Source organism: Luteolibacter sp., assembly GCF_058122085.1.
On record NZ_JBIKBQ010000014.1, the window covers coordinates 1 to 40578 of the forward strand.

Genomic DNA, 40578 nt, shown 5'->3' on the forward strand with positions numbered 1-40578 from the left:
GCGGCGAATCCATCGGCGGCGTGCTGTGGGTCGAGACTCCGCACGGCTCCGGCGATCCGCATGGCTCCGCCACCTTCGAAGCGGGCTCGTTCCAATCGCTCGCCGCAAACGCCATGTTCCAAGGAGAAACCGGGCCGCTCTCCTACTTCCTCGCAGGCGGGTATGAGGAAACCGAGAACGACGGGCCTGACGAAAATTTCCACCAAGGCAGCACCGCCCTCCGCGTGGAAGGCAAAATCGACCCGGTCTGGACCGTCGGCACCACCTTCCGCGCGTTTGATAGTTTCTACGACGACCACGGCGCTTCGGAGAACCGCGTGGATTCCAGCCTCGCCACGCTTTACGCCACCGGCGTGATTTCCGACCGCTGGACCGCCCGCTTCCTCGCAGGCTACCAACAGGAATTTTACGACAACGACTCCGCTTCCGGAAACTACGGCACCGACACGCGCGCCGGCAGCATCTCCACCGACCATGAGATCACCCTCGCCGAAAACCTCCGCCTCCTCGCGGGCGGATTTTTCCATCACGACTCGTTCCAAGTCACCGATGGCGTCGATGAAGGCGGCGACCGCTACGGCGTCCACTCCGCCCTCGAGTGGGACCCCGTCGAAAACCTGACCACCACCGCGGCTTTCCGCTGGGAGAACTACGATTCCTACGGCGACGAATTCACCTGGCGCCTCGGCTCGATCTATCAACTGGAGAAATCCGGCACCTCCTTCCGCGCCGGACTCGGACGATCGTTCCGCGCCCCGAGTTACAACGATCTGTTTTACAACATCGACCTCGGCTATTTCAACTATGTCGCCAACCCCGACCTCGCCGCCCAGTCCTCCATCGGTTGGGACATCGGCATCGAACAGAAAATCGGCGACCACCACACCCTCGAAGCCACCTGGTTTTCCAACCGCATCGAGGACGCCATCGAATCCTACGCCAATCCCTCCGGCGACTTCACGACCTACACCGCCGCCAACCTCCCCGGCACCACCACCGACGGCCTCGAGCTCGGCATCCATGGCAGCTGGCTGGAAAACGCCCTCAGTTACCGCCTCGCCTGGACCTACCTCCACGAGAGCCTCGGCGACCATCCAAAGAACGCCGCCACCGCCTCGCTCGACTGGAAACCCAGCGCCAAATCCCTCGTCGGCATCGGTGCCACCCATCTCTCCGACCACTCGTGGGGCGGCGATCCGCTGGAATCCTACACCGTCGCCCGCCTCTACGGCTCCTATCAGATTTGCGACAAGGTGAAGCTCCACGCCCGCCTCGAAAACGCGTTCGACGAATCCTATCAGCTCTCCAGCTTCTACGGCACCGTCATCGAAGGCGCCGGCACCGGCCTCTACGCCGGCCTCACAGTCGATTGGTGAAACGGACCGCTTCACACCCGCTGGCATTCCGCTTGCCAGCCGGCGGCCGCGGGGGTTGCATCGGACATCAAGCCAGCCATGCCTCTCTCAGCACTCGATTTGTACACGGTCGGCGTCGGCCCGTCGTCCTCGCACACGGTTGGGCCGATGCGCGCGGCCTGCCGGTTTGTCAGGGAGCTGGAAGCGAAGGGACTCGCCCCGCGGGTGGTCCGCTTGAAATGCGGTTTATACGGCTCGCTCGCGGCCACGGGAAAAGGCCACGGCACGGATGTCGCGGTGATCCTCGGGTTCCTTGGCGAGAAACCTGAAGACGTCGATATCGATGCGATCCCCGCCCGCCTCGAAGACCTGCGCGCGAGAAAACGTTTGCGGGCGCCATGGGGGACGGAACTCGATTTCGAGGAAAAGCAGGACTTGGATTTCAAACGCCTCAAGCCGCTGCCGCTGCACCCGAACGGGATGCATTTCACGGCGCTGGATGCCGCGGGCGAGCCGGTTTGCGACGAGGTGATGTATTCGGTGGGAGGCGGATTCATCGCCACCGTGGCGGAAATGAAACAGCCCGCGCCCGCTTCCATCAGTCTGCCCTATCCATTCGCCAACGCCGTGGAACTGATGGAACACTGCGCCGCCACCGGCCTCCCGGTGAGCGGCGTGATGTGGGCGAACGAAGCCGCGTTCCGCCCGGAAACGGAGACCCGCGCCCGCTTGGACGGGATCTGGAAAGCCATGCAAGCCTGCGTGAAACGCGGGTGCGACCAGGAAGGAATCCTGCCCGGCGGCCTCCACGTCAAACGGCGGGCGAAGGCGATCCATGAAAATCTAATCAACTCGCCGGAGGCCGCGTTGAAAGACCCGCTGACCATCCTCGACTGGGTCAACCTCTACGCCCTCGCCGTGAACGAGGAAAACGCGGCGGGCGGCCGGGTCGTCACCGCTCCCACCAATGGCGCGGCCGGCATCATCCCCGCCGTGCTGCATTACGCCGTGAGATTCCGCCACTCGCCGTTTCCCGATGGAGAACACCGCTTCCTTCTAACCGCCGCCGCGGTCGGCATGCTCTACAAGCGCAACGCCTCGATTTCCGGCGCGGAAGCCGGCTGCCAGGGCGAGGTCGGAGTGGCCTGCTCGATGGCCGCCGCCGGACTTGTCGAGTTTCTCGGCGGCTCCCCGAAACAGGTCGAGAACGCCGCCGAGATCGGCATGGAGCACAACCTCGGCCTCACCTGCGATCCCATCGGCGGGCTGGTGCAGATCCCCTGCATCGAGCGCAACGCGATGGGCGCGGTCAAGGCGATCAACGCCTCGCGCCTCGCGCTTTCCGGCGACGGCACGCACTTCGTCTCGCTCGACAAGGTCATCCGCACCATGCGCGACACCGGCCGCGACATGAAATCGAAATACAAGGAAACCTCCCGAGGCGGGCTCGCCGTCAACGTGGTGGAATGTTGATAGAATTGAAACCCGCAAAGGCAATTTTACCCCCGCCCCATCCTCAGTGCCTCTAGCACTTTCTGATGCTTGACGTCTCCCTCGCCACCATCCGTAAATGGGAATGTGCCACCGCCGAATCCGGCGGCGCGGCGACGGACTCGAGGGCGGTGGCAAGGCTGCATCCGGAGGCGATTCGCGAAGCGCTACTTTTAGGCAAATGACAATTGGCAGAATATTCAAATGGTTGGCAATTGACCGAAAGTGAAGGTGTCAGGCCGCCTGGCCAAATGCAGCTGGGCCGTCCTGCCATCGTTCGAAATCGCGATGGCGAGGAAGAACTTGTGGTGATTCCAAAGGCGCTTGTCCATGAGAAGCGCGCTGCAAATAACAGCGGTGTGAGCGTCGCGTTTGATCCGGCGACCCACCGGGCATATTTCTCACAAAGTCATCGGTAGGTCAGTCCACGTTGATGGGGCATCACCGGAACTTCACCCCCAGCCCCTTCGTCAGTGTTTCGAGCACTTTCTGATGAGCGGCGTCGATCTCTTCCGTCTTGAGCGTGCGGGTGGGCTCGCGGTATTGGAAGCGATAGGCGACGGACTTGCTGTCGGCGGCGATCTTCTGGCCTGTGGGGTCGGTGAAGACGTCGAAGCACTCGGACGAGACTAACAAAGGCTCGGCGAGCTTGGCGATGACGGCTTCGATCTGCGCGTTCGGGGTGGTGAGGGGGAGCTCCATCGCGGCGTCGCGGGAGGAGCCGGGGAACTGCGGGAGGTCCTCGACGTGGCTGATGCCGTTGAGGAGTTTTCTCAGTTTTCCGAGGTCTAACTCGGCGACAAAGACGGGCGTTGTGAAATCCAATTCACGCTCGCGGGCGGGTGTTAGCCGTGCGAAGACGCCGATGTTCTGGTCGTCGAGCTTGATGTCGCTGGCGAGCACGAAGCCGGGGCGGTCCTTCGGGGCAAAGGTGATTTTCCGGTCGCCTAGCAGGGCGGAGAGGACGCCTCTGAGGTCGTAGAGATCGGCGGTGCGGTCGGCTTGGGACCAGCCGGTGGGTTGGGCGGAGCCGGAAAGTAACACGGCGAGCGTTTCGCTTTCCTGGTCCTTGGCTTTGCCGCCGCCGGCGTTGCGGAAGACGCGGCCCATTTCGAAGAAACGCAGGGATTTCGCCTGTTGGCGGACGTTTCTCGCAGCGGAGGCGATCAGGCCGGGAACGATGCTCGGACGCATGACGGCGTGGTCTTCGCTGAGCGGGAGTTTCACGCGGATGACATCGCCGTCCTGCATGGGGCGCAGCGGCAGGATGTCGGAAACCTGGGCGTCCGAGATGAGCTTGATGGTCTGGCATTCGTGCAAACCGAGCGCGGCGAGGCGGCGGCGAAGGACCATATCGGCATCGTAAGCGGCATCGACCGGGCTGGCGGGGACGAAGGTGCCTTGGAAACGCGACGGCACGTTGGCCAGGCCGTGGACGCGGGCGATTTCCTCGACGAGATCGATGTGGCGTTGGAGATCGGCGCGGAAGGATGGGACGTCCCAAGTGCCGTCGGCGAGCTTGGTTAGGCCGAGGCGGGTGAGGATTTCCTCGGCGTCTGCCAGAGGAATGGAGCCGCCCATGAGTTGGTCGAGTTTCTTGGCGTCGAGCGTGACGGGCTGGGTGAGAACCGGAGCCGCGCCGGCGACTTGGGTGGTGGCTTCCGCGGTGCCGCCGGCGATTTCGAGGATGAGTTTCACGGCGAACGCGGAGGCGGTGAGAACGCCTGCCGGATCGCCGCCGCGCTCGAAACGGTAGGAGGAATCCGATGTCAGCGAGGTGCGGCGCGAGGTGCGGCGGATGCCTTGCGGGGTGAAATAAGCGGACTCCAACAGAATGTCGGTAGTCGTTTCGGTGACGCCGCTCTCGGCTCCGCCCATGACGCCGGCCAGAGCGAGAGCGGTGCCCGATTCGTCGGAAATGAGGAGATCGTCTGGGGTGAGGACGTGGGTAGATTCGTCGAGCGCGAGGAAGGTTTCACCGTCGTTGGCGTGGCGGACGATGATGTTGCCGGTGAGTTTCGCGGCGTCGAAGGCGTGGAGCGGCTGGCCGAGTTCGTGGAGCACGAAGTTGGTAACATCGACGATGTTGTTGATCGGGCGCAGGCCGATGGATTCGAGACGCTGCTTGAGCCATGCGGGGCTTTCCTTCACGGTGACGTTGGACATCCTAACGGCGGTGTAGAGCGGGCAGGCGGCGGGGGCTTCGATGCGGATTTGACTCGTGGGCGAGACGCCCACGCTCCTTGAGGGGATTTCCAGCGGGAGCAGCGGAGTTTTCAGCAACGTGGCGAGCTCGCGGGCCATGCCGCGGTGGCTGAGGAGGTCGGGGCGGTTCGGGGTGACTTCGAGCTCTAGCAGGGTGTCGGAGTCGAAGAGTTGTTTGACGGGTTTGCCGATTTCCGCGTCCTCGGGGAGGATGAGCAGGCCGTCTTCACCGGCGGGCAGGCCGATCTCGGCGGCGGCGCAGAGCATGCCTTTCGACTCGACCTTGCGCATGACGGTCTCGCCGATGGTGAAGCCGCCGGGGAGTTCCGCGCCGGGGAGGGCGCAGGGGACTTTGTCGCCGACTTTGTAGTTCTGGGCACCGCAGACGATCTGGCGCAAGCCAGCTTCGCCGCAGTTGACCTGGGTGACTTTCAGGCGGTCCGCGTTCGGGTGCTGGACGGCTTGCATGATCTGGGCGACGACGATGCGCTCCGAGGCGATGCCTTTGGAAACGATGCCTTCGACTTCGACGCCGGCGAAGGTGAAGAGGTCGTCGATTTCCTTGATGGATTTACCGGAGAGGTCGAGGTGGGTGGCGAGCCAGTTGAGAGAAATGTTCATGGAGAGAAGAGGAAGATTTTTTAACCGCAGATGGACGCAGATAAACGCAGATGGGAGAGGGGATGAAGATTTTGAGGCACCGCGAATCCGGTGAATAAGAATTTCTGAATCTTATCTGCGTCCATCTGCGTTCATCTGCGGTTCAATTTCATTCTTCAAGCGAACTGCTTGAGGAAACGGGCGTCGTTTTCGATGAGGAGGCGGATGTCTTTGATGCCCCAGCGGATCATGGCGAGGCGGTCGAGACCCATGCCAAAGGCGAAGCCGGTGACTTTTTCGGGGTCGAAGGCGTTGTCCTTGCGGGACTTGTTGATGGATTCGAAGACGGCGGGATCGACCATGCCGCAGCCGGCGACTTCGATCCAACGCGGGGCCTGGCCCTTGACGGTGAGTTTCACGTCGATCTCGAAACTCGGCTCGGTGAACGGGAAAAAGTGCGGGCGGAACCGGACTTCCGTGCTCGGGCCGAAGAGTTCGTGGAGGAAATATTCGAGCGTGCCCTTGAGGTCGGGGAGGGAAACGTCGGTGCCGACGTAGAGGCCTTCGAGCTGGTTGAAAACGGATAGATGGGTGGCGTCGATTTCGTCGCGGCGGTAGGCGGAGCCGGGGGCGATGATGCGGATCGGCGGCGTCTGGGTTTCCATGGTGCGGACTTGCACGCTGGAGGTATGGGTGCGGAGGAGCTTTCCGGAGTCGAAATAGAAGGTGTCCTTTTCGTTGCGGGCCGGGTGGTCGGCGGGGGTGTTGAGGGCGTCGAAGCAATGAAACTCGTCCTCGATTTCCGGGCCGTCGGCGAGGGCGAAACCCATCCGGCGGAGGATGCCGATCGCTTGGTCGCGGATGAGCGTGAGCGGGTGCAGCGAGCCGACGTGGATTTGGCGGGCGGGAAGGGTGACGTCGATGCCGGCGAGTGCGGCGCGGTCGGCGATTTCCCGGAGGGCGAGTTGTTTTTCCTCGAGCGCGGCGGTGATGGCGGTGCGGGCGGCATTGAGAAGCTGACCGACGGCGGCTTTGTCCTCCTTCGGCACGTCCTTGATGCCCGCGGCGACGAGGGTGAGGGTGCCTTTTTTGCCGAGCACGGCCACGCGGGCGTCGTCGAGCGCGCGTTCGTCCGCGGCGGCGGAAATTTGCGCAAGCGCTTCAGTTTGGATGGCTTCGATTTGCTCCTTCATGGGAAAGGGGTCGGAAATAGACACAAACCCGGCATCGGTCAAAGCCAAGCTGCGGGAAGTGCGGTCGCTCCCAGGGCGTTTCGCAATCGTATGGCGGTGAATGGCAAACCGTCCTTCCTTCCTCGTCTTGGCGCACTTGTGGGTGATGCCGGGACAATCCTCCTCGTAAATTAGGCTCACCGCCTCAGACACCGCGGCGTGGATGATCTTCTCCTCCAGCGAGCCGTTCCTAACGGACGCTTTCGCCCGTCGGGCTTGGGCATCCAGCTTCCACGCGAGGCCTTCGCCCGGTAGCTTCGCCGGTGAGGAAATGGGGTCAGTGTGCAAAACTTGACAAAAAAGACCCCTCACAAGCTTGAACTCCATGCCTCGCTGAGAAAAGTCTGCATTTCGGGAGACAGCTTGGACTGGGTTTTCACCCGATTGAACCGGCGCAACTGCTGGCTCACGTTTGCTGCGCTGCGCATGGACAGTTTTTTTGCGATCCACTCCTGCGAGACAGTCGTCCGTTTCCAGAGGAGTTCCGCCAGAGCCAGTTTCCGTGGATCAGATCCTTTCATGCTTGGCAGATCTTTCGCCACCAGACCCGACTGCTGCAGACCCTCTGCCAGCCAGCGCTCCGCCTGCTCCTCGCTGTGCGCCGTGACCTGCGGGGTTTTGCGGTAGGCTCGCGACGATCGCGTCTTTTCCTTGATGAGCTTTTCGGAAATCCTCCGCAGTTTCTCAGCAAACTCCTGGCTTCCCCAATACCAACCGCGCCGAAGATGGCTGCACCGCGCATCCAGCTGTTCCGCATCGACCGGCATCCCGCACTTCTTGATCTCTTCCTCCACCGCCCGGCGGTCCAAGCGCTCCACCATCCGTCGCCGACCGGCCCCGGTGTCCGGCAGATCGAATCGTTCCAGTCCCTCCGCGGCGGCCAACCATTTCGGGCGCATTCCCGGCGGCAAGGCCCAACCTCCGGCCACACTGCTCCACGGATAGTCCAGGACACTTTGGCCCTTTTTCGGCTGGACCAACCGCGCCCGAACCGGATTGAGGTGAATGTAGTCGGCCAGCGTCCGGTAGTGATACGTGTCTACCCCATCCACCACAACCGCCTTGTAACGGTCGCCAAACAGTCGGCCCCAGGCCATGTGGCGCACGTTGTAACGGCGGGTGATCGTATTCTGTAGCCAGCCCATGCCAGCAACCAGATTGGGCTCCGGCGTCTCGATGAAGAGATGATAGTGGTTTCCCATCAGCACCCAGGCGTGTACCCGCCAACCGGTCATCGCGCAGGCCTCGGAGAGGGTGGCGAGGAAAAACCGGCGATCATCGTCGTCATGGAAAATCGTTTCGCGCCGGTTGCCACGCGCCATGACGTGGTAAAAGGCACCGGGAAATTCGATTCGCAGACTGCGCGGCATGCTGGGACCGTAGGTGAGAGGGGGATTTTGTCAAGATTTGCACACTGACCCCATTTCCCACCAACCATTTTCCATCGGCCCCGGCTTTGGCGGTGGCCTTCTGGTCGGCAAAGGTGACGGTGACGGATTCATCGGGATTCGCCTTACCCCAGACAGGAACCTCCATTTCCTGTTGCAGCACCATGTGGTCCGTGAAGACCGATGCGAGTTCGACGGCGCTTGTGTGACTTGCAAGCAGGATCGTGACGAACGAGGATGCGAAGAGCGGTGTGATTTTCATGAGTGAATCGAATTCAAAAGGGAAATGACCTGAACGAGCTACGGCTTGGCGTGACTCTTTCTAAAATCCTCCATGCCGACCAAGGCAGGTGATTGAGTGCTACCTTCGATGGTGGCGATTGCCTTATCGACCAACGCGACATTGACGCGGATCTCCTTCAACTGTGGTAAGACTTCCTTGGCATGGCTACCGTAACGGGTGAGGTAGGTAAGGCATTTCGGGATTCGGTTGCCTTGTCCCCAGCGGGTTGGATCGATCACCTGGATGCAGAGCGGAATGCCTTCGCGGATGCCGAGGCGGGATAGCACATCGAGTCCCGCGAGGCGGATACCGTCGGCGAACATCTCGCCGCTGGGAGCCAGCTTCTGGATCGCTTGGATGATCTCGGGAAGCAGCATGGCGATGTCTTGATCGGTGAGTTTGGCGTAGATTGGAGAGAGATCTCCGCGGGCGCGGCCGTCCTGATTTTTGAGGATGGACTTGATGGCCGGGTAAAGGAGATCGCGATCCACACCGTCGAGCGAGCCGGTCATGATGCCACCGGTTTTTGAGAACAGGGCCACCGTTGCGGCGCGATGGGCCATGCCGCGCGGGTCACCGGGCATCGGGGTGCCCATCATGACGAGCAAATCAGGCAGGGATTTCTTGCGCTCTTGCTCACCAATCGCAGCGAGCGAAGTCACAGCCAGCGAGCGCAACCACGGATCGTCAGCCTTGAGCAAGGCGCGGAGTTGTGGCGCGGCGGGATCGGCCTTGGCGCCGAGAAATCCAAACGCCTCAGCCGCACCGTAGCGGGTGTCGAGATCCTTGGATTCCAGCAACTCCAACAATGTGGGCAGGTGGTTTCCTTCACGCTTGGCGAGTTCCTCGCCAGAGCGCTTGCGAACGATGGGTGACCAACTCGACAGACCAGCGATTAGATCCTTCACGCTACGGTTCGCGTAGAGGAGAGGAGCCTTGGCCTTGGTCGGGAAGTACCCGCGGCCATCAGCGATGAGTTGATCGGCCTGCGATTTCGAAGCTGGCTTCACCGAACAGGCACCCTTGCCGGTGAGGCGGATTTTCTTGAGCGGCAGTGCGTAGGCGAGCAGGCAGGCACCGGTATTGTCCCAGCCTTTGTATTTCCCGTGCTCCTCTTCGCCGACCGGGGAACCTTGATAGGGGAAACTGTTGTCCCAGCCGCGGGCGAGTTCGTAATACCAACCTTGTTCCTGCCAGTAGGCCCCGCTGGCCTGCGGACCGCAGCGGGAAACACCGGGCATGGCCCACACGATGTTGAAGTAATTGCCGGTATGTCCGCGTTCGCGTTCGTCGTAGGCCGCCACGCTCATTTTCGCGAAGAAGGTGGCAGCCTCGACATCACCTAACAAATCGAAGAGAACAGCCGCGTTGGAGGATTTTCCGTTGTCCTCATGACCCGGCCATGGTGCGTGATCACCGTAGGGAGGAGCACCTTTGTTCATATACCAGCGGAGGAAAGAGGAGACGCGGTCGATCGCCTTGTCGAGATCCGGGTTTTTCACACCGGCTTCGCGGGCGAGCACCATACCGACTGCAAGCGGCATGCCCGGCGAGTTCATGGCACCATAGCCGTTAAGATTGCCATCGGGCCGGGCGAACTTGTGCCCCCATGTGCCCACGCCGCTCTGGCCACGAGCGGATTCGAGAGCCAGCCGCGTGAGTCCCGGCATGACTGACTGGTCGCCGGTAGCGATGACGTATTCCGCGAGAAAGATCAGCGCGTAACCGTAGTGCCAGGTGGCCATGCTTTCCATGCGCAGCTCGGCGGCGAGCTTCGCATACCCGGCGACCAGCGGCTTGTATTCCTCCTTGCCGGATGCCAGCAGGGCCATGGCGTTGATACTGTTAGGAATGGAAGTGCCGGACAACCCGCGCTTGGCGATCGCCTGGCAACCGAGATCGAGGATTTTCGCGGATTTCTTGCAATCGTAGGGTGCGGTGGCGCTGTAGGTGCCCAGGACGGGAAGTTTGATTTCGACGGTTTCGGTTTTTCCGGCACGCCAGCGAATGAGTTGGAGGATGCCTTTGGAGGCCTCCTGTTCGGCGGTGGTGACAGCCTTGGCGAATTGGATGCGGGCGTCCTGATCGAATGGTTTGCCACCCACGCCGAGGATCACGTCATCCGCTTGGAGAATGCCGTCGGAAGGAGAACCTTTGGCCACATTCGTGATGAGGATCTGGCGGGCTTCATCGGTATGTTTCCATGCGTAGATCCAGCCACGAGCACCGGTGGAACCGAGCGTCCAGTCATGGCTGTCGTCGGATTTCCCACCTTGGGTGAAATCCGGTATCGGGGTTTTGCCTTTGGCGCGGGAAGCAGCCATGCCATTCTCGGATAGGCCTATGACAAACGCGCAAAGTGCGAGTATCGGGGTGATGGTTTGTTGGATGGTTTTCATGCGTAGGGTCGGATTTGTGATGGAAAGAAAGAACCGGATAAGCCCTACGCATACGCCATGATTCGGATGGTCATTACAAAGATCGATGGGATTTGAGAAAAAGCGGGGTAATTGCCATGGCATCGCACTCCATGAATGATCGAATACATGTGAACGGACGGAATCATGGTGTTGGCAAGGCTCTGAGGCGGCAGAAGATCCGACCGCTGTCATCGACCGCACTGGCGGGAATGGTGGCTTGCACTTGGTTGATGTTGCCGTTTGGCGTTACTTCAAACGCCACGCCGCTGGATGGATCAATACCGCTCGAGGAGGGAACGGCCACGGTGTGATCCTCCCATGAGTCGCCGACGCCCAAATCCCGGCTGAACTGCAAACTGAGGGTGGCCGCACCCCGATGGGCGGCATTCAGGCAGTTGAAAGACAAGGTCAATCCGCCATCATTCGCCCTCCGCGCTGCCGGAAGCCGACTGTTGGCGCTTTGCCCGGGCGAAGGTGAGCCAAGCACCCATGCGACTCCGTCGGGAACGCCGTCGCCATTGGCATCATCCCCGAATGCCGATGCGCTTCCGGACGACCAAACCTCAAATGCGGATTTCACCGTGATGTTGAGTGTGGTTTGCACGGTGGAGATGCCATCGCTGACACTCACGACAAAGCTGTTGTCTCCCAGATGGCTGCTCAATGGCGTTCCCGACAGTGCCCCGTCCGCAGCCACGCTCAACCATGTCGGACCACTGACTTTGGCGAATGTGAGCACGCCGCCACTGACGTCGTTAGCGGATCCTGCAAGAGTTGCCTGGTTGCTAAGGAATTGCTTTTGGGGTGAAGGCCTTTGAGGAAGCTCATGAGAGGACCGGAGACGGGGGAAAAGGGGGTTGTCTATCACGGCTCACGGCAAACAAATTGTCGCCATCCATCAACTGATCCTCAACCAGAAGTCATCAACGCCGACCTCGCTTGAGCCAAATGACATCCTCGAAAAATTTTTTATCAACTCAGAGTTTCATTTTCTGAACACACCACCCACACCCCCGACTGCGCCAATCGACACATAGGTATCAACCAAAAACGCGATCCTACAACACGGCCTCAGCATCTCTTTCGCATCGCAGCCATAGCACGACCCCTGGAGAAAACCAGCAAGGGTCCACAAAGCGAAACCAGCAGCAGGCTGCCAGGCTCCGGCACAGCCACGGCATTCCACGAAAGACCATAGTTCTGAAGAAAAGAATTTGTGCCCCAGATATCGTTGAGCGTGTTGTCGAAAGTATTGCCACCATATTCAACGCGTATGCCATACCGTCCAGTGGTCGGCGCGGTGAAGGATAGGTGCTCGACGTTATTATAGAAACTCTCCGAGCGGGCAACGAGGTCGGTGAATGTGTTGTTTTGATCAAGTGCCCATACAGACAAATTGAGGTTGGCTTGGGCGACTTCATAAAGATCACCCATAAAGGGGTCAAATTCACGTGCACGCATCCAGGTGAGAGTGGTGGTGATCGTGCTGTTGCCAAGGATCGGATTGGCCAGCAGATAGTCGTTGTTGGTACCCACCATGGCATTGCCGTAATCCCACCCGCTTGTGGCTACACTGCCAAGCTGACCCTGACCCGTGCCCGAGACATCGATCTGCCCATTCACCTGCAACTGGAATGTCGTATCCAGATTCATGCGCCCGGTGCCGACAACCCAGTCGACCGACTGCGTGGTGCTGATGTACGAATCCCCACCGGCACTGGCCAGAGTCTGACCATTGCTCCAGCCACTGGTCTTGTCGGCACCATTGAGGAGAAGAGCCTTGGTGACGACGCTTTGCCTGGCGTTCTGGTTGCCGGATAGTTCGCTAAGCGTCTTTGCGGCGCTTGCAACAAGGCTGGCACCACCCGCCACAAGTGGCGCGGAGAAACTCGTGCCCGCAATACCCTGAGAGTACTGGTTGGTGGCCGTGTTGTTGGTCGATCCTGCAAGAGTGGTATTGTTGCCACCATTTTGGCCGCCATAGAAAGCACTGCTAAGGGAAACACCCGGCGCCGAGATGTCCACCGCCGCACGCACTCCGTTCACAATCACCATGGCGCCGCTCTCGTTGTAATACCCGAAGCTCTGCGGAGAACGGCTGCTGAAGCTTGCCGCAGCATCAAAAGTATTGGCGTTGCCAAGCGCACCAACCGTGATGGTATTGTAGCCAGCTCCCGGAGCACCCACCGAGTTGGACCCTGGCCCGCTATTACCAGCACTGGTAACATAGGTCGAAAACGGATTCTGATAGGCCATCGAATCGCTGAACAATGTGAAAACAGCCGTGCCTCCCGGATCCGTGTAACCAAAACTCGAATTAATCACATCGGACGCGGCGAATGAGTTCGTAAATGCGGTCACATAGGAATTCGCACTGTTGGAGAATGCTCCCGCATAAGCAGTTCCAGACCATGAAGTGGCAATCGCCGCACTGCGAAGGTCCGTTCCGTAGGCAATGCCCTGCTGAAAAATTCCTCCATTGGTATTGGTCTGGCGACCTCCAATCAACATGCCCACCCATGTCGCATGACGATCGTACTTGGGTGCTACCAAAGTGCCGCCCCAAGTGTCCGACGAGTGGGTGAAACTGGTGACATGACCAAGCGATTCATGACCGTTCCAGATATGACCTGCCTCAAGGTTGGTTGTGACGGTGTTCTGGCCGGTGATCGATGTGGAGTGATTGTAATATCTGTTGGCTCCCAGGAAATAGTTGCCGTTGAACGAATTGCCGCCAACGCTCGATGTGAAATCGCCAACCGGAGCGACCGAATGCTCAGGCTCATAGGTAAATTGGGATTCAATGCCTTGCGAGGTATCAAAGGCAATGGCATTCATGCCATCCAACAGACCATCGGCACAAACCGCAGAAACCTGAAGCCATGCGCAAGCAAGAAGGATCGACGGACTCTCAAACAAAATGGGGCGAATAATCATGCAGGCAGGGCTTAGGGTGTTTTTTGCTGCTAGGACTTTGCTTTCTGCGGGAGGCCCCTGAAAGAGCCATTGGGTCGGAGTTGCTAAGGAATTGCTTTTGGGGTGAAGGCCTTTGAGGAAGCTCATGAGAGGACCGGAGACGGGGGAAAAGGGGGTTGGAATCATTCTTTGATCAGATCGAGGATCGTTCTTGAGGCGACGGAATTCTTGACGGTCATTTGGTGGTTCATGCCGATGAAGAGTGGCTTGCCATCGACGATAGTGGGTTTGGTCTCCTTGTCGGCGATTTCCAGAGCTTTGCTCTTTGCGTCGATGCCGAGCGGGAGGTTGTTGTAAGTGATGGAAACGGTGTTAGAAACCATGCCGATCATATTGCCTTGATGGTTGAAAATGCAGCCGCCGCTGGATCCTTTGGCGTAATCGGCGGTGACGTTCATGACGCATTTTTCCTTATCGTTGAGGTAGAAGCGGGAGATGCAACCATGGGTCAATGTGTAGAAATTGCCAACAGGGTGGCTGATGATGGTGGCGGGCTTGCCGACCGGTTCATCACGAAATATCGGAGCAGCTTGCAAGCCGCTGGCGTCTTTGAGTTTGAGGATGGCGACATCGCCGTCTTGATCAGCTGCGAGGATTTCATCCACTAGGAAGGCCTTGCCGTCGATGGTCATCACTCCCATGCCGATGAGTTTTGATTGGTCGCTCTCGGCCACATGGTAATTGGTGACTACGATTCCATTTTCGTGGATGACGACACCGGTTGCGATGTTGGTGTGAGTTTTTACGCACTTGTTGCTTTTGCAGTGGTAGAGTTTGGAGACCATCACCACGCTGCCGATGCATTTTTGATAGATGTCAGCAGGGGTCATTTCTGCGGTGTTGACAGACGGCAGGTCGAGCTTGCAGGACTTGCGTGACAATTGTTCTTTGAGTTTTTCATATGGCGTGTGGTTGCCGGCTTTGATCAGTTCAGCCATTTTTGCTTCAAAGTCCTCGCGTAGTTTTTTGTCGTTGATGACGAGTGGCGCGGATTCAGCGTTTTGCGCGTGGCTGGTGATCGCGCTAAAAGCGATGGCTGTGCAGGTGAGGATGGTATGCCAGATCTTCATGTGAGGGTACTACGTTTGGGGTCGGGAAAAGTTTCCGTTAAAACGAACGCGAGTTCGTGGTTTGTTCAATTATCTGCCTTATGGATGACAAGGCGTTCTTATTCAGCCTTCAAAGGCATGGGCGGTAACCCCTTTGGTCTTGAGGCCGCGAATGACGAAGAGGCGGCCTGCGTGTTCTTCCTTGGCGGTTTTATGGACACCCGTGGTGACGTAGAGATCCTGCAAGTCGGGCCCGCCAAATGCACAGGCGGTGGTTTCTAAGCAAGGCAATGGAATGCGGCGCAATTCATCGCCAGTGCTTGGATTGAACGATGATACGCAACCGCCGTGGCAGAATGCGATCCATAGATTGCCCTTGGCATCGATCGTCATGCCATCCGGTGAGGCGTCGATGTGGCTGGTGGAAAACGCGGTGCGCAAGTTGCGCAGGTGGCCGTCATCGTAGTCGAATGCGAGCACTTCGTTGCTAAGGAATTGCTTTTGGGGTGAAGGCCTTTGAGGAAGCTCATGAGAGGACCGGAGACGGGGGAAAAGGGGGTTGGTGAGTCGGCCAATCGAGCAGTAAGAACATCGGCGAGTGGAACATGCTTCTGCGCCTCGCGCTGAAACACTCGGCGGATAGCATCAGAACATCGGTGGATCAATGAGAAGGACATAGCATTGTGGAGTAACCCATCCAGCTGCAACACGGCAGCTTGGCGCTGCTTCTAACAGACCAATGCTGACCCAAGATAAAGACGTAAACCAAGTGAGAGGCAAGCATCACCCATCGATTTAGATTGTTAAACATCAACTACAATGAAATACCCCAAACCAACGATACCCATGCAGTCGAATCGCCACCTTCGGTGGTGCCATTGAGTCGTAAGTTGATAGTGCCAACTTCGGTGATGGCCCTGATGCCGACCGAGCCGATCATCCAAGTGTCATCTGCTTCCGACATCATCAAACTGAAGTTAGATCCCAATGCCTGACCATTCACGGCGGAATTCCTCTCGCTCAATTGTTGGTACATACCGACTTCTCCAGTCACTGCCATGAATGGATTGATTTCATAAAGCATGTTTAGACCTGCACGCGCTTCGAGGGAATGATCGGTGCGAGAAGCATAGATGGCAGGGGCCGCACCACCCGCTTCGCTATAGCCGTCGACTTGTGATTCGATGAAAGATAGGTCGACGTAGGGTGAAAATTCGCAGCCTGCGAGCGCGAACGAATTTTCCCAGTCGACTCGTGCACGAAACGCGCATGTGCTAATATCGGTCTCGCCATAGGAATAGTCGGTTGCCAATCCGGTATCATAAGCGCGCAATATATCCGCAGCGGATTGGTGATAATATCCGGTAAATGTCATCCAGGCATTCGAGCCTAGTCCTTCCGCTGGCAAGATGAGTTCACCCAGCAGGTATTCGCCGCGCATTTCCTGGTCGCCTCCTAGGTAGGTATCGTGATCACTCCAAGACTTACCCAAGCCAATACCAAGCTGGATTCCAGAAGAACTCAAAACGCGTGAGGCTCCGATTTCAGCAATCCCAAAACTACCATCACGTTGGGCATGCTGATCCTCTCCCCAATCGCCGCCGACCCAAAACGCATAGTCTTTCCCCGGCTCGACGCGATAATCCATCGGATGGCCATGCAGCCCGTGCAAAACCATCCCTCCGGTGCGCATCGCAGTTCGTGAAATTTGAGCTTGTTCCGCCACACTCGTTTCATCCAGAAGGACACGGAGCACCAGATGCAGGGTAGATTCCTTCTGAATGTTGTAATCCGAGAGCGTGCGACCATCCTCCAGTTGCTTGCCCGCAAAAATAAGCCGTTGTTGATCAGGAGGAAAGCCTTCCTTGTCCTGGATCTTCTGCTTCACACTATCAATGCTATCGGATGAATCCACATCGAGCGTAATCGTCTTTCCCGTCAGCGTTTTAACAAAAATTTGCATACTCGCATCGGCCTCTGGAGCCAGAGAGATGCCAAAAATTATGGAGAGCAGATAAATGAGTTTTTTCATATTTTGTGAATGATTTGCGAAGAAGACTTTGGGTAATTCAATTCGAAGAGGGAAGATATTTTTAACCGAGGAACTTGCAGGCTTCATAACCAGAGCGGAGCGATGGCAATCTATTCGTGGATGGCACGCCATGGAGTCTTGTTGCTAAGGAATTGCTTTTGGGGTGAAGGCCTTTGAGGAAGCTCATGAGAGGACCGGAGACGGGGGAAAAGGGGGTTGCGATCACCGCTCGTGGGAAGGCGAGATAACAGAAGGGTCTCATGCGGGAGGTTACTTGTCGCCGAGCAAGGCTCTGATGGCGTCCTCCACTTTGCTGTTGTCGCAATCCGCGAGCACGAGTTTGCCCTCGCGGTCGATGAGGTAGTAATCGGGGAAACCATCGACGTGGTAGGCCTTGGCGAGCTTGCCATCCTCATCCACGGCGACGGGGTAGGCGATCTTCTTGGCGTCCACGACCTGTTTCATTTTCTCCGAGCCTTTGGGATGGCAGACGCCGATGACCACGACGTCCTTGGCGTATTTTTCGGCGAGTTCGTTAGTGTGGGGGATGCTGGCGAGGCAGGGTCCGCACCAAGTGGCCCAGAAGTCGAGCACGACGATCTTGCCCTTGAGGTCGGCGAGTTTGAGCGGCTTGGAGTTCGTCCAGTCCTTGAGATCGATCTCGTCGGCAGGGGCGCCCCCGATCTTGGCGAGGCGTTCGCGTTGTTGGGCCGTACCCTCGGCGAAGGGCGTGAGATCGGCGGCATGGGCGGGGGCGATTGCAAGAGCGAGGATGATGAGGCGTTTCATGGCGGTTTTCATTCGCCGCGAGCGTTGCCTTCCGAACCGCTTTGCCAAGATTTCTTTTGGCGGCGGTTTTTTGGCGGATGAGCTTCCTGCTTGTCAGGTGTATTCGAGAACCAGGGTTCGGCCGTCGTCCAATTGGATTTCGTCTGGTTTCCATGTGGGGCGCTGGTCGAAGCCTTCAGGATCGGGATCGGATGGATTCCGGGGACGGTTGAACCAGTCGAGATTCGGTTCGTCGTCGGGTATCCATTCTTTGATCGCCTGCCAGGGCGGTTCGATGGGTTCCATCGTCTCGATGTCGAAAGGAGGCGGCGGTGGCCGAGGGAGCTGGATGATGCCTTCCCAAAGCCCGTGGAGACGGAGGAAGAATTCGATTTGCTCGGGGCGTTTTACTGCACCGGCGAGTTTCATGGGAGCTTTGCAGCATGGGCATTGGAGCGGGTCTGCTCCCCAGACTCTGAGGATGAGGTCACGCCATAAGGGACGCATGGAGCGGGCGGATTGTTTTGGTGGGGCGGGGACGAGGAGGATTTCCGATTGATGATCCGACTTCGCCGAGGCTACGACGGACAGGTTGTTGATTTCTGATTGTTGATTTGAAGGGGGGGCCGGTGGGCGGATGATGCGGTCGGGAATGAGGGATTGTTGGCCTCGGGTTTTGTTGGAATAGAGGCCGTAGTAGCGGACGGTTTGTTTGCCCTTGGGCGGGAGGTGGTCGATGACGGCGGCGATGAAGTCGGGGGCTTTGAAGATCTCGAAGTTGCGCTTGGTGTTGTAATGTCGTTTGGAGCGGTAAATGACGGTCTGGGTGCTGGCGTTCCAGGTGATTTTCTGGAGGGAGAAGGGATGGCGGAGGAGATACTCGGCCAAACGTTTGCGCCCGGCGCTGTCGTGGGCGGCGACGGGCTTTTCGCCGCCGTCGTGGATGTGGAAGCCGGAGTGTTTCCAGAAGAGAAGGTCGGCGAGTTTTTTCGGGCTGATGTGTTTGCCGTCGCGGAGAGCTTGGAGGAAACGATGGCGGAAGAGTTCGATGGCGGGGGCGAGGTCTTCGGCGGGCATGCAGTGGAAACGGCCATCCGGGGTGAAGAGGCCGTCGGCAGCGAGGACGTGGAGGTGCGGGTGGAAGATCAAGTAGTCGCCGAAGGTGTGGACGGCGGCGATGGCTCCGAGTTTGCCATCGGGAAGGTTGAGGCGGGCGCGGAAGATTTCCTGGAGGGTTGCGGTGGCGGTTTTGAAGAGGTGGTGGAGGAGATCGCGGCGCTTGCGGAAGATGCCGCGAAGGATCTTGGGGATGGTGAAGACGAATTGGCGGTGTGGGACTTCGTGGCAGACGGCGGTGGCGATCCAATCGGCCGTCTGCCGGACGCGGCGTTGGTGGCAGGCGGGGCAGAGGTGGCGGCCTTTGCAGGTGAAGGCGAGGAGGCGCTCGTGACCGCAGTCCGTGCAGTGGAAGCGGAGGAAGCCGGAGGCGAGGTCGCCGCAGCGGAGGAAGTTGCGGACGGTGGTGAAGACGTTAGGGCGGAGCGGGCCGAGGGTGGGACGGTGTTTTTTCTCGTAGGCGGCGACGAAGGTGTCCCAGGCGGCAGTGAGGATTTGCCAGAGTGGGGAGGCCCGGGGGCGGCGGGGTTGGTATATGGATGGCACAATGTGTGTTCATAAGAACATTAATCGTGCGGGGCAAGAATGGAGGTGATGGATCGGTTTTGGGGAAGATCAGCTTTTGTGGCTATCGGGATGATCCTCTTCTTTTTGTCTGGCACCTTGAACACCACCCGCAGGTTTGCGCATGGATTCCACCTTGGCCAACGGCACGTTGCGGCGGCAAATGATGACCTCGCCGCCCATTTCCACGATTTCAAGAAACTCGGAAAGCCGGTCCTTGAATTCAGCGGTGTTTACCAGAATCGCCATGGCCACAAACATGGCCAACGGCAAGAAACCGCTTCCGGACTTGCCGCGCCGGGCGGCAAAGGGCATTTCCCCGGCATGGCTTTTTCCGCGGTGTTGTTTGATTTCGACGGGGTCCTGGTGGACACCGAGTGGGCGATCTATCAGGCGTGGCTGCGGACTTTCGAGGACCACGGCCACGACTTGCCGCTGGAAATTTACACGCGCTGCATCGGCTCGGATTTCGCCACGTGGTCGCCGAAGACGCACTTGGAGGAGCTCTCGGGGCTGGCCTTTGATTGGCACGATCTCGACGCGCGGCGGCAGGAGCGGATCATGAGCGACTTGACCGGCGAAGGGACGATGTCGGGCGTGATCGGCTTGCTGGAACAACTCGGCCGCGGAGGGAGCCGGCGGGCGGTGGTTTCGAGTTCATCGCATCACTGGGTGGATGGCTGGCTGGGGAAACTGGCGTTCGCGCACCATTTCGAGACGGTCGTCTGCCGGGGCGACGCGGCGCGAATCAAGCCGGCTCCGGATTTGTATCTGGAGGCGGCGAAACGGCTGGAGCTCCAGCCCGCGGAGTGCCTTGTGATTGAGGATTCGCTCAACGGCGTGAAGTCGGCGAAGGCCGCCGGGATGAGCGTCTGGGTGGTGCCGAACCGGGTGACCGCGGGACTGGATTTCTCGGCGGCGGACCGGATTTTCCCCTCGCTGGTCGAGCTGGCTGGAGCGCTTCAGTAACCGGCCGGGTGGCGCATCACGTGGCCTCGGACCTGGCGGGTCTCCGGTTTCCAGAGCGGACCTGACTCGCCGACGGGGCCGCCGGTATCGAGGCGCAGGCCGGCGACGGTCATGAAAACGTGGCCCTTCCGGGTGTAAATGGTAATCCATTTGCCTTCACCCTTTTTGCCGTAGCCGAAATAGTCGCGGGACGGAATGCTGCCTTTCATGAGGCCCGCCTCGCGGAGGACGTAGGACACGGTGCCGGAGCAATCGTAGCCGGAATCTTTCTGCCGCGCGTGGCCGCCGCCCCATTTGTATGGCCTGCCTTGCAGGCGGTTGCCGGCGGCGACCGCCCGCTTCACGGCGGCCGGGGCGTTTCTCGGCGCGTAGGCGAGTCCGTCCTTCAACAGGGCGGTGCGGCCGCTTTCAAAATGGTAGGAAACCGGCCGCCTGGCTTTGACTTGGCTGGAGCAGGAAACGAGTCCGCTGGAGAACGGCAGGCCGATTGCCAGAACGAGAAGGAAGTTTTTCACGGCGGCCAAATTTGCAAAATTATCAAGCGATGTAAATTATTTTGTCCCGTGCTCGGCGAGGTAGGCAATGACTTGGCCCAGTGCGCGGGCGCGGTGGCTCAAAGTGTTTTTGACCGCGTCGCCCAACTCCGCGAACGTCTGCTCGTGCCCCGTCGGGATGAACAGCGGGTCGTAGCCGAATCCGCCGGTTCCGCTCAGCGCGTCCACCAGCCGTCCCTCGACGGTTCCCGAGAAATTCGCCTGCTCCACGCCGTGGCGGGCGAGCACCATGGTGCAACGGAAGCGGGCGCTGCGATCGGCTTTCCCGGCCATTTCCGCCAACAAGCGGGCGTTGTTTTTCGCGTGGTTTCCCTCCTCGCCGCCATAACTGGACGACCAGACGCCCGGTGCGCCGGCGAGCGCGTCCACTTCGAGACCGGAATCATCGGACAAAACCCAGCCCTCCACGCCGGCGCTGATTCCTTCGGCTTTCAGGCGGGCGTTTTCGAGAAAGGTCGTCCCGGTTTCCTCGATCTCCGGGAAATCCGGAAAGGCCGTCGCGTCCAGCACTTCGAAATCGTCCCCGATCATCGCCCGGATCTCGGCGGTTTTGTGGGCGTTGCGGGTGGCGATGATCAGACGTGGCGGCGCTTGCATGGCCATTCGCTAAACCGAATGAGGCGGCCTGACGAAAAAAATTTGAATAATCCAGCGTTTGGCGGCACTTAATAGGAACATGAAAGCAATCACTTGGCTCGCTGCCGTCACCTGCGGCGCCGCCCTCACCGCCACCGCCTTCGCTTCGACTCCCGAAGGTTGGACCACTGATCTCGACAAAGCCTTTGAAAAGGCCAAGACCGAGAAGAAATCCGTGCTCGTCGAGTTCACCGGTTCCGATTGGTGCCCGCCGTGCATCGCGATGCGCAAGAACGTGTTTTCCACCAAGGAGTTCGTCACTGCGGCTTCGAAAAAATACATTCTCGTCGAATTGGATTTCCCGAAAGGCGACCCGGCGGTGAAGGAGAAAAACCAGCCGTTCGCGGAGAAATACAAAATCGAAGGCTTCCCAACGGTGATCCTGTTCACGCCGGAAGGGAAGGAGTTCACCCGCTTTTACGCCTCCGCGTTCCCTAAAACCGAGGATTTCCTGGCACACCTCGACAAGGCGCTCGAAAAGAAGGACCTCGACTGAAATTGACCCGTTCCGAGCACTCATGAAATTCCTCTTCAAATCCCTCGCCATCCTATCCGTATCCACCTCCCTGGCCCTCGCGGGCGGAGAGGGCTGGCACACCGATTGGGAGGCCGCGAAAGCCAAGTCCAAGGCCGAGAACAAGCCGATTCTCATCAACTTGACCGGCTCCGACTGGTGCGGTTGGTGCATCAAAATCGAGAAAGAGGTCTTTTCACAAAAAGCCTTCAAAGACTTCGCCGCGGCAAACCTGATTCTGATGGAAGCGGACTTCCCCAAGAAAAAGGAACAGACCGCCGAGCTGAAAAAGCAGAATGCGGCCCTCGAAAAACAATACCTCGCGGGCGGGTTCCCCACCGTTTACCTGCTCGACTCCGAGGGCAAAAAGCTCTCCGAAGACATCGGCGAGCTCAAAGGCGGAACGGACGCCTACATTGCGAAACTCAAGGAACTCCTCGCCAAAACGAAGGAGTAGGCCGAGCGACGATCACCGCGGCAGCGCGTTTGACGCGCCAAGGAAAAGGGCCGGAACCCGTGGAAATTTCTCCCACGTCATTCCGACCCTGTCTGGTGGCGGCTTTAAAACCCCTCAAGGGAGGGGCTCAGCAAGCGGCGCCCCCCGGCACCGCTCCGCTGCAGAACACTACTTCGTTAAATGCCACGAAAAATTTGCGGGGTGACGCGCCGCCGGGCCCCCCGGCCCGTCGCTGCGTCGCTGCCCGCAGCGCGCCCTTGCCGATGACGGAGCTGAACGAGTGCCTCGGCGAGCGAGGCCCCCCGACCTCGATAGTTTTGCCTGTGCTGTCGTTCCGCCCCGCTTCCCCCATCGTGCAGGCGGGTTGCTGGTATTTCACATGAATCCGCCCGGCATTGCCGGTGGGAAAGAAGGCGAATTCACCCAATCCAAACCCTTGACCCTGGCGAATCGTTCCCCCCGGATTTTCATCGCCGGTCTGCGGGGTTGGGGTTGGAGTGAAGCTCGTCATCTCTTTACCAATCGCAACCCCCGCGCCTTGATTTCCAAATTAAGTAAACTTTTTTGATGAGCTGGCTTTAAGTAGAGCCGGATGACCTTCCGTTCCTAATAAGTCATCTGGAGGCCGACGTGAATCTCGGAGCCCGCGTCATCCAAGCGCCAGCCGTGATCGACCCGCAGGTCCACCTTGTCGGCCATTTTGATCCGCACGCCCAATCCGGCGCTCGACAGCGAAACCGCGTCTTCCCCGCAGTTCTGCAACATCGCTTGATCGTAAAAGCCCAACAACCTCATCTGATAGCGGGCCTGGATCGTGAGCGCCGGCGCATAAAGTTCCAGACTGCTTTGCCAGCCGTTGTCGGCGTAATATTCGCGCTCGGCGACTCCGCGCACCGTCTGATAGCCGCCCGCCGCGAATTGCTCGACGGGGAGCAGCCGGGTGTTCGCCACTTGGCCGGCGGCGCGCAGGGCGATGCGCCAGTCCGCGCCTAACGACCACCAACCTTGCGTCGCCAGCCGCAGGATTCCGTAGTTCGCCACCGCTTCGGAGTCGTAAATTTGGAAGTCCTCGTCGTCATTTCCCGGGATCACCCCGCCGGGCGCGCCCAGCAAAGTGGTGTCGATCTGGAAAGCCCCGTCATCCCAATCGCGGGCCAAGCCGTAATTGAGCTTCGCGTTCACCAGCCTTACCTCGCCGGGCGAAAAGGGGGCTCCACCGAAAAGCACGAATTGGTTAGTCGCCTTGACCTCGACGCCGGCCGTCAGCCGTTGCCGCCATTTCCCGAGGCTGGGCAATGACAGCTTTTGAAGCGCTGCCATCGACCACGAGGTTCCGGTATTTTCCACCGGCAAACCGCTTTGCATCGAATACGAGAGCACTTCCGCGTAAACCGCGTCGAGCTGGAGCGACTGATGGATGCGGTGAAAGGGGATTTCCCAGCTCAGCGCGTGCGCTTGCAGCGAGGACACGGGATCACCGAGGACCGTCTGCCACGCCAGGATGTGCTCGTTTTTTGTCATTCCCGCCGCTCCGAACATGAAGCGGTCTTTTCCTAGGAGGTCCGGCCCGCTGTTTTCGTAACCGAGCGTCGCCCGCCACGGTCGTTTCTCCGCCAGGCCGATGAGCAAATCCGCGGTCGCCGGTTCGCTGCCCGGAGAGACCATCAACTGCGGCCGCCGGAACACGCTGCGGCCATACCAAGCCATCTGCTCGTCGAGCTCGGAGCGCCGTAAAATTTCGCCGCGCCGCAGTGTAAGCCCCCGGGTGACGGCTTGCGGACTGCCGTATTTCGGGCGGGTGACTCCGACGTTCCCGATCCGGCCGACATCGACAAAAAATCTCAAGATCCCAGTTTCCAAATCCTGATCCGGCGCATCGATGCCTACCACCGGGTATCCTTCGACATCGTAATGGACCAGAATCGTGTCGGCGATGGCGACGAGATCGCCCTCCGCCAGAGGCCGCCCGCTCCAGGGCGCGAGCTTCGCGCCAAGCGTGGTCGGGGAAGGCAGCAGCAAATTCTCCGCCACGCGGAATCCGTCCAAGATTCGGGTCAATTCCTCGCCGCTCCGGGATTCCAGGCGGATTTCCGTGAGCCGCTTGCAGAGGATCGCTCCGGTCCCGACCGCGCGGGTGTCCGCCTTTTTCACCGGCAGTGATTCCACCGGCTTGGGTTCCGGAACGCGCGGATCCACCCCGGGCAGGAACTGCGCGTGGGCCACGGACGTCAGGAAAATAGCCAGCAACGGGCGCATCGCGGATCGGGTTTCGAGGTGGGACTCAGCGGGTGGAGTTTTTCGCAACTCAGCCCGGCTGAGGCGTTTCACAGCACCCACTTAACACGTCCTGACTTTTAGGCCAACATAAACAAGCCGCCGCAAGCAAGGCGGGACGACGCATCAGCCCCACAAGGAAGGGCGATATCCGATCGCCCAGTCCATGAAACGCCAGCGAGATGAGCAGGGGCGCTTCCCATTGCCCATCCACCCGCCGCGGCAGCCCCACTTCCGCCGCCCCTTGGGCAGCGGCTCTCTTCATTTCCACCGTCAAGAAACGCCCCCACGCATCCAAGAAATCGACATTTACCTCGAAGAAACGCCCACACACATCCGAGAAATCGCCTCCGACATCCAAGAAACGACCTCGCGCAGTCAAGAAACGCCCCCCGCAGCCAAGAAATCCCCTCGCGTATCCGAGAAATGACCTCACGCACTCAAAAAACACCCACGCGCACCCAAGAAACGCCCGCCGCCGCCAAGAAACGACTCCGCACAACCGAAAAACAACCTCGCCCATCCAATCCGTAACAGAACGAATCCTAATAATCCACTCGCCCACAATTACTTGCAGATAATCCGCCCCATATCTGGAAGCCTTGCTCGTCAGTCGAGACTCTTTCGAGCTGCATCAGGGAGGAAAATACGCCATCGTCCGCGCTGTTGATTCCTGCAAAAAATCGATTTTCCTCCCTGAAATAGATGTGCTAGCTTCCCCGGCATGATCACCATGGAAGAGCGAGTGAAATCTTTGGAACAGGAAGTTGCGGGTATGAAAGCAATCCTCCATCGCTCCTCCTCAGTGAAAAATGACTGGGAAAGCTCCGTGGGCGCTTTTGAGAGCGACCCGCTTTTCAAGGAAGCCCTGCGTTTGGGCCGGGAGTATCGCGAAAGCCAACCCCCACCTGTCGATCGTGAAGGTGCTTGATACCAATCACCTCGCCGAGCTCGAGAAAAACTCCGCCGCCGGACGACTCTTGCGCACGCGCCTCACGAATCAACACGACCCCTTGGCAACGACCATCATCACCGTCGAGGAACACCTTCGCGGATGGCTGGCGCTGCTCAATCGCTCCAATGACCCGGACTGGCAAATCCCGGTCTATGCGCGACTGCAAAAGCAGGTCGATTTGTTCGCCCACTGATTGGTCCTTCCTTTCGATCAGGAAGCGGCAACATTACTCCGCCAATTTCAAAAGCACCGACTCCGCATCGGCACCATGGATCTGAAAATCGCCTGCATCGCCATCACCCACGATGCCACTCTCCTCACCCGCAATACCGTGGACTTCGCCCAAGTCCCCGGCTTGCGGTTTGAAAACTGGCTGGATTGAAAAATCCAATTCCTCCCCCTTCGATGTTCAATGTTGGGCGTTCAATACTCGATGTTCCCTCCCTCCTCGAAGACCTCTCGAAGGGGTCAGTCGAAGGGGTCCCGACTAACAAGCATTGACCGCTAAAGCGGGATTCGATCGTCCTGCCTTTTAGGCCAACATAAACAAGCCGCCGCGAAACGACCCGATTCAGCGTTTTGCGAGCGCTGTATTTCCGCCGCGCATGCCGAAAAACGACGACCGCTGGAGCAAGGATTTTGAATTGTCGTTCTGCGCCATCCGCTTGTCGGCGCGCTCGGTGGGGGAGGAATCCCTCTTCGCATCGCCGGTCGCGCTCATCGGCACGGTGTATTTCATCGTCTGCGGCGCGGCGTTCACCTTGGTGCCGTCCGGCCGCGTCAGTTTGGGAAGGGTCAGAGTCGCCTCGTTGACAGCCGGAGCCGCGTCACCTTCATCCGGCAACAAAACCGTCCCTTGTGGGTCGTATTTCCCTTCGAAAACCGCGTTTCCGACGATCACGCCGCTCGACTCGTTGGTAATCAGTCCTCCATCTCCCACTTCCAGGAAAATCCGGCCTTTTCCCACATTCAAACTCCCTTGATTGCTGATTTCACGGCCCGCCGCCACCTCGATCCGGCTGGCGCGCGTCTCGCCGAGGTGCAGGACAAATCCAAACCCGCTCTCCTCCTTGAGCCGCCGTTCCCCGGCGGCCGCCACGGAAATCTCCCTGCCGCCGCCGATCAAAACATCCTGCGAGGCCAGGATTTGCGCCGTGTCTCCCACGATCACGCGCTCGCCAGCGAGAACCACGTCCCCGCCGCTTGCTTCCACGCGACCATTGACCGTCAGAAAGCTGAAGCCGCCCTTGCCGCTCATTTTGTAGCCGTTTCCATCCGAGAAATCCGCCGCGTCCGAATTCAAGGTCGAGAGAGTCACGCCCTTCGCGATGATCGAGCCATTCACTTCCAAATCGGCGGTGGGTGAGAAAAAAGCGACGATTCCGTTCGAAGTCACCGCCCCGTCAATCAGGTGGGTCCGGCTCCCGCTGAGAAAGTTCACCACGGTCTTGCCGTCCGTGAAATGAAACACCATCTCGCTGCCGCTCTTGAGATCAAGCTGCTCCCAGTCGAGCACCGTGTCCTTCGTCAGCGTGAAAACCGTGCGGGTTCCCGTGGCGGTCGCTTCCGTCGTCCACGTCGCCGTGCCGGGCGTCGTCAAAACCGGATCCTTCGCATGAAGAATACCTGCCAGCGAACCAACAATGGCCACTCGAATGGGGATCGTAAAAAGTTTCATGGGGCGGAGGGACTGAAACCCCGATAATTAACCAATTCTGACTTTTTGGTATTACGGGATCGCGTAGCTCACCGCCGCGCCCCGGCGCAAAACAATTCAGGCCGAAATCCAGCCATTCCCCCCCGGGTTTGGCAGATTTCGGCCTGAAGATTGCAGGAACCTATCAGCACATCAAATCGTCTGGGAGGCGGCTGCCCCCCGGCGTCCGCCTCCCAGTCACAATGCATTCACCCGACCGTATCATCAGGGCCGATCCCACCCGCGCTCCCCCCGGAGCTTGGACTGGGCTTGTTTCGGCGACGGCGGTCAAGTTTGTCATCCCTACTCCAATCGCAGTTGAAATTAACGATTTCCAAAAATTGTGAAAAAACTTACATCTCAGGGAGACAGAGTTTCTCCCTTCCGATCCCGCATGCACCGCTCCTTGCATTTTTTCCGCCATCTCGCAGCGGTCGCCGCCCTTTCCTGGACTCCGGCGACCGCACTCGATCTGTCGCAACTCGATGCCGCGGAGGCGGAGCTCGAATCGTTGGTCGTCGACTGGCAAGCCGCGTGGAAACAAGGATCCGATCCAGCCAGCGCGCGGGAACTCGCCCTCAGCCTGCAAGCGCTCGGGATGGTCGAGCGCCAGGCCGGCAAGCCCGTGGAAGCGCTCGGGCACCTCACCACCGCCTGCGATCTGCTCGCCACCCACGCGCCGGAAATCCTGGCCGATGCCAACGAGGCGAAAGCCCTGACCCTCCAGGACCTCGGGCAACTCGCGGAATCGGAAACGCTCCTCCGCCAGATTCTCGCCAGCCGCCGCCAATCGGCCGCCGGCCCGAAACTCGCCGCGACGTTCGACCACCTCGCCCTGAATCTTCTCTATCAAGGCCGCTATCCGGAAGTCGCGCCGCTGCTCGATCAAGCCGAAGCCGCGACCGCCGCGGATGATTCCGAGTTCCGCGCGCGGATCGCCGCCCATCGCGGCCGCCTCTATCACACGCTCGGCAGCCACGCCCGCGCCGCCGCCATTTTTCAACAAGCCCTGGAACTTCCCTTCCAGGACCGCGAGCTGCGCCTCTCCCTGAAGAGCCAGCTCGCCCTCACTGGGTTGCGGCTGGGGAAGACCGCCCAAGCCCGCGAGGGCACCGAGGCCGTGGCCCGTGAAGCACGCGAATTGTTTGCTAACAACCGCTTCCAAGCCGTTCCTTATTTGAACAACCTCGGCGCCGTCGCCCTCTCCCAAGGCGAGCCGGAAGTCGCCAAATCCTCATTCCGGGAAGCCTTGGAAATGACCGAAGCCACCGTCGGCAGCGATCATCCCGGCCTCATCGGCCCACTGAACAATCTGGGCGTGGCCGAGCAGGCGCTTGGTGACTATCAGGCCGCCCGCTCCCACCTCGAACGCGCCGCCAGCCTCCAGTCCAAGCACCTGCCAGCCACCCATCTGCGCGTGGCCGAAACCGAGCGCAACCTCGCCCAAAACTCGATTCTATCAGGAGCGCCCGACTCCAAGGACCACATCGTGCGCGCCACCCGCATCGGCCTCGATCTGCTCGACCGCCTGATCCGCGAAGGCACCGAGAGCGAGCGCCTCAATTTCCTCGAACGCTTCGATCTCGTCTCGCTGCCCTGCGCCACCGGCGACGCCGAATTCATCGCCGACGTCCTCATCGCCACCAAAGCCCGCCTGCTAGACGCCATGCTCGCGGAAAGCGTCCCCGCCACCCGGCCGACCTGGCGCGACGTCCAAGCCGCGCTCCCGCCCGGCTCCGCCTTCATCGACACCTGCCGTTTCACCACCACCGCCATCCCGCAAAGCAAACGCTACGGCGCGATCGTGATCCTCCCTTCCGGTCCGCCAAAATGGGTTTTGCTAGGCACCGACGAAAGTCTGGAACGCTGGCTCGGCGCGCTCCACGACCGCCTCCGTTGGCGGTCCGCCCGGATGTCGGGAATCACCGCCGCCCCGCCACTCTTGAAAATCCGGGGAATTTTGCGAGCCCTCGAACGCGAGTTTTGGGAACCCCTCCAGCTCCCTCCCGGCACCGACCACCTCGCGTTCTCACCCGACAGCCGCCTCCATTTCCTGCCGCTTGCCGCCCTTCTCGACCGGGAAAACCGCCCGCTCAGCGCCCGCCAGCTCCAGCTCACCACCGTCACCAGCGGCCGCGATCTCATCCAGCAGGAACCCGCCGCTTCGCTTTCCAGAAATCCGTGGACCGTCCTAACCGTCTCGGATTTCCCGCAGCCGCCCCCCGTCAAAGACAACGACGATCCGCTCCTTTCGCTCCTCGCCGGTCTCGCGCCCATGCCCGGCACCCGCATCGAGGCGGAAAAACTCCGCCGGCTGGCTCCCCGCGGCTCGCGGTTTTTAAGCGGCCCTCAAGCGAGCGAAGCGAGCCTGCGCCAACTATCGACATCGCCGCCCGTCCTCCATCTCGGCTGCCACGCCTTCTTCCTCCACCGAGAGGAATCCCCGCTCGGCTTGCCGGTCGATTTCGACGAACACTCCGATCTCCTTTTCGCTGGCGGCCTCGTCCTCTATCGCGGCGCCCAGCGCAACCCCGACAGCCCGCGGCTGGCGGATGACGACGACCTCTTGCTCCCGTCGGAAATCGCCCGGCTCCCGCTCCATCAGACCCGGCTGGTCACCCTTTCCTCCTGCGAGTCCGGCGCGGGCACGCCTGTCTCCGGCGAAGGCCTGCTAGGCCTCCGCCGGGCTTTTTCACTCGCCGGCGCGCGGGAGGTCGTCGTCGCCTTGTGGCCGGTCCCGGACGAGTCAACTCCCGGATTCATGGAGCGGTTCTACCAGCTCGCGCTCCGCTCCGACCGCCCCGCCCAGGCGCTCTGGCAGACCCAGGGCGAATTTCTATCCGCCGCCGCCACCGAGGACGAGTTCGAACTCGCCGTCCTCGGCGACGCCCCCTTCGTCCTCAGCCAGAATTCCGCGCTCACCGCCGGCCCGGCCATCTTGGCTTCCCCTCCATCCGCGAGTTCCCGGAACCGCTGGTTCATCGCCCTCACCGGGGTCCCGCTTCTCCTGTTCCTCATCAGCCGGGTGCTGGCGAAAAAGAGGGTTTTGTAAAAATACCCCGGATAGGCCTGATTTCGTAAAGCCTTGGACTATTAAGGGGTTCCAAATAAGCGGCGATCACGGCCGGCGGAACGACCTGAAAAAATCAGGCCGTAAAATGCGGTTGATCTCCGGATTCGGCATGGATGGATTTTGGACTCTCTCGGATGACCCAAGGGCTTACTCGCTCATTCTGAGTGATGCGCGGCGATTATTGAACGGATTTTCAGGCGGTTTGTCTTAATTTAGGACGTTTCTAAAATATTTGCTCCAAAAGCCGGCGGCGGACGCCGAACTAAACTGCAAATTCGCACCACGTCCCAGATGAACGACTCATGAATTTTCCGGCATATTTTACTGCGCGATCGCGTAGGGCAGGCAAATTTCCCGCGTGTCATTTTTCCTAAAAATGAACCCCCTGACCCAAAGGTTCCTGGCGCTGATTTTCAGCGGTCAGGCAGCAGTTGCTTTCCCGGCCGGTGCCGAGGAAATCGTCCTGACGGCGTGAACGCGGATGCAGAGTGGGCGTTGAGCCGTATCGGCGGGGAATTTTCCGGTACTGCCGTCAATTCGTATTCTTACCCGGACACCACTGTGCCGGTCCGGCTTTACCTGGTCGATACAGCGGTCGCGAATCCAGCCAGTTTCGTCGCGGCCAATCCCAAGCTGACCTTCGAAGGTCCGATTCTCGTCCGTGGCAACAACGATCCCACAGTTTCCAAACCTCGTGCGCATGGCACGCAGATGCTTTCGCTCATCACCGGAGTCGAGACTGGAATCGCCCCCGGCACTCCGATTCATGTCGTTAACTACGACATTTACCCTAACGCCACCACCACCAACTCCCTCCTCAGTTCGGCGATCAGCAAGGCGATCGCACACCACAAAAATCCCAATACACCCAAGATGCGGGCGGCCATTTGCATCGCCACTTCATCCACCGAGTCGGCGTCAAGCTACATGATAGGAGTGAACATTGATGCGGCACTTGCAGCAGGAATCCCGGTGATCCTTTCCGCCGGAAATCTTGGCCAAGACGCGGCGACCATCGTTCCCTCATCAAACGGCACCAAGGACGGCGTCATCTGCGTCGGTGCCTCGAATACAGCCGATTTGAAGCTCGGCATCTCAAATTTCGGTGCCCCCGTCGATATCCTCGCTCCGGGCGACGGTGTCCGGACCCGCAGCCAGAGCGCGACGTCCGCCTTCGTGGCGATGACTGGCACCAGCGCGTCCGCCGCTCTCGTCGCAGGCAGCGTGCTTGCGGAACTTTCCATCAACGGCTCACTCACTCCGGCTCAAGTCGAAGGCGCGATCAAGGCCTCCGCCGTCATTCCCACCAGTGGGCCGGGATTGCTCCGCACGACCTACGCCTCCATGGTCACCATCATCAATCCTGACGGTCCGATCATTCCCTCCACCAGTCCGCTGCTGCTCGCCGGCACGGCATCACTTGGCCAATCTCAACCCATCTCGAAGGCTTCAGTCGAAAACAACAGTGCAATCACCCCATCCCAAGACTCGGATTCCGACGGAATTCCAGACATGATTGAAATCTTCCACAGCGGTAACAGCGACAAAATCCCCGCCCCGGCAGTCCTGAGTCTCACCGCCGACCAGAAGATCCAGTTTAAATTCCCGATCGCCTTCGACCTCTTCAGATCCGCTAATCCGTTCGCGCTGGTCAATGGCTACAGGTGGAGTATCCGTTGCACCTCGGATTTCAAGAACTGGGAGATTCCCGTCGGCAGCCTGTCGAAAACCACTGACGCAATGGGTCAGATCTGGCTCACCGCCACCTTCCCCGCGAGCCAGCCCGCCTGCTTCGCCACCATCGAGATCACCGCGCCGTAACTCCGCCCGGTCGTTTCCAAATCCAGCGTTGCCCGCTCACGCCGCTCACCTTCCCGGGTCGAGCGGCGAATTCATTTCCAGAGCGAAAAGCCCCGGACGCGTGTGGTCAGAATTCTCAAGAAATCAAGCGACGTTAACCAAGTTCCTTGCAAGCGACACCTTTTTTGGATTATGTGCCGTCGCGATCATTTGACGCGCCGCCCATGCAACAAGAACAACTTCAGCGCTGCTGGAAAGCCTGCTGGCATCGCGCCCGCCGCCCGATCGAAGGGATTCTTGTTTCCGAAGACCAAGCCACAATCCTTGCGGACCGGGCGATTCGCAACGTTTCGCTCGATTATGAGGAATTCCCGACCGAGGCGGAATTCACCGCCCGCGCCCTCGAAGAAACCGCGGAAGCCACCCGCCAACTCGTCGCCTTGCAACGGCGGGAGCGCTCGGATCACCAACTTCATCACGACCCCGCAGACCGCCGCTACGAGCAGAATCTCAACTTGGACCGGCTCCAGCGCCGCGATCCCGACAAAGGCTTCTGCGATTCCGAGTGGAACCACCTGCCCGCGATTTTACGCCCGCTGGCCCTGGCCACCCTCACCCGCAAAGGAATCAAAGGCCCGGATGCCGACGATGTTTTCAGCGACACCCTCGTGGAACTGGTTCGCGAGCGCGAAGGCAGCGGCAGGTCGCCCATCCTCGATCCCACCGTCTTCGAAGAGCTCATCCCGCTCCACGCCCGGATCGTCGGCTTCCGCTCCATCGACTGGTATCGCCGCCGCGGCGCGCTTAAAAACCAGCCGAATACCGGCGAGAGCCTGAACGCGCTGACGGACAGCCCCGAGCACGCGATGCAGTTTGAAGATCCCTCGGCGGATCCGCGGAGCAACACCTTCGAGCGCATTTACAAAGAGTGCCGGGAAGCGCTCACCGCCGCCGAGTGGGAGCTGGTTTTCATCCTTTTCGTCACCCAGTCCGCCACCATCCAGGACCTCATCGGCGACGACGCGTTTTGCGCCAAGTTCGGGATCAAGGCCGGCGTCTCCGGCTCCACCCGGCGGCGGGTTCTCAGCGAACTGGTCGAGGCCGCTTTGGAAAAACTTAGGAAAAACTTAATAAATTGAAAATCGCCCCCGGACTGGTGCGATTGAAGAAGTATCCATGAATCATAAGCTTCGAAAAAACCTAGAACCCACCAGAGACCTTCTGGCCGGAAGCTTGCAACTTCATGCCTCCGAGCAAGCTCCGGCACTTCCCGGTGATTTGCTCGACGACCTTGCCAGCCGTTTCAGCACCACCCCAGCGACGGCGGCCCCGGTTCGGCAGCGCTCGTGGCTCGCCAAGGTCCAATCCTTCATCGCCCGCCCCGCCTTCGGCATGGCGGCCCTCGCGCTCGTCATCTTGGGAATTTCCGTTCCTCGCATGATCGATTCCACCCGTCCGACCGGCGGCTTCCGCGGCTCGATTTCGCCCACGGCGGAAGCCCACAACATCCGCATCATTCTCATTCAATCGCCAGCGGGATTCCAGCAAGCCCTGGCAAATGTCGGTGATTTCGAAAGCAGCATGATTTCCTCAGCCACGAGCAGCGACAGCATCACGGGACCGAGAATCCTCGTGGATTTCGCGACTTCCACGATCACCGCGCTGAATGCGTCCGACGAGCAAATCCACACCGCGCCCCTGCCCAAGGACGCCGAGGAAATCTCGGCGGCCATCGCCACGGCGGTCAGCCGTTTGTGAGCGAAAGGGTTTTTCTTTCCAATCAGGCAGCCGGGTTGCACATTTCGCGCCCTTTGCCGATCATGTCAGAACGTAAACCATTCCCCTTCCGCGATTTCGAGCCCCAATGGCAAGCCCGCTGGGAAACCGAGAAAACTTTCCGCACCCCCGGCCCGGGCGATGCGGATTTCGATGCCTCGAAGCCGAAATACTACGTGCTCGACATGTTTCCCTACCCGAGCGGCGCGGGTCTCCATGTCGGCCATCCGGAAGGCTACACCGCTACCGACATCATCGGCCGCTTCAAGCGGATGACCGGGCATAATGTCTTGCACCCAATGGGTTATGACTCGTTCGGCCTGCCCGCCGAGCAATACGCGATCAAGACCGGCCAGCATCCGGCGATCACCACCGCCGCGAATATTGAGAACTTCCGGCGGCAGTTGAAGTCGCTGGGTTTCGCCTACGACTGGGACCGGGAAATCGCCACCACCGACCCGGAATACGTCCGCTGGACGCAGTGGATTTTCCTCCAGCTTTACGGTTCGCATTTCTGCGAGGTGGAAAACAAGGCCAAGCCGGTCACCGAACTTGAAGCGAAAGGCTGGACCCGCGACCAGATCGACGACGTCCGCCTCGCCTTCGTCGCCAACACGCCCGTCTGGTGGTCGCCCGACCTCGGCACCGTGCTCGCTAACGAAGAAGTCGAAGAGTGGAAATCCAAAGGCCACACCGTCGAGCGCCGCCCACTCCGCCAGTGGATGCTGCGGATCACGAAATATTCCCAGCGACTCATCGACGAACTCGACACGCTCGACTGGCCGGAAGGCATCAAACTGCTCCAGAAAAACTGGATCGGCCGCAGCGAAGGCGCTTCGGTGAAATTTGAAATTTCAGATCTCAAATTTGAGATTGAGGTCTTCACCACCCGCCCGGACACCCTTTTCGGCGCGACCTACATGGTCATCGCCCCCGAACACCCGCTCGTCCCGGAAATCACCACCGCTGGACAAAAAGCCGCCGTCGAAGCCTATCAAAAAGCCTGCTCCTCCAAGTCCGACATGGACCGCGGCGACCTCAACAAGGACAAGTCCGGCGTCTTCACCGGTGCCTTCGCGACTAATCCGGTGAACGGCGAGCCAATCCCCGTCTGGATCGCCGACTACGTGATGATGGGCTACGGCACCGGCGCGATCATGGCCGTGCCCGCGCACGACGAGCGGGACTGGGAATTCGCGAAACGCTTCGATTTGCCGATCGTCCAAGTTGTAGCGGCGGTCTGTGACCGTCTGGCGTCAAGCGAGGAAACCAGCGACAGACCGCCGCTACAGTCCGCTTTCACCGAAACCGGCACCGCCATCAATTCCGGCTTCCTCGACGGCCTCCCCACCGCCGCGGCCAAGGCGAAGATGATCGATTGGCTGGAGGAAAAAGCCATCGGCCAGCGCCGCATCCAGTTCAAGCTCCGCGACTGGCTGTTCTCCCGCCAGCGCTACTGGGGCGAGCCGTTCCCGATCGTTTGGAAAGACGGCCACCACCATGCGATTTCCGAAAGCGAGCTACCGCTGCTCGCGCCGCCACTCGACGATTACAAACCGAGCGGTACTCCGGAGCCGATCCTCACCAAAGCCACCGATTGGGTTCACCTCCCGGACGGCTCCGTCCGCGAAACTAACACCATGCCGCAATGGGCCGGCTCGTGCTGGTATTATCTCCGCTACTGCGACCCGAAAAACACCGGACGCTTCATTTCCCGCGAGGCGGAAAACTATTGGACCAGCGACAAGCCGGGCATGGTCGATCTCTACGTCGGCGGCACCGAGCACGCCGTCCTCCACCTGCTTTACGCCCGGTTCTGGCACAAGCTCTTGTTCGACCTCGGCCACGTCCGCACGCCGGAGCCATTTCAAAAACTCGTCAACCAAGGCCTCATCCTCGGCGAAGACGGCCAGAAAATGTCCAAGTCGCGCGGCAACGTGGTCAACCCGGACGACGTCGTTTCCGAATACGGCGCCGACGCACTGCGCCTCTACGAAATGTTCATGGGCCCACTCGAACAAGTGAAGCCGTGGCAGATGAAAGGTGTCGAAGGCGTCTCCCGCTTCCTCGCCCGCGTCTGGCGCGTCGCGTTCGAAGAGCAGGAAACCGAATGGAAACTCTCGTCGAAAGTCCAAGATGTGCCGTGCACCGATAAGACGCTGCTCCGCGTCGTCCACGAAACGATCAAGAAAGTCGGCGAGGACATCGAGAAACTCAGTTTCAACACCGCCATCTCACAGATGATGATTTGCACCAATGCTTTCACCCAAGCGGACGTCGTGCCATTGGAAGAGTTCACCCAGCTGCTCACCGTCCTCAATCCCTTCGCCCCGCACCTCACCGAGGAAATCCACGCCCGCATGGCGGCGATCACCGGTCGCCGCGCTTCTCTTCTCTCCGAAACTCCCTGGCCGTCCTTCGATCCGGAAGCCCTCATCCGCAACGAAATCGAACTCGTCGTCCAAGTAAACGGCAAGCTCCGCGACCGTTTCATGATCTCCAAGGACGCCGACGAAGAAGCCGCCAAAACCGCCGCCTTCGCCAGCGCCAAAGTCGCCGAGCACCTCGAAGGCAAGACCGTCCGCAAAGTCATTTTCATCCCCGGCAAGATCTTCAACATCGTCGCGAACTGAGAGAGCATGCGCCACGAAGGCGCTGATCAGTTGATCTCCCAATCGATTGATTTTAAAAAGCTTACAAGCTTTCATCACGTCTTCCGGATTCACCTGAATCCCGGCGGCCACGGTCAATTTGCCACGTTTTCCAGCCAGTCGAGGCGTCGTTGGAGCTTGAATTGCCGCTCGGGGGACGGGTCGGGGTAGAGCACGGGATACCACGCGCTCATCACCGCAGCGCGGGCGATGAGACTGTGATGGAGTGCAGTCAGGTCGATCTGGCCACCGGCTTGGTGATAGGCTTCCAGGATCTGGTCGGCGGTTGAATGATCTTCGTCGAGGATGCGGGCGTTCCAGATGATGGAGGCGAGGTCCCACTCGACGGGGCCGAGAAAGGTATCCTCCCAATCCGTCCACAACAGGCCGAGCGTGGTGTTCATCAGGTTGCCGGGATGGGCGTCACCGTGAAGCGGTTGGAGCGGAAAGGTGCCGAGCACGGTTATCGAGCAGATGAGATGCTTTTCCAGCAACCGCAGCGTGGACGGAGGGAAAAGCCCGCGTTGCTGGAGGGTTTCCAGCAACGCCAGGCTCTCGATGAGGATGGCGAGTTTTGGAAGCTGCCCGGTAAAGGATCGCAGGAGTGCGTGACAGTGATGGAACGCTTTTCCGATGGCCGCAGGATCTGCCTCGGCGTCGATGGCGGTGACGTATTGCCAGAAGTTGAGCGTGTAGCCCAGATGCTCGTGTGGACCGGGCGGAATTCCCGGATGAAGGGGGATGACCGGTGCTCCGTGACTCGCAAGGTGCTGGGCGACAGCGTTTTCACGCGCAAACCACTCGCCGCCCTGGCGCGGGCCATCGAGATCGGTCACTACACGGGCGACGAGCGTTTCCGAGAGCCGGAGAACGAGGGTGCTGCCATTTTGCAGGATTTCACAGCGGTCCGGAACAATCCCGTGGGCGGCGGCAGTCTCCTTGGCGGCGCGGATGGGAAGATCGATCCGGGGGGTCATGCTTCCTCAGCAGTGGCAGTGATTTCCTCGCGGCCGAGCTTTTCCAGCCAGACCAGCAGCATCGCAAGGTCCGCAGGGGTAATGCCCGGAATGCGCCCTGCCTGGCCGAGGGTGGCGGGGCGGATCTCGGTAAAACGGACTTGAGCTTCCTTTTTCAAGCCGTGGATGGTGGAATAATCGAGGTCTTCGGGAAGGCGTTTTCCTTCCTGCCGCGACATGCGGTCGATCTGGGTTTGCTGGCGGCCGAGGTGGCCTTCGTATTTGAAATTCGTCTCAATCAAGGGCCAGAGATCGGTCTGGAACTCCGCGAGCAACGATTCGGGCAAGGTTTCCCATGAGTTTTCGCTGCGGCGGAACCATTGGTCGAGCTTGACGCCTTCGTGCACCGCCTGGCGCATGAAAGACTCGGCTTTCTCCAAGCCCACGAGTTTTTCCTGAACCCGGCGGACTCGTTCCCCACTCGCCAGACCAATCGCGGCGGCCTTCGGGGTGAGCCGGATGTCGGCGTTGTCCTGGCGCAGCAGCAGGCGGTATTCGGCCCGGCTGGTGAACATCCGGTAAGGCTCGGTGCAGCCGCGGGTGACCAGGTCATCGACCATCACGCCGAGATAAGCTTCATCGCGGCCGAGCATGAACTCGGGTTTTCCGAGCGCCTTGAGGGCGGCGTTCGCTCCGGCGATAAGCCCCTGCCCTGCCGCTTCCTCGTAGCCGGAGGTGCCGTTGATCTGGCCTGCGAAATAGAGGCCCTCGACCCGCTTCGTTTCCAAAGTCGGCCGCAGCTGGGTGGGCGGGCAGTAGTCATACTCGACCGCGTAGCCGGGACGGAGAATCTCGCATTTCTCCAAGCCGACGATGGTGCGCAGGAATTCCAGCTGCACCTCGTAGGGCAGCGAGGTGGAAACGCCATTCACGTAGTATTCCAGCGTGTGGCGACCTTCCGGTTCGAGAAACACTTGATGCCGCTCCTTTTCCGCGAAACGCACGACCTTATCCTCGATCGACGGGCAATAGCGCGGGCCAACCCCCTCGATCACCCCGCAATACATCGGCGACTGGTGGAGATTTGCGGCGATCACCGCGTGAGTGGCGGGGTTCGTGTAGGTGATCCAGCAGGGCATTTGTTCCACGTGGAACAGCCGGTCGCCCCACGGGTTGAGCGTGAAGATGTCGTCGTTGCCCTTTTGCAGGGTGTCCGCCATGAAGCTGAACTTCGGCACGGGTGTATCGCCTTCCTGGCGCTCGCAGCGGGAGAAATCGATGGAGCGGCCATTCAACCGGCAAGGCGTGCCCGTCTTGAAACGTTCGACCTCGAAGCCGAGGCGCTTGAGGGCCTCGGAAACATTGGACGTCGCGTCCCCCATCCGTCCGCCCTTTTCGTTCTTCAAGCCGACGTGCATCAGCCCGCCCATGAAAGTCCCGGCGCTGAGGATCACCGATTTTCCGGAGATCTGCATCCCGAGTGAAGTCGCGACTCCGGTGATCCGGTCATTTTCCACCAGAAGGTCGGCCACGTTGCCTTGGTGGATTTCCACCCCGGGCATCGCCTCGAGCTCGCGCTTCATCCGGAATTGGTAGGCTTTCTTGTCGCATTGGGCGCGGGGTGCCCTCACCGACGGGCCTTTCGAGGCATTCAACATCCGCCACTGGATTCCGGTGGCGTCGGTGTTCAATCCCATGATTCCACCGAGCGCGTCGATCTCGCGAACCATGTGGCCCTTGGCGAGCCCGCCGATCGCCGGGTTGCACGACATCTGGCCGATGGTGTCCAGATTCTGGGTGAGCACGGCCACTTCCGCGCCCAGCCGGGCGGCGGCCATCGCGGCTTCGACGCCGGCATGGCCGGCACCAATCACAATCACATCGTAGCACTTGGGGTATCGAAACATCGCGGGACGCGCAACATAGTGCTTCCCCGCCTAGGCTCAAGCTCGGAAACAGCGGCGTTCCACGTGGAACAATTTCACTCGGGGTCGCCCGACATCACGGGAATGAAAAAACCTCATCCAAACCAAGATTTTGGTCTAGCCGCGCTCCGAAAAATCCACAATTCTTCGACCGTCATGCACCGCTATCTCCCGCTCTGCCTTATCGTCGGACTCATCATCGCGTTTCGTGTGCTGGGGAGCGTGCTTCCCGAGTCCCAACCGAATTTCCAACCGCTCGCCGCGTTGTTTTTCTGCGGTGCCCTGCTCGCCCCCGGTTGGCGCGGGTTTGCCATTCCGCTCGGCGTCTGGGCGGTGACTTTCCCGCTCGGCGTCGGCCACACCGCCAATCCGCTCGATTTCGCGAGCACCAGCCTCGCCCTGCTCGCCATTTTCTTCATTGGCAAGGCACTCGCCAACCGGAGCCTCCCCACGCTCCTTCTCGGCTCCGCAGCCTCCTCTCTCGCCTTCCACCTCATCACCTGCGGTGCCGCTTGGATCACCGACCCTCTCTACGCCAAGAATCTTGAAGGCCTCTACCAATCCGTCTGGGCCGGCCCGCTCGGCAGCCAAATCCCCTCCTGGGTTTTCCTGCGGAACCTGACCGCCGCCAACCTGCTATTCACCGCCATCTTTGCTGTCGCCCAAGTCCGGCTTCCTAAATTCTCCGTTCCGGTGCGCGACGTTCTTGCCACCAAGTAAGCGATCAGCCTTCTTTCCATTTCTCAAGCCACCATGACCAGCGCCAGTCCTACCAAACTCGATTTCGCCAACTCGCCCATCAACCAAGCGCTCACGACCGAGCGGAAAATCGAGCTCTTCTCGCAAATGGTTCGGATCCGCAG

At 59.8% G+C, this 40578-nt stretch carries 34 protein-coding genes; 15 read left to right on the forward strand and 19 right to left on the reverse strand.

The genetic code is table 11. The annotated features are described in order from the left end of the window. Together AC4DF4_RS03560 and AC4DF4_RS03565 are read left to right on the forward strand one after the other, a co-directional pair. On the forward strand, window positions 1-1376 hold a 1376-nt coding region (locus AC4DF4_RS03560), incomplete at its 5' end, for a TonB-dependent receptor plug domain-containing protein (protein WP_490046741.1). Window positions 1377-1454: 78 nt separating this feature from the next. Continuing rightward, a complete protein-coding gene (locus tag AC4DF4_RS03565; RefSeq protein ID WP_490046742.1) occupies window positions 1455-2828 on the forward strand; it encodes an L-serine ammonia-lyase in 1374 nt (457 codons plus the stop codon). Between the two features lie 459 nt (window positions 2829-3287). Here the strand turns inward: AC4DF4_RS03565 and pheT are convergent, their stop codons facing one another. From pheT to AC4DF4_RS03630, 13 genes are all read right to left on the reverse strand, one after another. Then, window positions 3288-5672, reverse strand: a complete 2385-nt coding sequence (gene pheT / locus AC4DF4_RS03570; RefSeq protein WP_490046743.1) for a phenylalanine--tRNA ligase subunit beta — start codon at window positions 5670-5672, stop codon at window positions 3288-3290. A 155-nt stretch (window positions 5673-5827) separates the two neighbouring features. Then, window positions 5828-6844, reverse strand: coding sequence for a phenylalanine--tRNA ligase subunit alpha (gene pheS / locus AC4DF4_RS03575; protein ID WP_490046774.1), 1017 nt, complete (start codon window positions 6842-6844; stop codon window positions 5828-5830). Between the two features lie 347 nt (window positions 6845-7191). Continuing rightward, window positions 7192-8205: a transposase gene (locus AC4DF4_RS03580; RefSeq protein WP_490046744.1), complete on the reverse strand. Its 1014-nt coding sequence runs from the start codon at window positions 8203-8205 to the stop codon at window positions 7192-7194. Then, complete coding sequence (locus AC4DF4_RS03585; protein WP_490046745.1) at window positions 8168-8533, reverse strand: hypothetical protein; 366 nt, start codon at window positions 8531-8533, stop codon at window positions 8168-8170. The genes AC4DF4_RS03580 and AC4DF4_RS03585 overlap by 38 nt, the downstream gene beginning before the upstream one ends. Window positions 8534-8571: 38 nt before the next feature. Beyond that, window positions 8572-10953: a DUF6288 domain-containing protein gene (locus AC4DF4_RS03590; protein ID WP_490046746.1), complete on the reverse strand. Its 2382-nt coding sequence runs from the start codon at window positions 10951-10953 to the stop codon at window positions 8572-8574. Window positions 10954-11116: 163 nt separating this feature from the next. Continuing rightward, window positions 11117-11842, reverse strand: a complete 726-nt coding sequence (locus tag AC4DF4_RS03595; RefSeq protein ID WP_490046747.1) for a putative Ig domain-containing protein — start codon at window positions 11840-11842, stop codon at window positions 11117-11119. 203 nt (window positions 11843-12045) lie between these two features. Further along, complete coding sequence (locus tag AC4DF4_RS03600) at window positions 12046-14037, reverse strand: S8 family serine peptidase (RefSeq protein WP_490046748.1); 1992 nt, start codon at window positions 14035-14037, stop codon at window positions 12046-12048. Between the two features lie 35 nt (window positions 14038-14072). Further along, window positions 14073-15020 (reverse strand): S1 family peptidase, encoded by a 948-nt coding sequence (locus AC4DF4_RS03605; RefSeq protein ID WP_490046749.1) that lies wholly within the window; start codon window positions 15018-15020, stop codon window positions 14073-14075. A 102-nt stretch (window positions 15021-15122) separates the two neighbouring features. Beyond that, the gene (locus AC4DF4_RS03610; RefSeq protein WP_490046750.1) at window positions 15123-15479 is read right to left on the reverse strand and encodes an SMP-30/gluconolactonase/LRE family protein; all 357 of its coding nucleotides are present in this window, start codon (window positions 15477-15479) and stop codon (window positions 15123-15125) included. Window positions 15480-15813: 334 nt separating this feature from the next. Beyond that, window positions 15814-17031, reverse strand: a complete 1218-nt coding sequence (locus AC4DF4_RS03615; protein WP_490046751.1) for a ubiquitin-like protein — start codon at window positions 17029-17031, stop codon at window positions 15814-15816. Between the two features lie 270 nt (window positions 17032-17301). After that, on the reverse strand, window positions 17302-17820 hold the full coding sequence (locus tag AC4DF4_RS03620; RefSeq protein ID WP_490046752.1) for a TlpA family protein disulfide reductase: 519 nt from the start codon (window positions 17818-17820) through the stop codon (window positions 17302-17304). 93 nt (window positions 17821-17913) lie between these two features. Continuing rightward, window positions 17914-19461: an IS91 family transposase gene (locus AC4DF4_RS03625; protein ID WP_490046753.1), complete on the reverse strand. Its 1548-nt coding sequence runs from the start codon at window positions 19459-19461 to the stop codon at window positions 17914-17916. Window positions 19462-19530: 69 nt separating this feature from the next. After that, a complete protein-coding gene (locus tag AC4DF4_RS03630; protein WP_490046754.1) occupies window positions 19531-19794 on the reverse strand; it encodes a type II toxin-antitoxin system Phd/YefM family antitoxin in 264 nt (87 codons plus the stop codon). Between the two features lie 9 nt (window positions 19795-19803). Here AC4DF4_RS03630 and AC4DF4_RS03635 point away from each other — a divergent pair, with 9 nt between their 5' ends. Then, a complete protein-coding gene (locus tag AC4DF4_RS03635; RefSeq protein WP_490046755.1) occupies window positions 19804-20448 on the forward strand; it encodes an HAD family hydrolase in 645 nt (214 codons plus the stop codon). Here AC4DF4_RS03635 and AC4DF4_RS03640 read toward each other — a convergent pair. Together AC4DF4_RS03640 and rdgB are read right to left on the reverse strand one after the other, a co-directional pair. Beyond that, window positions 20442-20963 carry an NlpC/P60 family protein gene (locus AC4DF4_RS03640; RefSeq protein WP_490046756.1) on the reverse strand — a complete coding sequence of 174 codons (522 nt, stop codon included), beginning with the start codon at window positions 20961-20963 and terminating at the stop codon, window positions 20442-20444. The two genes, AC4DF4_RS03635 and AC4DF4_RS03640, sit on opposite strands and share 7 nt — an antisense overlap. 36 nt (window positions 20964-20999) lie before the next feature. Next, window positions 21000-21599: an RdgB/HAM1 family non-canonical purine NTP pyrophosphatase gene (rdgB, locus tag AC4DF4_RS03645; protein WP_490046757.1), complete on the reverse strand. Its 600-nt coding sequence runs from the start codon at window positions 21597-21599 to the stop codon at window positions 21000-21002. Window positions 21600-21678: 79 nt separating this feature from the next. Between rdgB and AC4DF4_RS03650 the strand changes: the two genes are divergently transcribed. From AC4DF4_RS03650 to AC4DF4_RS03660, 3 genes are all read left to right on the forward strand, one after another. Further along, the gene (locus AC4DF4_RS03650; protein WP_490046758.1) at window positions 21679-22134 is read left to right on the forward strand and encodes a thioredoxin family protein; all 456 of its coding nucleotides are present in this window, start codon (window positions 21679-21681) and stop codon (window positions 22132-22134) included. A 22-nt stretch (window positions 22135-22156) separates the two neighbouring features. Further along, window positions 22157-22609: a thioredoxin family protein gene (locus AC4DF4_RS03655; RefSeq protein WP_490046759.1), complete on the forward strand. Its 453-nt coding sequence runs from the start codon at window positions 22157-22159 to the stop codon at window positions 22607-22609. A gap of 379 nt (window positions 22610-22988) precedes the next feature. After that, a complete protein-coding gene (locus AC4DF4_RS03660) occupies window positions 22989-23177 on the forward strand; it encodes a hypothetical protein (RefSeq protein WP_490046760.1) in 189 nt (62 codons plus the stop codon). A gap of 38 nt (window positions 23178-23215) precedes the next feature. Here AC4DF4_RS03660 and AC4DF4_RS03665 read toward each other — a convergent pair whose 3' ends face one another. Beyond that, on the reverse strand, window positions 23216-24832 hold the full coding sequence (locus AC4DF4_RS03665) for a ShlB/FhaC/HecB family hemolysin secretion/activation protein (protein WP_490046761.1): 1617 nt from the start codon (window positions 24830-24832) through the stop codon (window positions 23216-23218). A gap of 775 nt (window positions 24833-25607) precedes the next feature. Between AC4DF4_RS03665 and AC4DF4_RS03670 the strand changes: the two genes are divergently transcribed. The 3 genes from AC4DF4_RS03670 (at window position 25608) to AC4DF4_RS03680 (ending at window position 26220) form a co-directional block, all read left to right on the forward strand. Continuing rightward, window positions 25608-25814 carry a hypothetical protein gene (locus tag AC4DF4_RS03670; protein ID WP_490046762.1) on the forward strand — a complete coding sequence of 69 codons (207 nt, stop codon included), beginning with the start codon at window positions 25608-25610 and terminating at the stop codon, window positions 25812-25814. Next, a complete protein-coding gene (locus tag AC4DF4_RS03675) occupies window positions 25801-26031 on the forward strand; it encodes a hypothetical protein (protein WP_490046763.1) in 231 nt (76 codons plus the stop codon). The genes AC4DF4_RS03670 and AC4DF4_RS03675 overlap by 14 nt, the downstream gene beginning before the upstream one ends. 75 nt (window positions 26032-26106) lie before the next feature. Continuing rightward, the gene (locus AC4DF4_RS03680; RefSeq protein ID WP_490046764.1) at window positions 26107-26220 is read left to right on the forward strand and encodes a type II toxin-antitoxin system VapC family toxin; all 114 of its coding nucleotides are present in this window, start codon (window positions 26107-26109) and stop codon (window positions 26218-26220) included. A gap of 189 nt (window positions 26221-26409) precedes the next feature. Here the strand turns inward: AC4DF4_RS03680 and AC4DF4_RS03685 are convergent, their stop codons facing one another. Continuing rightward, entirely contained in the window at window positions 26410-27516 is a 1107-nt protein-coding gene (locus AC4DF4_RS03685; protein ID WP_490046765.1) for a hypothetical protein, read from the reverse strand. 412 nt (window positions 27517-27928) lie between these two features. Here AC4DF4_RS03685 and AC4DF4_RS03690 point away from each other — a divergent pair, with 412 nt between their 5' ends. The 5 genes from AC4DF4_RS03690 (at window position 27929) to leuS (ending at window position 36816) form a co-directional block, all read left to right on the forward strand. Continuing rightward, window positions 27929-30586 (forward strand): CHAT domain-containing protein, encoded by a 2658-nt coding sequence (locus AC4DF4_RS03690; protein ID WP_490046766.1) that lies wholly within the window; start codon window positions 27929-27931, stop codon window positions 30584-30586. A gap of 492 nt (window positions 30587-31078) precedes the next feature. Beyond that, window positions 31079-32428, forward strand: a complete 1350-nt coding sequence (locus tag AC4DF4_RS03695; RefSeq protein WP_490046767.1) for a S8 family serine peptidase — start codon at window positions 31079-31081, stop codon at window positions 32426-32428. Window positions 32429-32631: 203 nt separating this feature from the next. After that, window positions 32632-33546 (forward strand): hypothetical protein, encoded by a 915-nt coding sequence (locus tag AC4DF4_RS03700; protein ID WP_490046768.1) that lies wholly within the window; start codon window positions 32632-32634, stop codon window positions 33544-33546. 94 nt (window positions 33547-33640) lie between these two features. After that, window positions 33641-34165 (forward strand): hypothetical protein, encoded by a 525-nt coding sequence (locus AC4DF4_RS03705; protein ID WP_490046769.1) that lies wholly within the window; start codon window positions 33641-33643, stop codon window positions 34163-34165. 62 nt (window positions 34166-34227) lie between these two features. Beyond that, entirely contained in the window at window positions 34228-36816 is a 2589-nt protein-coding gene (gene leuS, locus AC4DF4_RS03710) for a leucine--tRNA ligase (RefSeq protein ID WP_490046770.1), read from the forward strand. 113 nt (window positions 36817-36929) lie between these two features. Here the strand turns inward: leuS and AC4DF4_RS03715 are convergent, their stop codons facing one another. Both AC4DF4_RS03715 and mnmG read right to left on the reverse strand, forming a co-directional pair. Continuing rightward, the gene (locus AC4DF4_RS03715; RefSeq protein ID WP_490046771.1) at window positions 36930-37811 is read right to left on the reverse strand and encodes a phosphotransferase; all 882 of its coding nucleotides are present in this window, start codon (window positions 37809-37811) and stop codon (window positions 36930-36932) included. Continuing rightward, complete coding sequence (mnmG, locus tag AC4DF4_RS03720) at window positions 37808-39697, reverse strand: tRNA uridine-5-carboxymethylaminomethyl(34) synthesis enzyme MnmG (RefSeq protein WP_490046772.1); 1890 nt, start codon at window positions 39695-39697, stop codon at window positions 37808-37810. The genes AC4DF4_RS03715 and mnmG overlap by 4 nt, the downstream gene beginning before the upstream one ends. Before the next feature lie 174 nt (window positions 39698-39871). Between mnmG and AC4DF4_RS03725 the strand changes: the two genes are divergently transcribed. After that, on the forward strand, window positions 39872-40435 hold the full coding sequence (locus tag AC4DF4_RS03725; protein WP_490046773.1) for a DUF6580 family putative transport protein: 564 nt from the start codon (window positions 39872-39874) through the stop codon (window positions 40433-40435). The last annotated feature ends 143 nt before the right edge of the window (window positions 40436-40578 follow it).

Excerpts from the sequence above, each read along its gene's own strand:
- AC4DF4_RS03565 (WP_490046742.1), top strand. The coding sequence starts at position 1,455 with ATGCCTCTCTCAGCACTCGATTTGTACACGGTCGGCGTCGGCCCGTCG.
- pheT (WP_490046743.1), bottom strand. The coding sequence starts at position 5,672 with ATGAACATTTCTCTCAACTGGCTCGCCACCCACCTCGACCTCTCCGGT.
- pheS (WP_490046774.1), bottom strand. The coding sequence starts at position 6,844 with ATGAAGGAGCAAATCGAAGCCATCCAAACTGAAGCGCTTGCGCAAATT.
- AC4DF4_RS03580 (WP_490046744.1), bottom strand. The coding sequence starts at position 8,205 with ATGGCGCGTGGCAACCGGCGCGAAACGATTTTCCATGACGACGATGAT.
- AC4DF4_RS03585 (WP_490046745.1), bottom strand. The coding sequence starts at position 8,533 with ATGAAAATCACACCGCTCTTCGCATCCTCGTTCGTCACGATCCTGCTT.
- AC4DF4_RS03590 (WP_490046746.1), bottom strand. The coding sequence starts at position 10,953 with ATGAAAACCATCCAACAAACCATCACCCCGATACTCGCACTTTGCGCG.
- AC4DF4_RS03600 (WP_490046748.1), bottom strand. The coding sequence starts at position 14,037 with ATGAGCTTCCTCAAAGGCCTTCACCCCAAAAGCAATTCCTTAGCAACT.
- AC4DF4_RS03605 (WP_490046749.1), bottom strand. The coding sequence starts at position 15,020 with ATGAAGATCTGGCATACCATCCTCACCTGCACAGCCATCGCTTTTAGC.
- AC4DF4_RS03615 (WP_490046751.1), bottom strand. The coding sequence starts at position 17,031 with ATGAAAAAACTCATTTATCTGCTCTCCATAATTTTTGGCATCTCTCTG.
- AC4DF4_RS03620 (WP_490046752.1), bottom strand. The coding sequence starts at position 17,820 with ATGAAACGCCTCATCATCCTCGCTCTTGCAATCGCCCCCGCCCATGCC.
- AC4DF4_RS03630 (WP_490046754.1), bottom strand. The coding sequence starts at position 19,794 with ATGCCCTTTGCCGCCCGGCGCGGCAAGTCCGGAAGCGGTTTCTTGCCG.
- AC4DF4_RS03635 (WP_490046755.1), top strand. The coding sequence starts at position 19,804 with ATGGCTTTTTCCGCGGTGTTGTTTGATTTCGACGGGGTCCTGGTGGAC.
- rdgB (WP_490046757.1), bottom strand. The coding sequence starts at position 21,599 with ATGCAAGCGCCGCCACGTCTGATCATCGCCACCCGCAACGCCCACAAA.
- AC4DF4_RS03650 (WP_490046758.1), top strand. The coding sequence starts at position 21,679 with ATGAAAGCAATCACTTGGCTCGCTGCCGTCACCTGCGGCGCCGCCCTC.
- AC4DF4_RS03655 (WP_490046759.1), top strand. The coding sequence starts at position 22,157 with ATGAAATTCCTCTTCAAATCCCTCGCCATCCTATCCGTATCCACCTCC.
- AC4DF4_RS03660 (WP_490046760.1), top strand. The coding sequence starts at position 22,989 with ATGAATCCGCCCGGCATTGCCGGTGGGAAAGAAGGCGAATTCACCCAA.
- AC4DF4_RS03670 (WP_490046762.1), top strand. The coding sequence starts at position 25,608 with ATGATCACCATGGAAGAGCGAGTGAAATCTTTGGAACAGGAAGTTGCG.
- AC4DF4_RS03680 (WP_490046764.1), top strand. The coding sequence starts at position 26,107 with ATGGATCTGAAAATCGCCTGCATCGCCATCACCCACGATGCCACTCTC.
- AC4DF4_RS03685 (WP_490046765.1), bottom strand. The coding sequence starts at position 27,516 with ATGAAACTTTTTACGATCCCCATTCGAGTGGCCATTGTTGGTTCGCTG.
- AC4DF4_RS03690 (WP_490046766.1), top strand. The coding sequence starts at position 27,929 with ATGCACCGCTCCTTGCATTTTTTCCGCCATCTCGCAGCGGTCGCCGCC.
- AC4DF4_RS03700 (WP_490046768.1), top strand. The coding sequence starts at position 32,632 with ATGCAACAAGAACAACTTCAGCGCTGCTGGAAAGCCTGCTGGCATCGC.
- leuS (WP_490046770.1), top strand. The coding sequence starts at position 34,228 with ATGTCAGAACGTAAACCATTCCCCTTCCGCGATTTCGAGCCCCAATGG.
- AC4DF4_RS03715 (WP_490046771.1), bottom strand. The coding sequence starts at position 37,811 with ATGACCCCCCGGATCGATCTTCCCATCCGCGCCGCCAAGGAGACTGCC.
- mnmG (WP_490046772.1), bottom strand. The coding sequence starts at position 39,697 with ATGTTTCGATACCCCAAGTGCTACGATGTGATTGTGATTGGTGCCGGC.
- AC4DF4_RS03725 (WP_490046773.1), top strand. The coding sequence starts at position 39,872 with ATGCACCGCTATCTCCCGCTCTGCCTTATCGTCGGACTCATCATCGCG.